The following is a 56202-nucleotide window of genomic DNA, read 5'->3' as shown; positions in this document are numbered from 1 at the left end:
AAAGATGTTGCCAGAACCCGAAAAACAAGTGCAGATTGTGGAACAAAAGGTTGAACCGGTGTTGCCGGTTGAGCCGAAGTGGGTGACAGTGGGTGTCTGGAACACGACGAAGCGCGAGGAGCACCGAGTCGGCCTGGTCCAGTGATGTTTATGCGGCATGCCGCAGGTGCGGCCGGCCGGAGGAAGGGGCTAAAGCAGGCATGGCGTATGGCAAGAGAAGAATCGCAAGGACGAAAAGCCTTGCGGCATTAGCGGCAGTGTTTTCGGCCTGTGTGTGTTTAGGCCCCGGATTTGCCGGCTGCGCCAACGCACAGGAAAAATCCATCTCACTCGGCAGATCGGTCCAGCACGTGACGTTGCCTCCGAACGAGACGTTGACGCTCAACACCGGCCAGCCTTTCGGGGATCTCGTCATCGGCAGCGCCGATATGATCGACGTAGTGCCGCTTTCCGACAAGTCGCTGTTCATTCGCGGCAAAAAGACCGGCGCCACCAATATCTCGGTCTATGGCGACGACAAGTCGCTTCTCGGTGTCATTGACATCCGCGTTGCCAGCGACTTCAGTGAAGTCGCCTCCGCCATTCGCTCAGCCGCGCCCTCGGCTCGGGTCAGGGTAATCAACTCCAACGATCGCATTCGCCTGACAGGCTTCGTCCGTGACGGCATCGAACTGCAGCGGGTGATGGAAATCGCCCAGTCCTATTCCGACCAGCCGGTGCTGAATCAGTTGCGCGTCAGTGACAGCCAGCAGGTGATGCTGGAGGTCCGTGTCATCGAAGCCTCGCGCCAGACGGGTCGTGACCTCGGGATCGGTTGGTCCGGGCAGGGCAACAACAACCGCATCGGCAAGGCAACCACCAGCCAGGGGATCGCCGTGGACGACGGCAGCTTGGCCCGTACCCTTCTTGACCCCAAGGGTGCGGCAACGGGTGCGCTGCCCTTCGGCCAGTTGATTGCCAAGGTGCTGGAAATCTCGGGCGGCCACATCGATGTGGTCATCAACGCCCTCGAGCAGAAGGGATTGGTGCGCCGCCTGGCTCAGCCGAACCTCATCGCCATGAGCGGCTCGACCGCCAGCTTCCATGCCGGCGGTGAAGTGCCGATCCTGAAGACGACGAACAACGGCACAACTGTCGCCACCGAGACGGACTATCGCCCCTTCGGTGTGCGACTGACCTTCAAGCCGGTGGTTCTTGATGATGGCCTCATCAACCTGGAGATCGAACCTGAGGTTTCCGAGATTGATCCGTCGATCAACGTCAACGGCAATCCGGGGTTCATCTCGCGCGCTGCCAGCACCACGGTCGCGCTCCGCGACGGCCAGAGCTTTGCCTTGGCCGGCCTGCTGCAGTCGATCAATGCTAAAGACATCCAGCAATTGCCGGGACTCGGGCAGATACCGGTCCTCGGCGCACTGTTCCGTTCGACGAGTTTCCAGAAGAAGGAATCCGATCTCGTTATCGTTGTCACGCCACACATTGTGCGCCCGGCCCGCCCGGGTGAGGACCTCTACAGTCCGCTCGATCAGACGCGCTCGTCTAACGACGTGGAGCTCTTCGCACTCGGTGTCCTGGAAGTCGACAAGGACATGCTCCGACGCTTTCGCAATGGCGTAGGCGTGACCGGGCCTTACGGTCATCGTCTCGACCTGAACCAGGGAGTCCAAGCCGTTGCTACAAAACGCTAAGCGCGTCCTTCTCGTCCTTGCAGCCGCCGGCCTCGCTTCCGGCTGCGCCGACTACTTGAACCATCGCGACTCGGTCACTTTCGGGGTCGGGAACGCCGTGGAAGCAAACAAGGCCATCCATATTGAGGACCCGTTCCCGCCGGAAGCCCAGCGAACCCAGATCGCAAGCGATGGCAAGGTCATCCGCAGGGTGGTCACTCAATATCAGAACGGCGGGCTGGGCGTTGTTCAGCCGTCGCCGGCCATGGGGGCGAATGGGGCCTCCAACGGGGCGACCGCCAGCCAGTAGCTGGCGAAAGGCATGAACGGCGGCAGCGCCGGAGGGGAAAATGCACGAAAAGGGGTCGTCACGACGATAGCGCCGTGACGGGGGGACGCCAATGCTCAGCAGGGTTGTCAGACGCTTCTGGAACGATCATCGTGGCTATGTCATCGCCTTGACGCTCATCGCCATGCCGATGCTTCTCGGCTTTTCGCTGCTGGTCATGGATGTCGGCCGCAGCAGCAACCTGCATACCGATCTCCAGAACGCGGTCGACGCGATGGCGCTGGCCGGAGCCCGTGAACTCGATGGCCGCGACGATGCCATTTCACGGGCGCAGACGGCGATCGAGAAAATCGCCAACAGCGCGGCTTTCTCCGGCGGTGGGACCGGCATGTCCCTTGGCTCGAATATCAGCGTGACCTATGACGCCGGCAACGATGCCGGAAACACCGTTACCGTGCTTTTTCTGAAGAGCATCCCGGCCGACGACGATACGCCCATCGCGGCTTCGATGGAAACGACAGAGCCCAGCGAAGCTTCCTATGCCTGGGTCATCGCCAAGCCGCAAGCGATGCAGACGATCTTTCCGATCCCGGTCGGCTTCAACCGCGATACGATCAATATTGCCGCCGACGCCGTGGCGGTATACCACGCCAGCGCCTGCGACGTGACGCCGATCTTTATCTGCAATCCGTTCGAGCCTGCTGGTAACACCAGTGAAAGCGCCAACGCAGATGCCGCTGCCGCCTTGCACACCAATTTTGCGGCCGGCAATCTCTACGGGCGACAGATCGAGCTTCACAGCACCTCATCGTCCAATCCCGGCCCCGGCAATTTCGGCTTCCTGCGGACCCCCTTGGGCAATGGTGCCTCCGTGCTGGCGGAGGCTCTTGCCACCGGCAATCCCGGCGCCTGCTACACCCAGGACAATCTCGACACGGAGACCGGCGCAGTGGCGGGGCCTGTCGAAGACGGGGTGAATACGCGCTTCGGCTTTTATGCCTCCTCGTTCAACAAGGCGAAGGGAGATTATCGATACCGTCCTGCCCGAAACGTACGCTCCGCTCGGACAACCACCAAGGGAAAGCCAGGCTGCGATACCTATACTCCGGTCATGGTCGGGGATGTTGTCGGCGATGCGACCAAGGCTTTGCCGCTCGGCTACGGAGCGGCCATGAGCTCGCTTTCCGGCGGCAAGATCAGCAGCGGCAACAACTGGAACTACACGACCTATTGGAATGTCGCGCAGGGCACGGCTGCGCCCTCGGTGAGCACGGTCCTCAGCAACTACTCCAGTTATCCCCCGCAGGCGACTGGAACACCAAGCCAGCCTTCCGCATACGACGTTTATCGTTACGAGCTTGCCAACCCATCTCTGATCAACCATGCCTCGGCGAATGGCGAAACGGGCAAACCGACAACCGGCGGCCAGTGCTATACCGGCCCGGACCTTTCGAACTATACGGCGGCTGAATATGGTGATCGCCGCGAGATCTTCTCAGCCATCGTCAACTGTGGCTATGAAGCCTCGGTCGGTCATCTGAACGGTCACAAGGCCACCCGCGCCGTCGCCTTCGCGCGCATGTTCCTGACCAAGCCGGCGATAAAGGATTCTAGCGAACGATACCTTTCCCTAGAGATGATCGACATCACCGGCAAGGGTGGTCGCGGTACGGCAGACGAATTCCTGCGGGAAGAAGCGGAGCTGGTCAGATGATGGCGCTCCGCAATTTTATCCTGCATCGGCTTTGCCCCGGCTTCTGGCGGCGTGAGGAAGGCGCAGTGCTTGCGGAAGCGCTGCTCGCGATCCCCTTTGTCACACTCTTTGCGGCTGCCATACTGGAGTTCGGCAGCATCTTCTGGCAGCGCATGCAGATCGACGCGGGCTTGCGCGATGCCGGGCGCTACCTCTCGCGATGCCGACCCGCGTCGGGAACCTATGTGCCGACATGTAGTCAGGCGACGGCGAAGACGATCGCCTTTTACGGAACGCAAACACCTGCGGCCGACGCTGAACCCCGCGTCCCCGACTGGAAGGACCCCTCCGACATCACCATCACGGCCCCCGATGCGGACGGGAACATCACCCTTTCGACTGCTCATCTCTACAAGAGCTCGCCGGTGTTCGGCTTCCTCGGGATCGATGCCATCACGATCAATTCCTCCCATGAAGAGAGATACATCGGATGGTGACCTTTAGGACAATCAAGACATTCTGGCAGGATAGCAGTGGTGTCAGCCTTGTCGAAGCGTTGCTGACCTTCCCTATCGTTATGCTGGTATTCGCCGCCTTCATCGAGTTCGGCTATGCCATGTCGCAGTGGAATCAGACGGTCAAGGCGCTGCAATATGGTGCCCGCCTGGCGGCCGTATCCGATCCGCTGACAACGAATTTCAATGCCGTTTTCCCGACCGACGCTGCCGATCCGCTCAACAACGGCAAAGCCACACCGAACGATGCCTCGATATCCTCGACCTGCGGACCGGCTCTCGCAAACTGCACGGCGGCATTGGACCGGATCGTCCTGGGAAGCGATGGCCTTTGCAACGCGGGAACTGATCCCCACCCCGGCATTTGCGATCTCAATCGGCGCATCCAACCGCAGAATCTGGTCGTCACCTACCAGCGATCGGGGCTCGGTTATTGGGGCCGCCCGGACGGGCCCGTGCTGACGATGCGACTGGAGGTGCGCGACATCACCTTCGATCTGCCGATCCTCGGCGGGCTGCTGGGGCTCAACGAGGTTACCATCCCGGCCCATCCGGTGACGATCACGACGGAAGACCTGAAGACCTGCTCAACCTGCTGATTCCTTAATTAACGCGTAGGAAAGCGAAAATGACAGCGCACATGAACATTGCCGCATCCGCCAAGATCCTGGTTCTCTCCGACGACGCGGCTGCAGCGAGCTTCATGCTCGATACGTTCGGATCGCTTTCGCGCTACGATGTCCGCCATTTCTCGCTGAAGGCGCTCGGAGAAAAGGGCCGGCTCGATCCGACGCAGTTCGACCTGATCGTTCTCGACGTCGACAACGGCGAATTGCTGCAGCAACCGGAGCTCTTGGCGTTTCGTACCAGCTACCGGGACATTCCGCTCGTCGTCGTTTCGGAAGACCTGCCGGACGACATGATGCGGCTGCTCTTCCGCCTGAACGGTAATGACTGGCTGAAGAAGCCGCTGGAGCGTCGCGCCCTCATCGACATGATTTCAACCCATGCGCCAGGCACCGGCGCCAGCGACAGCCGGGTGCATGCCGTGGTCTCAGCCGTCGGTGGCGCGGGCGCCAGCATGATCGCTTCGTCGCTCGCGCATGTGCTGGCCCAGCCGACCAAGAATTCCACGCCGCGCATTGACTTGTTTGACACGGATTTTTGTTCTGGGGCGCTCGGCTCTTATCTCAATCTTCTCAACGACTACGACCTGAAACCGGTCATCGCCAATCCTTCCCGGGTCGATCTCGAATTCATCGATCTGGTCCGAAAGCGGCATCCGGGCGGCTTTTCGCTGCTGTCCTTCAAGCAGCCATCCGTTCTTCTGGCGCCGAAGGGCCGTGAACTCGTGCTGCGTATGCTCGACGTGGCCGCCTTCGAGAGCGACCACACGATCGTCGACATCCCCTATTATGACACGCCCTGGAAATACGAGGTGCTCACTTCGGTCAACAACATCTACATCGTCACCGAAATGACGATCCCCGCGCTTTCCCAGGCCAAGGATTTGTTTACCAATCTGGTGCGGTTGCGAGGCAGTTCCGATCAGATATTCATCGTCATCAACAAATACCGCGCCAAGCTTTTCGGCCTCGGCCTGCGCCGACAACAAACGGAGAAGATATTCAAGGACATCCCGACGCATGTCATTGCGGATGACTGGGATACTTTGAGCGAGGCGGTCAACCGCGGCGTGCTGCCAGTTCAGGTGAATTCCCGGGCGCGATTCTGCGGCGCGGTCGGCAAACTTGGAGCATTGGTGCGATGAAGGCGATTGACAGTGGCCGCGTAAGGTCCTGCGTCGGCCTTATGGTTCTGGCCGTTCTGGCCGTTGCCGGGGATGCCGCGGCACGCGGGCTTGTGCCTCGAAGCCTTGGGCCGACCACAAGCACCGTGGTGACGATTGAAAAAAGCTACGCGGCTGGAACGATCGTCATCGTCAACGCGAACCGGACGCTGGATCTCGTCATCTCTGATGGACGCGCGATCCGTTACAAGATCGGCGTCGGACGAGACGGATTTCGCTGGAGCGGCACCGTCAAGGTTGGACGCAAGGCAGAGTGGCCCGACTGGCGCCCGCCTGCCGAGATGAAGGCGCGTGCGGCCGGACTTCCGGACCTGGTACCTGCCGGGCCGCTCAATCCCTTGGGTGCTCGCGGGATCTATCTCTACAAGGGCGGGACTGACACGCTCTACCGCATTCACGGAACCAACGAGCAGTCGACGGTCGGCAATTTCGCCTCATCGGGCTGTTTTCGCATGAGCAATGCCGACGTCATCGATCTCTATGAGAGGGTGAAAGTCGGTTCCACGGTCATTGTAAAATAGTAGGAGTGGGGAGCATGGCGAACGGCATCATGGGGCGTTTCTACAAGCATCAGCAGGAGCCTGAAAGCCAGGAACGTCTGGAGACGGCCGACCTGTCTCTAGTCGGCGCAATCCAAAACATGCCCGCCCAACCGGCTCCTGACAGCGCCGCGGCGAGTGGCGACGAGGCTTCGCTCGGGGCGGACATGGTTTCCGAGCGGGTGAATCTGCACCGCTACCTGCTCGATCGCATCAACCTCGGGATCCTCGACACGCTCGACAATGAGGAGATCGCCACTGAAATCCGGCCGCTGGTCAAGGACTATATCCGGAGCAACAACTTTCCGCTGAATGCGAAGGAAATCAATGATCTGATCCGCGATATCACCGACGAGATGCTGGGGCTCGGACCGATCGAGCCGCTACTGGCCGACGAGACGATCGCAGATATTCTCATCAACGGTTACAGCAGCGTCTATGTCGAGCGGAGCGGCAAGCTCGAGAGCACCGCCGTGCGGTTCAAGGACGAGGACCATCTCCTTCGGGTGATCAACAAGATCGTCTCGGCAGTCGGCCGCCGCGTCGACGAATCAACGCCGATGGTTGACGCCCGCCTCAAGGATGGCTCACGTGTCAACGTCGCCATCAGGCCGATCTCAGTCGATGGGCCGCTCGTTTCCATTCGCAAATTCACCCGCAAGCCGCTGACATTGGAGCGCCTCGTGCAATATGGCGCAATGGCCGATGCGATGCGCATCCTTCTCAGCGCCGCGGTCAAGGGCAAGGTGTCCATGGTCATTTCAGGCGGCACCGGTTCCGGCAAGACGACCTTGCTCAACGCTCTCTCGTCGCAGATTTCTCCAAAGGAGCGCCTAATCACCATCGAGGATGCGGCCGAGCTTCAACTGCAGCAGCCCCATGTCGGGCGCTTGGAAACCCGGCCGCCGACGCTCGACGGACGCAACGAGATCCGTCAACGCGAACTTTTGAAAAACGCCCTTCGCATGCGTCCGGACCGCATCATCGTCGGCGAAGTCCGCGGCGACGAGGCATTCGACATGCTGCAGGCGATGAATACCGGTCACGAGGGGTCGATGACGACTATTCACGCCAACACGCCGCGCGACGCCGTCGGCCGGCTTGAGCAGATGGTCGGCATGGCCGGTATGCCGATGTCGCAATTGAGCATTCGCTCGCAGATCTCGTCCGCCATCACCATCATCGTGCAGGTCCAGCGCCTGAGCGACGGTAGCCGCAAAGTTGTCTCGATTTCCGAGATCACTGGCATGGAGGGCGAAGTCGTGCAGATGCAGGAGATTATGAAATTCAAGAAGCTCGGCACCGACGAAGGCGGGCGGATCCATGGAGAATTCCGCGCCACCGGCATCCGGCCGCGGTTCGTCGAGGAATTTGCCGAACTCGGGATCGAGATCCCCGTGGCGATTTTTGATCCCGGTAAACCGCTGCAAACGGGACCCGTTCAATGACCCTGACTCTCGTTTACGCCGCTGTTTTCACCGCGGCCCTTGTCGTTGTCGAAGCGATCATGCGCGGCTACTTCAAGACATCCGAACGCCACCGCGCTGTGAACCATCGGCTGAGCTTGCTCGAGCTCAGCGATGATCATCGCAAGACCTATAGCGATATGCTCAAGGAGCGCGGTGTAGCCGGCAGTTGGCGGCAAACCCCCATGATGCAGCGGCTGCTGCAGTTCTACGCCCAGTCGGGGATCAAGTTCGATGCCAGGCGATTTGCTCTCTTCGCGATCGCCGGCGCACTTGTGACGTGGCTGGTCGTTCAGTTCCTCGTGCCGAGCACTCTGTTTAGAATACCTATCTTTCTCCTGATCTGCCTCCTCGTCCCAGCTCTCGTTGTTTGGCGCGCCCGGGCGCGCCGCATGAAGAAATTCGAGCTGAAGCTTCCTGAAGCGCTCGATGTCGCCAATCGCAGCTTGGCCGCCGGCCATCCGCTGCCGGCGGCGATTGCTCTGGTGGCCCGCGAGATGCCGGATCCGATCGGCACCGAATTCGGCCTCCTCTCCGATGAACTCACCTACGGCGTGACGCTGGACGATGCCCTTCTCAACCTGGCGGGCCGGGTCGGCGTCGAGGATCTGAATCTGCTTGCGATATCGTTGAGCGTCCAGGCGGGAACCGGCGGAAATCTGGTCGAGATCTTGCAGAACCTTTCGAAGACGCTGCGAGGCCGGTCGATGCTGAAGGCAAAGGTCAGGGCGATTTCTTCGGAAGGACGCATCACGGCGATCTTCATGTCGGCCTATCCCTTTCTGCTCTATGCGATGATCAAGGCTTTGTCGCCGACCTACTTCGATCCCCTCTGGGATAGCGGCTACGGAACCGCCGTGGTGAGCGTGCTCCTGGTCGTCATGGCGATCGGGAATGTCATTCTCTACAAGATGGTCAACTTCGAGTACTGAGGCGGTCATGTCGAGTGAGTATGGAATTTACCTCATCGTCTTCTTTGCGGTCCTGATCTTTACTGCAGCAGCCTCGGAACTGTTTTTTCGACAGCGCGAGGTCTCGGTTCGGGTGTCGAAGAGCTCCGCGGCAGCCCGCGAGGAGTTCCAACTCGGCGATACGACGATTGCCGATCTCGGTGAGGCGGAAAACCGCCTGATCCGTCGCTATTTCGAGATTACGCGACGTGACACGAATGTGAACTCCACCCAAAACCGATTGATCCGGGCGGGGTATTTCGCTGCCGGCGCCGTCACCACCTTCCAGGTCGTTCGCGCGGTGATCTGTATCGGCATGCTCGTCGCCGCGGTCTGGGCCGCAAACCGGATCGCGCCAGCCATGTCGCAGATGGCGGTCCTGATCATTGCCATGTTTGCTGCGGGCGCAACCTTCATTCTCGTCAACATCTATATCGACCGGCGTGGCGCCGCAAAGGAGAGGGAGTACCGCCGCCTCTTTCCCGACTTCATGGATATGCTGATCGTCTGCCTCGATGCGGGCATGAGCATCGAGGCAGCGGCGAACCGGGTTGCTCGCGAATTCGTCGACAAACAGCAGGACTTCGGCCTGCATCTGTCTATCATGATGCTCGAAGTGCGGGGCGGCCGGCGATTACGCGAAGCGCTCGCCAATCTTGCCACCCGCCTGAGGATCGACGAGGCCCGGGCCCTTTCCGTTCTGTTCCGCCAATCGGAGGAGCTCGGGACCAGCGTCACGCAGACGCTGCGGGTCTACAGCAACGAAATGCGCGACCTGCGTGTGGTTCGCGCGGAGGAAAAGGCGAACGCTCTGCCTGTCAAGATGCTGCTGCCGCTCGGCGCCTTCCTTTTTCCGGTAAGCCTCCTCATCGTTCTCGTTCCCATTATTATGCGTGTCGTCAGTCTTCTCGTCGGCATGAAACCCGGCGGTTGAGCCAAGCGAGGTCCCATGCAGTATTCGCTCGAAGACAATCGTAACGATACCATCATTTCCCTTGACCCGCGTATGCCAGCGACACCGGCAAGCGTAGAACATTCAGGGTTGGATCCGTCGTTCCTGCTCCGGCTGGCCGCAAAATGTGCGGCCGAGCAGGATACAACCACGGCATCTCATCTCGCTGAGCGCATGAAATTGCCGAAAGTGATCGTCAATATCCTGATCAAGGAACTCGTGAAACTCGCTTACCTCGAGGCTCGCGGCTTGGCTGGTGAGGATGTGAGATCCGATGTTCGATATGCGCTGTCAATGAAGGGGTTCGGATATGCCCACGCCGCGTCGCGTCAAAGCCAATATGTTGGGCCGGCGCCGGTGTCGCTGGACGCATTCTGCCGGCAAGTGGGTTTGCAGTCCATCCATTCCGAGCGCGTGACCCCGGAGCGGCTGACGGCGAGCCTTGACGGGCTGGTGCTCTCAAATACCTTGGTCGAGAAGCTCGGCCCGGCCCTGAACTCAGGGCGCTCGATCCTGCTCTACGGGCCACCCGGCAACGGAAAGACGAGCATCGCCGAGCGGACGTCGCACCTGTTTCGCCAAACCATCTGGGTGCCCTATGCCATCGAGGTCGGCGGCCATGTCATCAGTTTCTATGATGAAGCAGTGCATCACCCCGTATCGGAGGCTGACACAGAATCCCATCCGAAAGCGGATCAACGATGGATTGAATGCCGCCGTCCGGTGATCAAGACAGGCGGGGAATTGACCCTCGATCAGCTCGATCTCACTTTCAACGCGGGACCAAATGTTTACGAAGCGCCCATACATTTGAAGGCGTCCGGCGGCGTTTTCATCATCGACGACTTCGGGCGCCAGCAAGTGGCGCCGCAGGCGCTTATCAACCGCTGGATCGTCCCGCTCGAGCGCGGATACGACTTCCTGACGCTCCACACCGGCAAGAAATTCAGGGTTCCCTTTGACGAGCTGGTCGTATTTTCGACGAATATCGCACCGAAGAACCTTTCCGACGAGGCCGGCCTGCGGCGCCTCAAATACAAGATATTTGTCAACACTCCGTCGCGCGACGAATATATCAGAATTTTCAAATCATATGCGAGCGGCACGGGATTGGCTGTCTGTGAACCAGATCTGCACCTGTTCTACGATCGCAAATATAAAGACGATGTGCTAGCGTCTTGCTATCATCCGAAATATCTTTTGGATTTCGTCAGTTCTTACTGCGAGTTCAATGACATAGCGAGAATCGCGTCGCTCGATATGCTCGAACGGGCCTGGGAAGGCGTATTCACGTCGGAATGATTGCTTGGCACTGAGCACGGTGCCTGAATCGATCCAATTAACGACTTACGGGAGGAGTAAACGAATGACCAGCATCCCGAGCATCGAAGGCGAAGCAGGCGGCGCGAGACCAAGCAATACGCGAGCAATTGAGCCGAAAGCCTCCAGAAACCCGCTGCTCGTTGGTCTGCTGCTCATGCTCTTGCCTGTGAATGCTGGCGTTCTCATCTATACGGCCAAAAACTCAGCGGATGTTCGCGAGAGCCGCGAGACCGTCGCCGCGCTTAAGCGGTCGATCGATGCCCTGAGAGGACAAATGGAAAAGCAGTCGGACAAGATCGCGAGCAACGCCAAGGCCGACGAACTCGCCGCTATCCGTCAGGAAATGGAAAGCCTGCAAAAGGCGATACTTTCGACGAATGAACGGATGCGTAACGACATAAGCGGTGCACGCATGGGCTCAGCTTTGGTCCTGAGCGCACCCGGCAAGGAACCAGCACAATTTTTCGCCCCCCGTGCTGTGCCGGCGGACGCTCAAACTCCGGATAGCACCCTTGCGTCTATCCAAGCTGGGGGCATTGCGATCGATAACCTGCCGCGTTACGAACGCACACTCTCGCCGGAAGGCCAGCTCATCCTTCGGAAGGCACGGTAAACACCGAATTCAGCGAAATCTCCAAAGCAATCGGTGGACGCCGCCAGGGGGCGCCGCGCCGATGCTCGCAATGCGGCAACGGCGCTCTTAAACCGCGTCTCATCAAATTTGATTCTCCCGAACGGGTTGAGCGAGCGGCGGCAAGCGACCGTGCGTCAATTGCGGCCTGGCATGACAAGCGGATCAATCGCGATTCTGCCCCCGCCAAACACGACCAATGCCAGCGCCATCGCCGCCCATGGCAGGTGGAAATTCGCCCAGCCATCCGGGATAGTGAGCTGGATGATTGCCGTCATCACCAGCAAGCCGAGCGCCGCGAAGCGTGTCGCCAAGCCAAGGATCAACAAAATCGGCAGGATCAGTTCTCCGATCCCGGCCGCCGTCGCCATAGCCAGTGGAAACGGATAGGGGATCTCGCTGCCGAAGACATGGAATTTGAACTCCTGCTCGAACAGAAATCTCGCACCCGGCGAAAGCGTCAGGAACCCATCCCATTTTGTCAGTCCCGACTTGAAGAAGGGAATCGCGAGCGCGAAACGCAGTGCCAGCAGCGGCAGCGCTTGGGGAATCGAGGCGAGTAGGCCTTCGGCACGTGTGGTCAGGGCGGAAAGGCTTGCGCCAGGGCCATGTGAGGGGGCTGCTTCGGTCTTCATGGGACGTTTCCTTCATCCTGATGGAGGGCACTGAATGCGCCGAGACTGACAAGACCCAGCAGCGCCGTCCCGAAATCGAATTCGGGGCTGGCGGCAAATGCCGCCTCGGCGGCCACACTGAGAGTTGCGTCCTTGAACAACGACGTTGCAAAGATCGCGTCCTGCGGCGGAAGGATATGGACATCGACGGTCATCTCCGGCCGCAAAACCAACACGGTTTCCGGTAGCCAGTCGGCGACCGGCGTTACCATCTCCTGCTGATGCGCGCTCCAGATGGAGCCAATGGGATAGTCCGACTGAATCAAACCCGCCGAGGGGTGCGCAACGAGCCGCAAGTTCGCAAGCATCTCGGGCGTCGCGGCCGCGAGGACCGCGAGGTCGAGCGGCAATGCGTCCGCCGCATGGTAGGCCCGCATACAAGCGACCTCCATTCGCGCGACATCGGGCAGGTAGGCAAGTTCCCTCGCTGGTCGGAAGCTCGCAATGAAATCCGGGAAATCGCCGCCATATTCGATCATCAGCGGTGAGGCCGGCTTGTGGTCCTGGGCATAGGCCCGCGCCATGGCCATGAAGAATTCCGTGCCAACAAGGCGCTCCGTCACCGGAAAGTGCCGTGCCAGTGCTTTTGTCAGTCCGACGAAGACATTGTTGCGGTAGACGGCGAACCGCGCTGCATCGGCTCCACCGCGCGCGGTGGTGATACCGTCGGGTACCGGTTGGTCGGCGTGCAGCAATGCGCCGGCAAAGGCGTTCTGGCTGGTGGCGAAGTCCATCGTCATGCCGCCTGTATTTGCCGCCCTTTGCGGCGGAGCGCTTCGGCGGCGAGCATTTCATCCGCGCGTGCCGCCTCCACCTGCAACGTCGCGAAATCCGGGACATCGTTGTCCCATTCAATCAGCGTTGGCAGCGGCCCGCTGCGCGCAAGTGTGTATTCGTAGAGCGCGACCACATTACTCTTCACCGCCGTACCATGGGCGTCGATCAGCAAGCGGTCGCCGGCGTCATCGATGGTCTCGTCGTAGCCGGCGAGGTGGATCTCGCCGACCAACTCGACTGGGAATCGGTCGATATAGGTGGTGGCATCGAGCCGGTGATTTACCGCCGAAACCATCACGTTGTTGACGTCGAGCAGAAGACCACAGGCGGTCCGCTCCGCAATCATCGCGAGAAAGTCCACCTCATCGATCGTGCTGTCAGCAAACAGCACGTAAGTCGACGGGTTTTCGAGCAGCAACCGTCGCCCGAGCGCCTGCTGCGTTTCGTCCACATGTTCGATGACACGCGCCAAGGTTTCCGGTGTATAGGGAAGCGGCAACAAGTCGTTGAGAAACCCTGTCTCGTGCGTCGACCAGGCAAGATGTTCGGAGAAACTCTGCGGACGGTGGCGATCGATCAAGTTCCGCAGCCGCTTCAGATGCGCCTTGTCGAGCCCGCGTGCCGCGCCAATCGACAAGCCGACACCGTGCAACGAAAGCGGATAGAGTTCTGTGACGGCTTCAAGATAGCGGTGCGGCGGCCCGCCTGCACCCATGTAGTTCTCGGCATGCACCTCAAAGAAGCCGACGTCCGGCCGATTAGCCAGAATGGTCTCGTAGTGCTCGGGCTTAAGCCCGAGACCGGCGCGCGCGGGCAAGGCGGCAGCTGGGACTTTTGAAGCGGACATCGCGGTTCTCCCCGGTTTTTTCAGGCAGTGCGGAGGCCCGGTCGCCCGGGCCCCAACTTTGGGATCAACCCTTGATCGGTTCCAGCTTGCCCATGTGACCGTCGACATTCATGCTGGTGCAGGTACCGGCCGGCACGGCCTTCCAGGAATTGCCCTGGTAGTCCATCGTCGAGGTGCCGGCGCAGGTCGTGCCGGGACCTGCTGCGCAGTCGTTCTGCCCCTTGAGGGCGATGCCATAGCATTTCTCGTTGCCAACCATTTTCTCAGCCGGCAACGGTGCAGCGAAGGCAACGGATGCAAGAGCGGTGGCGAGCGAGCCGGCGAGGGTAAGGGTGAGCGTTGAACGGTTCATAGATGATCTCCTCTTGGACCTTCCGCGTGCCGGTCATCGGCCGCGTAATCCTCCATTCGATCCGGCAAGGTCTTCTGTTACGCACGGCACGAACACGAATTCGTGATCGACAAGACGTATCGGCCGCGGTCGCCGCCGTCCCCCTATCCCGCACCTTTACACTTTTATGGCCCTCGAGCACGTTCGTTGTCCCGCCGCGCTTGGCGGCATACCAGCGATCATCGTGCCGCGGGCGCTCATCCCATGTGCGGGGGATTCCGTACCCTGGAACACGTAGAGGAGTAGGCTTCTACCGAAAGCAGTCGCCTCATCGTCCGGTCTCAGCCTAGAGAATAACGTTGTGTGAGGCCGTCCATTACGTCCGTTTACGAATGGATCAATGTGTCGACGATGGCGAGCAGCCGGTCAAGCGGCTCGTGCCATGTCGTCAAGTGACGGCAGCCAATGGCTAATGCTTCATCATCATCGGAAGTGTGCTGTGCGACAACAGGTAGCGGGTGACGCGACCGAGCAGGAGATCCAGGAAGTAGCCGTGCTTGAAGGCACCGATTAGCAGACAGGTGGCGTTGGCGACTTTCGCGAAATCGAGGATCGTCTCGCCGACGGAGCGGCTGCCTGCGATCGCGATAACGTCGCCGTCAAGGCCGAGCTGCTTGAGCACTTTCCGCGCCGTAAACTGATAACTTCCGTCGGGCTTATCGTTGACGCAGAGAACGGTGACACGATCGGCTGCCGCCAGCCAACGTCTCGCCGCGACGACGGCGCGCTGCGCGTGATCGTGCGGTTTCCAGCCAATCACGACATGGCCCGTGAGATTGCCGGCATTTTGGCCGGGAGGTAGACGGCCCTCGTCATCGCCCCGTGCCATGGCAACATGGATGCCCGCGACGCGTTTCCACGATGCTTCCATCGCTCGTGGTCCATAGAACTTCATTCTACTCGCGCGTCGCATGGCTCGCAAAGCCGCCGGCGGCGCTACGCAATCCGCTTCGGTTGAGGCGCACTGATGCAGGTCACAGCTTTCGTTGACACACGCTTCCTGCAGGTCCGCAGCATCTTCAAATGGTCTTGGTTGTCTCCCGATGGCGGTTACCATCGGATCGCTTTGCTCCTTAGTCTGCTCTGTTTTTATGCATGTCGTTGTCCCGGAACCGCTGCACGCTTCCGCGCGACTTGCATTAGCTTGATGGAAACGGCGAAATCGCCGAAGGGCTATCCCCGCTGAGGGTAATTCACGCTGTTTTTCATCAATTCGAGATTACGGGCAGTGACTTCGTTCCCGGGATCAAGCTCATAGGCTTTCAGGAAATACCGTCTGGCAGTGCGCAAGTCACCGCGTAATAGGTGAGAGTATCCGATATTGTTGTAGTAGACCGGGGTGTTGCCGATCATTCGCGAGAGCTGCTGGTAGGCGCGGTCGGACGTGTCGAAGCGGGCAACCATGTCGGCCGACGCTGCCAAGCCTAGCCAAGCGGCCGGATCCTCCGGAAAAACGTCAACCGCTCGCTTGTAAATAGCGTAGGATTTTCCATAGTTCTTTTCCTGAAACTGCAGTTTCCCGTTGGTTATCAACTCGTCGTTCTTGTAGAAGGCGACGGCCGAGTCATCCTCAAGGGTCTTTGCACTATCGCCATAGGCAGCAAGACCATCGACGCCCGATGACTGGCAACCAGCCAAAACTGCTCCGGTCGCTATCAAAAACGCTATGCATTTAGTTCCAGCTCTGATCTGCAACATTCAACTTGATCCCCCATCAGACATTCTTACCTGAGATTCGGATGCGCTCACCGAAAATCATCGTAAAAAAAAGCTAACAACTCCAGAATTTGAGCAAATAGTCGCAAAAAAACGACAGATGCGGTCTTCGCCGGAACGCGCAAAGGTGATACACGCCAACTATCCAAAGTTGGTATCATGTGCCAAGTGATTCTCAGAGTAGAAAATTAATCAACGTCGCCTACCCTTTTCGCCGGGTCAGAGGATGGTACGCCGTATGCCGATCGCTATTTTCACGCTAATGCGACTTGGGCCATCGCTGGCTTACGCGACAGCATCGATCTTCGTTCTAAGCATGCTGCTCTTGGAAAGCTACCCCTCAAGCGTCTCCGCCTGGTGGCTGCATATGACAATTCTTCCTGTCATGCGCGAGCCGATCTATCTGCTTTTGGCGGTACCCGGCATTGGAATTTGGAGCGCTATGGTCCTGCTGATGCTTGCATCGATTTTCGGGATTCGAGTGGCCTTGCAGCCGCAAAGACACCACCGGTCAGGATTCATCCATGCCCATATCGCGCTGATCGCGACCGGTCTGACCATGGGGCGGGCAGCAGTTGCGCAGGCCGGCCTTTCGGATTTTACGCTGCCTCAACTTCAGCGGGGCGACTGGTCGTTCCTGCCGCTATCCTACTCACCGCTCGCGACCTTCCTTTTTATATCCGTGTTTGCGGCTTGCATCGGTTGTCATTTAAGAGTCATCAAGCGCACACTATCCGCGTGATAGAAAGGATCGAGCCGCCCCGGCTCAATAAATCGGTAGAGTCTCGGCGTTCTCACTGGTTCGTGAACATGAGACGCCCTCTTTCTTTTTCTTTGTAATGTCCGACATATATTAAATATCATGTACGTTCCGCAGATTGTCACGCGGGGATTAAGGTGTTGGCGATGGCAACCGCCAATCTTCACTTTGTTGTTTTTGCTGCTCTCAGCTTGGGCCTTCATCGCACCGTCGGCGTCTGACCGCGCTTCTGTCGTTCTCAAAGTGAACGGCGCCATTGGGCCCGCGATCGCTGACTACGTAAAACGAGGCATTCAGCGTGCTGGCGAACGTGGCGCGGTCTTGATCATTCTGCAAATGGACACACCAGGTGGCCTTGACAGCTCCATGCGGGAAATCATTCGCGCGATCCTTGCCTCGCCGGTGCCTGTCGCGAGCTTCGTCGCGCCAAGCGGGGCACGGGCTGCCAGCGCCGGCACTTATATTCTCTACGCAAGCCACATTGCGGTGATGGCGCCCGGGACCAATTTAGGTGCGGCGACACCAATCGCGCTCGGCGTAAAGCCTTTCGGCGGTGATGAGGAACCCGAAAAGAAGCCGAGCGAACCTAGCGGCAAGCAGGCAGAAGCACCAAGCAATGCCCACGAAGCAAAAGCCGTTAACGACGCAGTCGCTTATATTCGCGGGCTTGCGGAATTGCGCAATCGCAACGCCGACTGGGCAGAGCGTGCTGTCCGCGAAGCTGCGAGCCTTTCATCCACTGCGGCAGTGCGCGAACATGCCATCGATTTCACCGCAGTTGATATCAACGATCTCCTTGCAAAAGCACAAGGGCACATGGTGCGGGTCGGCCAAACGGACGTGCGGCTCGATACCACCGGTTTGGCCGTGCAGGAATTCGAGCCTGACTGGCGCACGCGGCTGCTTTCCGTCATTACCGATCCGAACATCGCAATCATCCTGATGATGGTCGGCATCTATGGCCTGATCTTCGAATTTCTCGCACCCGGGACAATGCTTCCTGGCACAATCGGCGGCATCTGCCTCCTGCTTGGTCTCTATGCCCTGGCATTGCTGCCGGTGAGTTTTGCCGGCCTTGGGCTTATTTTCCTCGGCGTAGGATTGACGGTGGCTGAGGCGCATTCGCCAAGCTTCGGCGCATTTGGCATTGGCGGCGGGATAGCCGTGATCCTGGGAGCAACCATTTTGTTCGATCCCGATATACCCGGCCTGGAAGTGTCACGCCCCCTACTGGGCGCAATTGCATTTGCGACTCTTGCTTTTAGCCTTGTCGTTGCTCGCCTGGCATTCACCTCGCGCTTGCGCCGGGTTGCCACCGGTGCAGAGGAAATGATCGGCATTTCCGGCAAAGTCGAGAGTTGGACGGGGCTCACGGGGTACGTCATTGCGCATGGCGAACGCTGGAAGGCGGTTTCCGCCGAACCCCTTGTTGCTGGTGACCCTGTCCGCGTGACCGGCCGCAATGGACTGGCGCTCGAGGTCGCCAGCCGTCCAAAGGACACTTAGCGGCGCTCAGGAAGCAGGAGGAGAAGTCATGGATATGTTTGAAGATCTTGCCTTCTATTTGGTGACCATTGTCATTTTGGTCGTCATCCTCGCTTCCGCGGTCAAGATCCTGAGGGAATATGAACGCGGCGTCGTGTTCACACTCGGCCGCTTTACCGGAGTCAAGGGACCCGGCCTAATCCTGCTCATCCCCTATGTCCAGCAGATGATCCGAGTCGACTTGCGCACGCGCGTACTCGATGTCCCTAGCCAGGACGTCATCTCACATGACAATGTCTCGGTTCGTGTCAGCGCGGTGATCTATTTCAGGGTAATTGACCCCGAGAAGTCGACCATACAGGTCGAGGATTTCATGATGGCAACAAGCCAGCTTGCCCAGACGACGTTGCGCTCCGTGCTCGGCAAGCACGACCTCGATGAAATGCTGGCAGAACGTGACAGGCTTAACTTGGATATTCAGGAAATCCTTGACACTCAGACGGATGCTTGGGGAATTAAAGTAGCCACTGTCGAGATCAAACATGTGGATATCAACGAGTCGATGATCCGCGCGATTGCTCGTCAAGCGGAAGCCGAACGCGAACGCCGCGCAAAGGTAATCAATGCCGAGGGTGAACAGCAAGCTGCAGCGAAGCTACTGGAAGCGGCCGAAATTCTGGCCAAGCAGCCGGAGGCGATGCAACTTCGTTACTTGAGCACTTTGAACGTCATCGCCAACGAGAAGACTTCGACGATTTTATTTCCCTTCCCGATGGAGTTGGGCAATCTAATGGCCATTAAGCCGAAGTGATTGAACGGCACTGGCGTTGATTGATCCAGGCTTGGATGTCAACGCCGGGGCAAAATCAGGCCACGCCCCAGAGAAACAGTCGGCCACGGTTTGCTCTGAGGAAACTCCGGACTGGGTCGCCCAGGGGGTCTGGGCGCGGCGATTTTCGAGTGGGTTTCAGCGGGTCATCGGGCGCGACTTTGCTGGAGACGATAGCTGTCGCCATTCATCTGGAGGATGTTGGCGGGGTGGCTATGAACGAGCAGCGCACCGGTCGGGCGTTCGGATCCCAGTGTTTACGCGCATTCGTCGAACGAAAGATCGCTGATGATCAGGATGGCACTCCGTTCGTAGCGTTGTGAGATCAGCTCGAAGAGCAATTCGGCGCCGGTGCGGCACGAGCCCAGCTCACCGATGATAAGAAGTTGGTAGGTCTGGCGGAACGCTGCCACCCGGTGGTCTTGGAACTGCAGGTGCTGTGCACGCATACCCCCGCTGATCAGCGCACCTACGGAAACTCCGGAGTCCTTCAACAGTGCACATAGCGGTGCAACATCACTCGGCCACCCTGCACAATCTAAGAGGACTGCGGCAATTTCTGCCGCCGTGCAGGCGCCAACGACATCGTGGTCACTTACAGCAAGACGAGCCTCGAAGCCGTCACCGTGCAGAATATGCGCAAGCAAAAGATAGAGCTCGGCGTCCTGCGAGCAAACCAGAATGACAGGAGTCACGTCGATTGCCGTTTTGTTGTTCGAAAGAGCGCCACCCTCAACTCGGCGCGAACTCGCCGCCGTTGACATCGATGATGGCTCCGTTGACGAACCCAGCATCTTCCGATGCCAGGAATGCGATCACGGCAGCGACATCATCCGGATCACCAAGCCGACCGGCCGGAATGCGGGCGAGCGCGTTGATGTTGTTTTTGCTTTCCGGAGACCCAGTCAGTGGCGTTAGAATGCGACCTGGCGCCACGACATTTGATGTTATGCCATAGGGGCCGTATTGGGCAACGAGAACGCGGGATAGGCCTGAAAGGGCCGCTTTTGACGCTACATAGCTCGGGCCGGCGATCCGAGGTCTTGTGCGGCCCGCAAGGGATCCAACGAATATGACGCGCCCAAAACCTTTTTCCTTCATGGCAGGCAGAACGGCGCGACAACACAACATCGGGCCCGTCAGATTGACCGTGAGCACGTCATTCCACTCTTCAAGGGCTAGATCGGCGACGTCGATCGGTCCCTCGGGGCCTTTGGGCGATATTCCAGCGTTGCAGACGAGTATCCCAGGTGCACCCATGACATCGGCTACTTCGGCGAAAAAATATTCAATGGCCCCCGGCTCACGGAGATCGACCTGTCTCGCAATCGAGCGTTCCGGTCCGAAAGCCTCGGCAAGTGCTGCGCCGGCGGCCATGACGCTTTCCCGGCCATGGCTGAAGACGGCAACCCGATGGCCGGCTTTGAGCAGACGAAACGCGGTGGCAAGACCGATCCCGGTCGTGCCTCCGCTGATGACCGCAATACGATGGCCGCGGTCGGCGCTCATGCCGCTTGATCCATTGCAGCAAACAGCGATAGCGGCGGATGGGCGCCAGGGTCTGTCATGACCTCGATCAGCAGGGGGCCTTCTCCAGAGAGACCGCGCTCGAGGTATCTGGGAAGGTCGGCGGGATCGAAAATACGGACTGCCGGGCAGCCGCAGGCTTCGGCAATTTTCTGATGGTCGACATCTGCAAAGCTGCAGGCAGTCGTGGACCTGCCGAACTTGGCGCTTTCCGCGTCACGCTGAAAGCCTAGAATGCCATTGTTCAACACGATAATGAGAATCGGGAGCTTGCTACGCACCATCGTCTCCAGTTCCGCCCAGCTATGCGCAAAGCCGCCGTCTCCGACGATCGTAACGACAGGCTTGTCGGGGTCCGCGGCTTTCGCGCCGAGCGCAAGCGGCAGGCCCCACCCGAGACCAGCTAGGCCCCGCGGCAAGAGAAAGCGCATGCCGGGCGAAAGTCCCCGCAGCTGACCAGCGACCCACATCGAGGAATAGCTCGCATCGGCAACAACGGTCGTATCTGCCGTCATCAACTGTTGCAGCTCGAACATGATCCGCTCGGGGCGGATCGGACTGGCGTCCGATCGGGTAACGGATTGCCGTTCTGTGTCAAACGAGCGCCAGAACCCGGCGATCCGGGCAGCCAATTGGTTACGCCTCGATGTGCGGTAGGAGAGATCGCGTCCGGCGAGCTCGCTTCGAAGCGTCCGAATAGTCTCGGCAGCATCGCCCGCCAACCTGACGGCTTCGTATGTACGACCGATTTCTGCGGGATCGACATCAACGTGGATGACTGACGCAGACCGGGGGATTTGACGCCAACTATCGATCCACGCAATGCAGATGATAATTACCGCAATCACCGCCAGCAGGCGAGCGATGTTGCCGGTCAGCATGGTGACGATATTCTGCAACACGGTTTCGACGCCGGCGGCCTGGGCGAAGGCCGGCTCGACCAGGCAAGCGACAATCGCGATCGCCATGAGAGCGGAGGCGGCCATCGGGCACAGTTGGGTTTTGGATATCATTGGTTAGGCTCCGATCGATCATTTTGAAAAACGAGAACCGAGGCGCGCCGCCCGGCACTGAAAACGTCCCAAGGCAAAGCTTCGGCGGTTGTGGAGTTTTGCGTTTGAAGCGGGCGCGCCGCCTGGTCTTCCCGATGCGCGCCTGGGTCGGCCTGACGGGACGCATCCCCGATGGTCAACAAGGCAAGCCCGGGCGATAGCCGCTTTGCCTCATCGCGCACCTGGACGTCGTATCTGACCATCGCGCCGACGGAAGGATTGCCGCGGCCGTAATAGGCTTGCAGCATCACCTTCTCTGCCTGCACCGCACTCGCGCCCTCGCGCAGTGCGAGGCGGTAATACCCGTCGAGAAGCTGTGCGGTGGCCGTGAGATTGAGGCACGGATCGAAGGCATCCGAGATCGACAGCTTCAGTTTCCGAAGCTCCTCGACGCCAAGACCGCCGAGACCGAGCTGAATGTCTTGGCCGTCGGCGATAAAAGACGTGGCAAGCTCGATCCCCTCCGCCTTGGTCGTCGGCTGCGCCGCCAGCGGAGGGCCGCTGTTGATGCGAATGGCGAAAGGATGAAACCGGCTCTCGAGACTGACGACGCCGGCCAGCGTCTTCACCTCAACCATTGGCGCGCAGCTCTGCGCGATATCAACGAAGGCCGCCATCGGTCAGTACCAGACTCGCTGCGTGCCGGCGCCATCGATGGTCACATCGACGTAGCGCGGCTGCGACCGGACATTGGGGCGGACGATCGGATAGGCCATGCAACCAGTGCGGCCGTCCTCACGCTGCCACCGCGGCGATTGAACCGAATTGTTTTCGGCACTATAGCCGCTCCACCCGCTGTGGCAAAAAGCCTCGCTGACCCGCTGCAGCGATGTCGAGATGCAGGTCGCCTGTTCTCCACGCGGGCCATAGCTGCCTTCCAGCCTGTATCCTGCGTCGCAATAGTAGGGCTCGTAGCCCGGTCGCGAGCTGCGAAAGCCGGCGCCGCTGCACGTCGGGAACGAATGGCCCTCGGCAAGCTCCCGCCATAGTTTCTGGATCGGCGGCCGGCACTCGGCATACTGGGTCACGCCGCTAGGGTTCGAAAGGCAGAGGAGAACCTGGCATCCCCAATCATCCGCTCGCGCGTTGCTGTCCGAAATGAGATAGGGTGGTAACATGCAACCAATCGCAAGCAGGCCATTCAGCAGAAGGTTTTTCATGGGACAGACCCTCGGACATCACAATGCACAAGCGCACACGGGACAATTTACTCGGTAGGCGTGTGGACTTACTAATTTATATAACACAGTTAAATGACATGGCAAGAGCAATGAAGACGCAATGGCATAGCCTCGCCTTTTCAGGCCTCATTCTGCACGAGATCCTCGACCACCCGCTTGAAGATGAGACCCCACAGGCCCGGCTTAAGCAGGTCGGCATGATGACCATCATTTACAGCATGAACCAGGCTCACCAGAAGCTAACCCTTTCCAGCATAATGGAGGTTACGGCTTTGACACGCACAGGCGTCAAGGAGACGGTCGATCTTTTGGTGAAGCGAGGAATGCTGAACGAGACGATTGTGAAAAACTCGATGGGCCGTGGAACGGCACGTCAGTTCAAGATTTCGGAGGGGCTGCTGGAGAAACTGAGCTCTTTCGGAGTAAGCCGAAGCATTGAGCCAACATGATTATTTCTAGAGAGTAAAAAGCCGCTCGCCGTCGTGCTGCATGGCTGCTTGCAGACCCCGGAAAGCTTCGACGCCGGTAGCGCACGCTCGCCGACCGGCGAAGATTTGCGCTCCTCTATCCGCAGCAGAGCCGCAACAACAACGCCAATCTCTACTTCAACTGGTTTCGCGGCGATGTCACGTTGTTGGCGGATAACTGGGCGGGGATGAGCGAAGGTACCATCAGCTACAAGAACCACCGCTTTCCGCCGCAGATCATCGCCCGCGCGGTCTGGCTTCATTTCCGGTTCCCTTTGAGCCTGCGCTGGTTGAGGAGATGCTGTTGGAGCGCGGGGTTGTTGTGTCGTATGAAACGATCCGCCGATGGGGCCGCAAATTCGGTCCGACCTATGCAAAGCAACTGCGCCGCAAGAAGCCTTCGCGAGCAGACATCTGGCATCTGGGCGAAGTGGTGATTTGCATCGCCGAACGAAAGCACTGGCTGTGGCGCGCCGTCGATCAGGCCGGCTATGTTCTCGACGAGATCGTCCAGACCCGCCGCGATACCAAGGCCGCCAAGCGATTGCTGATCAGGCTGCTAAGGAAGCAAGGTCTCATGCCGAAGCGCATCGTCACCGACAAACTGCGCTTGTACGGCGCGGCAAAGCGGGAAATCACGTCAGATGTCGAACATCGACCTCACAAGGTCTCAACAACCGGGCGGAGAACCCTCACCTACCGCTGCGAAAACGAGAAAGGACGATGCAGGGATTTCGATCGGCCGGCGGCGCGCAGCGCTTCGTATCGATCTTTTCAGCAGTCAGAAATCTCTTCGTCGCACCACCTCAAAATTGCTCAGCTCTCGCCACCCACATCCATCGAATCCGCGCCATGGCGCGGTGGAAGGCCGTGACTGGCGAACGTGCCTGATTTCGCAGATCCACAGCCTCTTCGATCACTGATGAAACCACGTGACATCGCCATCGATAGAACTGTCGCAGAAAATGTCAGTGAGGTATCAACAATGACCGCGGATGGGTTCGGAAGTGAAATGAGCTCAACTATCGAAGGGACCGATTGTGGAAGCCTATTCCATAATGGAAACAAACCTTCTAATCTGCATCAAAAGGAGATTTGAAGATTGACCGTCGCAGCCGTATCACGATGCCTCACGCTTTTGGAAGTGCTGGCTGGAGAAGCAGGATCAGTCGAGTTGTCCGACCTTGCCGGACGCCTCGATATGCCGGCGAGCGCGGTCCATCGCCTGTTGACGACGCTGATTACCCACGGGTGGGTGACACAAGATGCCGCGAGTCAAAAATACGCCCTTTCTCTTCGATTGAGCGCCCTAGCGTTCCGGAATCTTGATGCACGGAATGTGCCTGACGTGGTCCAGTCCGTTTTGAATCGGTTGGCTGCGGAAACGCAAGAATATTGTCGTCTCGCAATCCTGGAAGGTCAGGATTTAGTATGGGTGGCACGTGCACAAGGTGCAACAACCGGCCTCCGATACGATCCCGACATGGGACAGGAAATCGTTCTCCACGCAACGGCGAATGGGAAGGCATGGCTTTCCACTCTGCCCGAAGAACAGGCGCTGGAAATCGTCTATTCGCGCGGCTTTACCGCTAAACGAAAGCTTGGTCCCAATTCCGCTCGATCAATCGACGAACTTAGAGTTCGGCTGAAGGAAACTCGAGAACGGGGATTCGCAACCTCTATCGAAGAGGGTGAGGCTGGTACAGCAGCGGTTGCGGTGCCGTTTCGGGCAAGTTCCGACACCGGAGCTCCGGTCGCTGGAACGATCTCCGTCGCGGGACCTCTTATGCGCATAACCGAAGATCGTTGGCCCGACTTAGTTCGTTCCCTTAAAAAGGCTGCGGAAGAACTGAGCGATATCTGGCCTCTGCGAGTTCGTCAGCGAACCATGACGCCACTGATCGTTGCAACCGGCGCAGTGCGGTAGCTGCGTCTAAAGTTACTTTGAAGCATGACCACGGCCGGTGGATCTGCAAAGATCACCGGGCTATGGCACTGCAGACCTCATCGCCCTCTCTAGAACAGCTTGTCGGCTGTCAGCCCGCCAGTAACGCAGGCTGAATAGGAGCACGCTCGCGTTTATCCTCTGCCCGGTGCCGAAGGCGCGCCCGACTCAATTTTCCACTAGATTTGAAAGCCGCTTTCGTTTTAGAAATCATTTCCAATTAATTCTGCGGAGAGAGTTTGCGATGAGCGTAACAAGATGGGAGGACGACGCCACTCTTTGGCACGGTCCAGACTATGGCTCGGAGGCTTTGAAATATCATCCGGACGTCAAGTCGGCGGCTGTCGCAGGTCGGATCATCACCTGTGTCGAGATCGTCGATTGGAGCGGCACAGGTACAAAGGACATGCTGATTTCTGCATGGGACGCCTGCTACGACGGTCGCGTCTTCTTGCGTCGCCAAATCGGCACCTATCCTGACGGCACACCTATCCTGGGTGAAGAAGAACTGCTCGAAGGCGTCCGCGGCTACGTGACCGCCGTCAAGGACGGAGATGTATTCCATCTTGTCTCCGCGTCGCGGCTGCGCAAGCAGATTTATGTGTTTCCCAACGTTGGAAGAAAAGGTGAGCCTGAATTCGGCGAACCCGTCCGCCTTGACCTCGATGCCGACTGGGTCAAGGGTAACGAATACTTTCACATGGCCCGGTTCCACGATATCGATGGTGACGGGGTGGCGGAACTCATCGTCGGTAGCGACTACTGGAACGACTATTGGCCGAACGGTCTGGAATGGAACGATGAAGGTTATCGCGGCTATGACGACGCCGGCCGTTGGCTCGGCGGTCCGCTGCGGGGCTTCCTATACGCATTCAAAAACAAAGGCACGCTCGCAGCACCCGTGCTGGAAAAGGGTCATGCCCTCATCGCCGGCGAAACGCCACTCGAGGTCTATGGGCAGCTGGCGCCTGCATTCGGCAAATTCGGGACTAAGCAGCAATACCTCATTGCAGGCGAGTTCTGGAATATCCTGCATATTGCCCGCCAGCGAGAAGACGGAACCTTCGAGCCGACCAGCCTGATCCGCGCTGTCGACGACAAGGTTCTGGAACTCGGACACTGTATCCATCTCCCCTGCGTCGTCGATTGGGATGGCGACGGTCGCGAGGACATCCTTTACGGTGCCGAGGATGGATACATCAGCTTTCTCAAGAACGTCGGCGATGGCGAAGACGGACTTCCACGTTTCGAGCAGCGCGGCCGCATCGAGACCACGAAGCCCTTGATACACGCGGGTATCCTGCCAAGCCCGGCGGCCTATGATTTCAGCGGTGACGGGCACTACGATCTTGTCGTCGGCAACAGCACAGGCGAATTGCTCTTCTACCAGAGCCGGGAACAAGACGGGATCATTTATCTCGACAAGGAAATCATGCTTAAGGGTGGCGACACGCCGATCCGGCTTGCGGCCGGATTGACTGGCTCTATCCAGGGGCCGTCGGAGAAAATGTTCGGCTATTCCTGCCCGACCCTTGCCGATTGGACCGGCAACGGCAGCATGGACATATTGGTCAGCGATGTTACTGGCCGTCATCGGCTATTCCGCAACACTGGCGAAAAAGTCCTGCCGCCACGGTTCGGCGAGGAGGAGTTCCTAACCTTCAAGGGCAAGCCCTTGAAGACAGTTTGGCGGGTTCGACCGGCGGTCGTTGATTGGCTCAAGGACAGCGACCTCCACTATGTCGCACTGGATGAGGACGGGGTCCTCAGCGATTGGAGAAAGGCGTCCGACACGGAACTGGTCGACAAACGTTTCCTCCGCTGGCAAGACGGCGAAGCCATGCGCTTCACGGTCGACGTTGGTGGTGGGCGCGGCCGTGTGAAGCTTTGCTTCTGCGATTGGGAAGGCGCTGGCCGTACCGACCTGATCTTCGGTACCCATGCCCGCGCCTGCGTGCCGCCGGATCCGAAGACCGGTGCGCCGCGCAACACGACCAAGCAGGCCGGCCTCTTCTATTCGCGCAACGTCGGGACACCGGAGGAGCCTCGTTTTGCATTGCCAGTTCCGATCAAGCATCGAGGCGTGACCATTCAGATGGCGATGCATGTCGCCTCCCCGGAAGTCGTCGATTGGGCTGGTCGCGGCGTGCTCGACATTATCGTCGGCATCGAGGACGGCAGCATTGTCTGGCTCAAGCGTGAGGAACTGTCGTGGTAAGCGGCGTCACCATTCGCGGCACGACCAGGCTGATTGGCATCATCGGCGACCCGATCATCCAGGCCAAATCGCCGGCGGCGGTCAATCCGCTCTTTGCGGCACGCGGAGCAGATATCGTATCTGTCCCGCTCCATGTACCCGCAAAGGACCTGACTACAATCTGGGCCGGTCTGAAGGCGATGCCGAACCTTGTTGGATTCGGCATTACCCTGCCCCACAAGCAGACTGCCATCGATCTGTGCGATAGCCTCGACCCGGTTGCCGCACGCGTCGGGGCTGTCAATCTCGTGCGCCGCGAGAAGGATGGCAGCTTCCGCGGCTACCAATTTGATGGCAAGGGCTTTGTGCGCGGTCTTCAGTCCAAGGGGATCACTATCGGAGGTCGTGATGCGTTCATCGTCGGAGCAGGAGGCGCTTCGGTCGCTATAGCGTTTGCACTCGTCGAGGCTGGCGCCAATAGTATCACGGTATCAAATCGGACCCTCGAGAAGGCTGAAGCGCTAGCGGAAGCGGTAAATGCCGACTTCGGAAGGAAGGTTGCCAAAGCAGGCGGGCCCAAGCCAGAAGCTGGTCAGCTCGTCATCAATGCGACTTCACTCGGCCTTCACGACACGGACGCGCTTCCGCTGGATCCGGACTTTCTGCAGCCGGGAATGACATTCGCCGAGGTCATTGCCCAGCCAGAGACCACGAGACTTCTCGCACTGGCCGCGGCAAAAGGTGTCGAAACCCATTCCGGCATGCACATGATCACCGGACAAGCCGATCTCACTGTCGACCACATCTGTGAGCTCTGGGCTTAGCTACGTTTCCCGCACCAGGCGCCATGCCTGACCGTCAGGCATGGCGTTCCCGCACGCTTCCTGCGTCGAACGCGCTCCTCCGAGGGAAACGATTCCCGGACTGAATTCCCATGACGCATCCACGATGCCTTTTCCGAGGGTTGACGAGGATTATCCATCTCCTTGATGTTGCAGTCTCAGACCTTTCTCGGGCCACCGAAGTCTGCCAACCTGACCTGTGAGCGAAAGGGTCACGACGGCATCTTGCAAGTCTTGGCCAACAAATCCGAGATTTGTGGGATAAATCTCTGGCATCCACACTTGGTCGAGCAACTCGCCTCGTGGCGACACCACCGTTATGCACCCGGTCACCAAGGTTGAAACGCAGATGTTACCGGAAGCTGCGACCTTCAGACTGTCTAGGCGCTGGAAGCCACCAAGTCCGATAATGAGCTCACCGCCGTTTGAGCTCGGAAAGGGCCGTTTATCGACCACCCCTGGCTCAGCGATAGCGTAGCTCCAAAGTCGGGCTGTCTCCATCTCGGCGACGTAAAGGGTCTTAAGGTCGGGTGACAGACCAATTCCGTTTGGTGCCAAAAGCGGAAACACTACCTTCGTTATCGAGCTGCCATCGGCTTTTCCGTAATAGACAGCCCCATGGTCCCGGTAGAACTCCCGGACCCTGCCGGTGTCGGTAAAATAAAATCCGCCGTGATTGTCGAAAACGATGTCGTTTGGGCCGCTCAGGGTTCGGCCATCGCATTGATCATACAAGGTCATGACTTCGCCGGTCGAGATATCGACCTTCTGGATCACACCGCCGCTGTACTCCGGAGCAAGGCCAACGGGACGGAGCCAACCGCCCTCCTCTGCCCAGGAAAAACCTCCATTGTTGCACACGTAGAGCGCCCCATCCGGCCCTAAAGCCATACCGTTAGGACCACCATTAGTGACCGCCACTACTTCCTGTTTTCCGCCATCCCTGATCCTAACAATCCTGCCGCGGCCAATCTCCACGACGGCTATGGAGCCGTCGGGAAGTTCGACCGGTCCTTCCGGGAAGTGAAGTCCAGTCGCGACAATCTCGATATCTGGTTTCGTCATAGGATCGGCCAAAGATGGAAGGAACCGTCGCCGTCGAAAAGTAACACAACGGTTTCGGGCGTGTTCGCAGCGTCTACACATCAGGCTGTTGCGCAACTGAAACGTCAGCTTGGCTTCAAAAGCGAGCGCCAATCAGTAGCGCGCCGCCAAATAACGGCCAGCGGACAACTAGATAGTGCTGTCGATGACCTCGGGCGCTCCCCCCTTGGCGGCCGAACGATAGCCTGCTTCAATGACGGCCAATGCTCGCTCCGCTTCGAGCAAGCCTGCAACAGGAGGGTGACCATTCTCGAGGTCCGCCCAACTGCGGCGGAGAAACACCGGGTAATACTCGTCCGTGTTATACTCGATGGTGGTCGCAGAAGCCTTCCCCTGTTCCCGCGATTTAGCATAGAACTGGTCGGCGTAACCGCGAATGTAGGATTGACGATGCGAGAGCGAAAAGGCGAAATCCCGCTGATCGTCGGCCGTGGAGGGATACAAATACCCTGTCTCGATCACGCCGATCTGTCCTGCGGCAGTTCGGCAGGTGAAGACAGCCTGTTCGTCGACGGTCACATCAGGCCGGTAGATCTGGACCTGGCCTGAGACCTCGGTGATGGGGGATTTTGTCAGATCTGAGATCAAGTCGATGAAATGAATACCGACATTCAGCATCGACCCACCTCCTGCGAGTGTCTTGTCAAGCATCCAGGCGCAGCCGTTTCGTTCATACCGATTCACCGAGCCTACGACAAACCGGAAGGAAAGATGCTGGAACCCATCTGGCATGAACCCCGCAGCCGGAGAGAGACGATCAGCCAGATCGCTTACGCGTTGAATGAAAGGCACGCTTACGAAGACGCCGTGTTTCTCGGACAGTTTGCGGATACGACGGACGTCCTCGAGACGAAGCCCGCATGGCTTCTCGATCAGAAACGGTTTGCCCTTGGCAATCAACCGCTCAGCCAGCTCGGCCATGTCGGAATGACGGCTGAATACAAGCGCGAAGTCGAAATCCTGCCCCATCAGTTCGTCGTTCGACCCATACAGCTTACAATCGAGCAATTCTGAGAAACGTGGCCCCGCGAATGCCGCGCTATCGGAGATGCCGATCACTTCGATTCCCGGATCCCTGAGAGCAGTGATGTAAAGCGGAAAATGCCAATGGCTGACGTCGAATATTGCGATCCTCATCACGACTCCATAATTGCTGGTTTATAAAGGCGAGCAGGCATGTTTAAACGCTTCGAAGGCCGCAGCGGTTTGAACCGACGATGCGTGTGATTGTCTAACTGCCGCTCAAGCCGCTCCTTGTGAAACGCCTACTGTAGTGCTATTGGAATATCGTTCCGATAAATCGAATATCGTGGTATCATGCGACTTGTCAAATCCCTTCTAGACCGTTGTTTCGACGTCATCACGCTGTTGAGCGAGAACGCCACTGGACTGTCCCTAGGCGAGATCAGTCGGCGGCTGGACGTCCCGAAGAGCGCAGCGCATCGCCTGCTCAACAGTCTGTGTGACTTAGGGTGGGCCGAACAGGATCCCGAAAACGGGTTCTACCGACTTTCACTGCGTCTAGCCGTGATGGGCCAGCGGCTGCTGGCCGGGACGCGGATCCCCGACATATGCCAACCGATTCTGGACCGTTTAGCAAGCAATACCAAGGGGCTGGGCAGGATTGCGATCCTTGATCCCGATGGTTTGACGTGGATATCCCATTCGCAAGGCATGCGTTCCGGCCTGATTTACCAGCCAGAACTGGTCGCGAAGGTGCCATTGCACACGACCGCTAACGGCAAAGCATGGCTGGCGACACTGGATCGAGAGGAAGCGTTAGCCAGGGCCGTGGCAAGTGGGCTGGGCCGAACGGACCTGGGAGGTCCGCGGGTTATTACCTCAAAACAGACGTTTTCCGCGGCTTTGGACGAGACCGAAGAACGGGGATGGGCCACTGCGATCGAGGAAGCTGAACCCGGCGTCGCCGCGGTCGCCGCGGTCATTCGCGTTGGAGGTCAGGTTGTTGGAACGGTGAGCATCGCAGGACCAATACACCGCTTTTCGCCGCTCGTACTTCCTCAATTAGCGGAACAGGTGAAGGCCACTGCCGACGAACTTTCCGAACTTTGGCCTTATCGGATCGCCTCGCCTACGTCGCAAGCGAATGCTTCAAATAGGTCGCAAGTGGTTGGAAATATTATCTAAAAACCTTCGTAGCTGACAGCGTACGTGTCGCATCGCTGACGTCTGTTGACATCTGCTTTCCTTAATGGAATAACGTTCCGATAGCGATCGGGGAGATCGCGCTAGGGGCAGGTGGCCGTTTCGGTGGCCAGTAGGAGGAAACAGTTGGCTAATGTTGAGCTGAAGTCCGTTCACAAAGCTTACGGCGCCGTACGCGTGCTTCATGGCGTATCTGTCGATATCCACGAAGGGGAATTTGTAACCCTCGTCGGACCGTCGGGTTGCGGAAAATCAACTCTGTTGCGGATGATCGCGGGCCTCGAAAATATCTCCGGCGGCGAGATCCAGATCGGCGGACGCACCGTTAACGACATACCGCCGAAGGCCAGAGACATCGCCATGGTCTTCCAGAATTATGCCCTTTATCCGCATATGACCGTTGCCGAAAACATGGGTTTCTCATTGAAGCTCAAAAAGGCTCCGCGCGAGGAACGAGAGACCCGCGTTCAACGCGCAGCTGAAATCCTCAGTCTCACGAAACTTCTTGATCGCTACCCTCGCGAACTGTCGGGCGGGCAGCGTCAACGCGTGGCGATGGGTCGGGCGATCGTTCGCGATCCGCAAGTATTCCTGTTCGATGAGCCGCTCTCGAATCTGGACGCGAAACTGCGGGTGCAAATGCGCGCTGAGATCAAGGAGCTGCATCAGCGGCTCAAAACTACGACCGTTTATGTGACCCACGATCAGGTCGAAGCGATGACTATGGCCGATAAGATCGTCGTCATGCACGATGGTTATGTCGAGCAAGTCGGTGCGCCGCTTGAGCTGTATGACTATCCCGCAAATGTCTTTGTCGCCGGCTTCATCGGATCGCCATCGATGAATTTTCTCAACGGCCGAGTGGAGGCAGGCCGGTTCGTCCTCGAGGACGGGCACAAGCTGCCTCTGCCTGCTGGCGTGGCCGATACGTCGGAGAAAGTGATCTACGGCGTACGTCCTGAGCATCTCACTCTCAATGACGATGGACTGCCTCTCACCGTCACAGTCGTCGAACCGACCGGTTCCGAGACCCAGATCATCGCTCGGCATGGCGCTCAAACCATCGTCTGCATATTCCGAGATCGAGTTCTTCCGAAAGTTGGCGAGACCATCATCGTGGCTCCGGATCTTTCGCGCGTCCACCTCTTCAGCGAAAGCACCGGCAGGCGCCTGTCCTGAGAACTTACGCTACCCACTCTGCCTGAGACGGCCACAGGGGAACAGTAATCGAATGTCGATACCACCTCTACAAGTCAGCACCAATCAAAGCGCGACGCACCTGGCGAGCGACGTCGTGGACGCCACTGACAATGCAAACCGCTTTAGTTGGGCCCCCTTTCTGTGGTTCACGCCTGCTATCGTGATCCTGTTTCTTGTGACCCTCTATCCGACGATCTTTGTGTTCTGGTTGAGCTTTCAGAAAACGAAATACTACGATCTCGTTGGCTTTGCTGGTCTCGCCAATTACGTCGAAGTTCTAAGCTCATCAGAGTTCTGGGACACGACCGTGATTTCCCTGACCTACGTCGGGGGATCTCTGGCCGGTGCCATAATCCTTGGAATGGCCTCAGCACTGGTCTTGAACCGGGCGGGCGTCACAGGTTCTGCGCTGCGGGTGTTCATCCTTTTCCCCTGGACGCTATCCATGTCAGTCGTCGGCAGCATCTGGCTCTGGCTCCTCAACCCTTCGTTCGGGCCCATACCCTACGTGATCCAGAAGCTGGGTATCGACCCCGGCCTGATGTTGGGGGATCCAGGAATGGCCTTGCCTCTCATCATCGTCGTCACAGCCTGGTGGTCGTTCCCCTATGTCATGGTGATGGCGACAGCGGCCATGCAGTCCATACCGAAAGAACTCTACGAAGCGGTAGAGATCGATGGAGGCGGCGCGTTCGTGAAGTTCCGTTACGTCACGCTCACCGAAATACTTCCCACGTTGGGCAGCACGGCGCTGACGCTTTCCATCATGTACCTGACCTTGATGACGCTGATCATTGTCATGACGGGCGGAGGACCGCTGGGATCAACCACCACCCTCAGTTTTGAGGCCTTCCGTGGAACCGTTCAGGCGGTCAACATTGGGCCGACTGCCGTCGTCTCGATCGTCGTCCTCATTATCAATGTCGCCCTTGGTGCTCTTTACACCCGGCTGACTGGCCGCGTTACCGGATAGGATTCTGATATGAGTAGCGCTCTCTCGAACCGCACAAGCGGACAGATGCCCGCGATCCTGGGATCCTTGGTCATCGGGATTATCGTTCTCGGGCCAGTTCTTTGGGCCTTTGCGACATCTTTTAAGACAGAAGTAGAAGCGGTGGTTGTGCCCCCTACCCTATGGCCCAATTCACCCACTCTGGAGAACTACACCAAGGTCTTCAAGGACCCGGCTTTCTTGACCGACCTTTGGAACTCTGTAGCCTACTCCGTCGGTGCCGTAATCATAGCTCTCCTCGTGGGGATCCCTGGAGGTTATGCCGCTGCGCGCTTTTCTTTCAAAGGTAAACGAACCTTGATGCTGGTGATACTTGGGACCTCGATGGTGCCAGGGGTCGCGTTGCTGGTTCCAACTTATTATCTGCTGGAAACGGTTGGTTTGCTCAACAGCGGCATCGTGGTGACGATCATCCTTTGCGCGCGGATTATCCCTCAGACAGTCTGGTTTATCGCAAATTTCGTCGAAGCCGTTCCGATTGAGATCGAGGATTCCGCCATGATCGATGGTGCCTCCCGGTTTCAAATTATCTGGGCTCTGATCTTGCCGCTCATCCGTCCGGGTATAGCGGCCGTGGCGACAATCGGCATTGTGACAACCTGGAATGACTATATCACGGTGGCCGTTTTTGCGCCCGAGGTCGCAAAACGAACCCTGCAGGTCGCCCTTGTCAACCAGGTTTTCGACGCCGTCGGCATTTCGTGGTCCTACATGATGGCCTTTGTGATGGTCGCATCATCACCGGTCATCCTCATGTTCGGCTTCGTTCAAAAGTGGTTCATCTCCGGTCTGACGGCCGGCGCCGTCAAAGGCTGATGACCCACCAACTTTACAGCAACTCGTTCAACCTGGGAGGAAGACGCATGCAAACCATATCGAAACGGAAATTCATCAAATCATCCGCGGCGCTGGCCATTGGCACTGCCATCTTCGCTTTCGCTTCTCCACAGGCCTTTGCCGAGAGCACGAAGATCATCTACCAGACGTTCCTGGATCCGAACAATGCAAAGGATCCCCGGTCTGCCGCCCAAACGAAGATGATTGATGCTTTTCAGGCGAAGAACCCGGACATCAAGATCGAGTTGCTTGTCGATCCGACCGGGGGAGCAGCAGCCCGCGCCATCAAGTCCGGAAGCCAGACACCGGACGTGATCCGCGTGGTCGGCTTTGCCGTTTCCGAATTCGCTGCAACCGGAAATCTTCTCCAGCTCGACGATCTGGTGAAGAAGGACGGAATTCCGGATGACGACTGGCTCCTGCCTCTGTCGAACACGAAGGTCGACGGAAAGCTTTATGCTCTCCCGCAAGACTTCCGTATTCCAATCCTCTTCTACCGCAAAAGCATGTTGGAGAAGGCAGGCGTCAAGCCCCCGACGACCTGGGGTGAAGTCTGCGCCCTAGGCGACAAATTCGCTCAGTCCGATACCATAACCTTTGCCGTACCGCTTGGAGGGACAGGCGGTCTTGGCGGTGCCCAGAGCCTCGGAGAATTCTTCCTGAGTACGATGCTGCCTGGAAACGGCGGTCAGTACTTTACCCCTGATGGTAAGATTGCCTTTTCGAAGGAGTCGTTCATCAAGGCGGCGCAAACGATCAAAGACTTCTATACGAAGTGCAAGGTGACTCCGCTTCGCAGCGCCCAGATGGGGTTCAACGAGTTGCACGACGCGCTTCGCTCTGGCAGTGCAGCAACGGCGGTGTTTGGCGTTTATCGCTACAAGACGGTCAAGCAGCAAGGTGGCGGCGACGATCTGGCGTGGGCTCCGGCTCCCGGTTATACGGCAAACGACAAACAGACGGTCTACAGCTACAATATTGCGATCAACAAGAAGACTGCCAATCCCGATGCCGCTTGGACCTTCGTGAAATTCATGGTGTCGCCGGAGGCGCAGGCGTTCGCAGCCGAGGGCGGCGAAGTGGTATCGCGCAAATCGGCATACACTTCGCCATATTTCCAAAGCGACGCCGGCAAGGACCAGAAGCAGTGGGCTGACCTGGTCGCGCAGCGCGGGCAAACTGTGACCTACACCCCTATTCTCTCGACCTATCACACCATCTTGGGCGAAGCTTTCCAGAGAATGATCCTGAAAGACGGATCGCCGGCAGACGCCTACGACGAGCTGATCGAGCGGTATGGAGCGGCACTCGCGAAGGCGCAGTAAGCCAAGCCTCCTCGTAACAAGGCTGGATGGCGGGGAGAGTCACCGCCATCCAGTTCCTTTCCGAGACGACCATCGACAGACGTCATCGGAATAGCGTCGACTAAAAATTATTGGTTTGGGCGGCCTTAATTCCTCGCTCAACGACGGCTGAAAGGCCGACGGGTGGTGCTGTGCCATGCGATCTCAGATCGTGCGCGCGAACCATGGGCCAATGCGCCACATTCAAACTGATGAAGGGCATCCGCCATGAGATATCGCAATCTTGGAAGAACCGGAGTTCAGGTCAGCGAGTACATGCTGGGCACGATGAGCTACGGATCGGATGGGAATACTGACGAGAAAGAGTGCATAGACATCCTGCACAGTGCACTCGATCGCGGCATCAACTTTATCGACACTGCTGACACTTACTCCCATGGTGAATCCGAGGAGATCGTCGGCAAAGCGATTACAGGCCGTCGAGACAAAGTGGTGCTTGCGACCAAGTTTCGTTTGGCAGCCGGTGAAGGGCGCAACGAACAAGGCGCGTCGCGCTACTGGATTATGAAACAGGTCGAGAACAGTTTGCGAAGACTGAATACCGATCACATCGATCTTTACCAAATGCATCGGCCCGACCTTCAGACCGATCTTGATGAAACACTCGGTGCCCTCGACGATCTCGTGGCCCAGGGCAAGGTTCGGTATATCGGCTGTTCGACATTGCCGAGCTGGTACCTGGCAGAAACACAATCCGTAAGCCGATTGAACAAGACGGCGCGATTCATCAATGAAAGCTCGCCCTACTCGATTTTTCAACGAGCTGTGGAGAGGGAGACCCTTCCCGCCGTTCAACATTACCGTATGGGTTTTACCGCGTGGAGCCCGCTGAATGGCGGCTGGTTAACTGGCAAGTACAAGACCGATGGCTCACCGCCGCCAGGATCCAGGGCCGAGCGCGTCAAAGGGCAGTGGGGACAACACTATCCCATCTTGCAAACCCGCTTCGACATGCAGCGCGAGGGCAATAGGCGCAAACTGGAACTGCTTCCAGAACTTGAGCGCGTTGCGACGGAGGCAGGTTTGTCCCTCATGCACATGGCTCAAGCATTCCCACTCGCGCATGCCGCTGTGACGTCTGTGATCCTCGGACCTCGCACGCTCGAGCAGTTCAAGAGCATGGAAGCGGGATTTGAGACAGTTCTCAAGTCCGCGACGCTTGACCGGATCGACGAGCTTGTTCCGCCGGGATCGCTCATCGAAGAGGCCGACCGCGGCTACGTTTCGCCGTGGCTCGCGCCAGAAGTTCGCCGTTATGCGGGGAAGGCTGCCTGAGTAAACGGCAAATACGACGGGGCTTGGGTGTCGGTTAAAAAATTCGTCCGCTTGCCAATTGACCGACGCAATCCCGACACCGCGTCTGCGACCAAGCCACGGTCGAAGAACTGTTGATTTTTAAAGACTAAGAGGGCCGATGACCGACATTGTTTTCAACCACGCCACTGTGCGCGAGAGAGCAGATATGTTGACCTTTCTTCGACTGAGCGCGGAACGAGGACTGCAGACCGTTTCCGTATGGGGAGACGAAATTGCCAAGGTCGGGGAAAATGACGCCCTCTCTGTTTTGCATGATCTCGGAATGACGGTCTCTGGATACAATCGTGTTGGGCCGTTGTCAGCGGGTTCCCTTGACCAGGCCGAAGCAGAGCTCGAGCGGGCCGCCAGATTTGAGGCTGATCATGTCTTCCTATTTACCGGAGGCTTGCGAGACAATGAAAAGGATCTGGGTTCAGCAAGGCGACGAATCGAGGATTCAATTGGCAAAGTCCTCGACAGCGCACGAAAAATTGGAGTGAAGCTGGCCATTGAGCCACTTCATCCTATGGTCACCGGCGACCGCAGCGTCATCTCCAGTTTGTCTCATGCAAACTCTCTGTGCGAAGCACTGGGCCCGGGCATCGGAGTGGTCGTCGATGTCTATCATTGCTGGTGGGACGAGCGCCTGCCAGCCGAGATCCAACGAGCGGGCGACGCAGGCTGGCTTCTTGGTTTTCACGTCAATGACTGGCTGATTCCAACGCGGCATCTCCTGACCGATCGAGGCATGATGGGAGATGGGATCATAGATCTGCGCGGCATCTACTCGATGGTCCGAAGTGCCGGATACAAGGGAGCAGTTGAGGTCGAAATCTTCTCCACCGACTGGTGGTCTCGCGACCCGGCTGAGGTGATGGATATCGCGATCGATCGCTGCCGTAGCCTGTTCAGCGAGGAGTGAACGTATGCGAGCGAGTATTCCTAACCTCGATGGCAGCTCACGTGTCTACGCTGTGTTTGGCGATCCAATCCACCAGGTCCAAACGCCGCGGCTGATTAACCCGATCTTTGCCGCCGCGAACGTTAACATTTACGCAGTGCCATTCCTGATAACCGCCGAACGTTTCCCGGCAGTGTGGGATATTTTCTCTGCCATTCCTAACCTCTGCGGTATCAGCACCACGATCCCTCATAAGGTCGCAGCGGCCAAGAGGTGTTCAACCCTCACGCCGACAGCAAAGGCAGTCGGCGCCGTCAACTGCGTGCAGCGCGGAGAGGACGGCCAGATGCACGGCGCGCTTTTTGATGGTGTCGGCTTTGTTAACGGTCTTGGCAAGGCAAAGTCCCGACTGCGCGGCGCCCGCGTGCTGATTGTCGGAGCGGGTGGAGCTGGTCGCACTATCGCGTTTGCCCTCGCTGAGGAAGGCGCTGCGAGGATCGATCTTATGGACCTTTCTGCTGAAGCAGTCGCCTTCACCGCGGCTATGGTCAACACCTTCCGGGGTGAAAAATGCGCAGTTGCGGTCGATGGATCGGCAGGATGGGACTACGATATCGTCGTCAATGCATCGCCGATCGGCGTCAAGGGAGACAGCAAATTCCCTATGCCGGCTTCCGCCATAAGGCCCGACATGCTCATCGCCGATATCGCCAGCTTAAGCGGCGAAACGGCCCTATTGCGCGCCGCCAAGGCAGCCGGTGCAACGGTGTCTGACGGCAATGACATGCTGCTGGCGCAGATCCGCCTGATGGCGGGTTTTGCGGCAGGTCTGCCAGCAGGAACCGCGCTTTGACAATCAGGAAAGAGAGAGACTCATCATGAAGATCCAAGCCCAGGGTATCGTCCCCGTCATGCTTACCCCGTTCACACCGGATAACCGGATCGATTGGGAGGGTCTTGAGCGGCTGGTTGAATGGTATATCGCCAACGGCGCCGACACCCTCTTTGCCGTCTGCCAATCGAGCGAGATGCAGAAGCTATCGCTGGAAGAGCGAGTTGAGCTTTCCAAGAGAGTTGTCTCGCTGGCTGCCGGGCGTGTCCGGGTCATTTCGTCAGGACACATTAGCGACAGTCGCGATGACCAGCGCGCCGAACTGGTGGCGATGGCCGGAACAGGGATCGATGCGCTGGTCCTGGTCAGCAACAGGCTCGACACAAGGAATGCAGGAACCGAAGCACTTCGCTCCAGCCTCGACGCCATCTTGAGCTGGCTCCCCAGCGACCTGGCCCTCGGTCTGTACGAATGCCCGGCTCCCTATCGCCGCCTCTTGAGCGATGACGAGTTCAAGCTGTGCCGCGATACCGGTCGCTTCGTAACGCTGAAGGATGTCTCCTGTGATCTTGAAACCGTTAAACGACGCGTCGCTCTCTCCGGCGATTCCGGCTTTGCGATTGTTAACGCCAATGCAGCCATCGCCTCAGCCGCTATTCGCGCTGGTTCGAAGGGCTTCTCTGGCGTCTTCACCAATATCCACCCCGACCTCTACGCTTGGCTTTACAAGCACGCTTCGGAAGACAGCGATCTGCGCCGCGAACTTGAAATCTTCCTGGCGCTCGCAGCGATGGCTGAACCGATGGGCTATCCTGGTCTGGCCAAGGTTTGGCACAAGCGCCTTGGCACCTTTGACAGCATCCATTCTCGTGTAACGGATTATGACATCGCCGAGCGGCACTGGGCAGTCATGGATCTTCTGGACCATATTCAGCAGGGGACGGAGACGTTTCGCGAGCGGATCAATCAGGCATCCTAACAAGCGGTGGCCGTCGGTTTTGCTCTTACCACGATCTTCCGCCGAGTGCGCCGTCGTCCATGGCACTGATCGGGACGAACCGGATACCTTCATCGTTCAGGCGACGCCGTTGAAATGACCAAGAGGCAGACATGACTTCTATGCTAGCCACCCGTGACGTTATTGCATTGGCTCAACAGCTATACAGCCTGCGTCATGACGGAAGCCAGGTACTCACAGTCAAGCTCGTAGCAGTGCCCGTAGCGCTTGAGGATGCGATCGACGTACAGAGCCAGTTGACGAAGCTTGAAGGAGCAGACGTCAACGCCTGGAAAGTAGCCAAATCGCCCGGCGGCGACCCCGTCGCCGCTCCGCTTCATCCCTATGTGGCTAATCCTCCCGATGTGGAAATCGCCTGGCGAAGGGGCATGAAAATCGAGGTGGAAATTACCGTTGAGCTTTGCCAGGATCTGCCTGTTCGCACGGATAGAATCTATGAGCGCGCCGACATCGAGGCCGCGATTTCCAACGCCTACCTTGGCGCTGAAATGGTTTGGAGCGGCATTTCGGAAGGCGGCACCATTTCCTTCCCCGCCTTCCTAGCAGATCGCCTAGGAAACATGGGGTACGTACGAGGGCCAGCCCTGCCCTTAACAGTCCTTCAGCCCGGCACGAACACTCCTCTCAAAGTTCGGCTCAACGGCGGAGTCGGCTTCGACGCTGCCGGACACCACCCGACGAAAGATCCGCTCACCTGGCTCTGCGACTACGCAAACAATCGATCGAGGCCTGCAACAGTGCTCACAGCAGGCTCGATCATCACGACGGGGAGCCTCTGCGGTGCAATCGACGTTTCCGGTCCGGGCGACGTGTCCATCAAGTTCGGCGAGCATGCTGTGCTGAATTTCGGGCTTAGTGAAGCCGCGAGACAAGGAGGCTGAAGCAATGCAGCTGAATCCCGTCTTCACTGTGAAAGCCTTGTCGCATACGAGCCGGTACCCCCTTCCCGATTGCCCACGCGGTCTTTCTTCGGGTTTTCCAAGCTCTGACATGAAGCTCATGCCTGAGCGCATCGGCAGAGCGACAGCTATGGCGCGTGGATCACGATCGAGGGTCTACGTGCGGCGAACACTTTTTATCAACCAAACCTGGGTTGCCGCTGTCCACGGGTAATGCCGGAGCCACGGTCAACACAGCTTCGAATCGCACCAAGCGACAGGGAGACATCAATGATCATCAACACTTTTTCCTATCTTTGGAAATCCACTGCGGTGGAGGCGATGGCTGAGCTTACCAGACATGGCTTTAAGGTATTTGAGGTTCCCGTAAGTTCCCCTCACTGCTGGCCGGACGAGATGTCGGCAAAATTGCGATCTGATGCGAAGAAGCAGCTCGACGATCATGGCGCGACCGTCAGGTCGCTGAACGCTGGCGGATACGACATCAACCTCGCCAGCCCGGCCGCAAACATGAGGCGCAAAAGCTCGGACCATATCAAAGATGTTATCCAGCTTGCAGTCGATTGGGGAGTGACGGACGTCGTGATCTCTCCAGGAACGCGCCGCCCAATGATTTCCCCCACGGTTCCTCAAGCTCTTGGCTGGCTATATGAAAGTCTCGATGTGCTTCTGCCGGTTGCGAAGCAGGCCGGCGTGCGGTTACTCATGGAGAATACCCCATATTGTTTCAGGCCAACGATTGGTGAACTCGTCGGCGTCGTCGATGAAATTAAAAGCGAAAATCTAAGTATCGTCTACGACGTCGCAAACGCGGCCTATATCGGCGAGGATCCCGTAGCCAGTCTTCGATCACATCACGCGCCCACATAGGTCTCGTGCATATCTCAGATACTGGAACGGACGTGTGGGGGCACGATCCTATCGGCACGGGGGTCGTAGATTTTGAAGGTCTGGGGCGCGCCGTCGATTCAGTTTTCAGCATCGATTGCGTCGTTCTCGAGATTATTCGCGAAGAAGAACCGCTGTTGGAAATTAACAAAGGACTGCAGGAGCTCAAGAAAAGGGGCTGGAGGATTGATTGATGAACCCGTATCGCAATCACTCTCCATGCGGGCGAATCTTCCGGGCCTTCGGTGGCTGGAATGAGCTTTGCATGCGGTAATCCACCTAAAAGAGCTGGATACCCAGTGGGGATCTACCCGCACCAGTGTGACAATGATGGACATTCACCTAGTTACGGCAACATCTCGCTCAGCATGTGGGCTGAAATTTCAGAACTCGCTATATATCTAGAACTAGGTTGCGAATTGGAAGCGATTTCCATAATATTGAATTATTCAATCGGGAGAAGCGTCTATGAGAGTTTTAGTCAGTGGAGGAAGTCGCCGAATTGGCGCTGCGGTTTGCATCCGGATCGCCGAAGCCGCGGCATCAAGAGGCGAGCGAGCAAAGAATCGCCGTCTGTGGCCTTGGTTCATCCGAAGGGCAACAGGATGTCGCGCGTTCGGTGCGCGCGTTGGGAGGCGATGCTATTGAGCTATCCGGAGACCTGGCCGATGTCGATGTGGCCCCAAGGCTCGTAGAGGCGGCGGTATCGGAATTCGGTGGTCTAGACGCTCTCGTTGCCAATGCCGGCGTGGCGAGCCCCGGAAACATCTGTGATCTGACGGTTGCCGATTGGGACAAGATGTTCGCTGTCAACCTTCGCGGGCATGGCTTCTGGCCAAGTACTGCTACCCGCATTTGAAGCAGAGCCGAGGCGCAGCATGCTTCACATCGTCAATGTCGGGACAAGTCCCCCATGCGGGATCAGGTGCATACAGTCCCACCAAAGCGGCGCTAACTATGCTTGCGAAGACCCTCGCTCTAGAATGGGCGCCCGATGGCATCCGCTCAAATATAGTCTCTCCGGGAATGACCCACACTCCAATGTCTGCAAAGATGTACGCCGATCCAGCGATCAAGCGGGCAAGAGAGGATCTAATCCCACTTTCGAGGATCGGCGATCCAAGAGACATTGCTAATGCGATTGAGTTCCTGATAAGCCCACTTGCGAGTTACATTACCGGTCAAGACCTCTGCGTCGATGGCGGCTTCTCCAAATCTATTCTAAGTCACATCCCAGGGCGTCCAAGCTCAGCCCCGTAATCGCCATGTCGATCCAGCACGACGGATGTCATGCCGCCTGTATCCCATAAGTTTTGTAAATGAGGGCGGCGATGGATTTCAGGCAAATGGAAACGTGCGTTTCCATCGCGTCAGGCAGTTTCGGTCGCGCGGCCAATCGGCTTCACATCACCCAGCCTGCCATTTCGCTCCGGATATCCGGTCTGGAAGAGGAGTTGGGGGTCAAGCTTCTTGATCGGCTCAATGGCAGCATCCAGTTGACTGCGACAGGCCTGGAATTGCTCGCTTGCGCGGAGGGCGTGCTCGAGCGCGCACATTTGCAGCCATAGCTATCTCCACTTTCCGGTGAGATGGTATGCAGATGAATGACAAATGCCATAGCGCTTTTTGAGCGCCTTCGCCCCTCTCGTTTCTTTTAGTTGCTCTTGAATTTATCTGAACCGACAATCTCAATCATGTGGGATCGCCTATTTATGGAACTGCAGCGTTCCGGACACTTCGTAATTTTCTCGATGCGACCTTTATTTTTACGCGTTATTTGGCATAGAGCGCGCGCGACCGCTCGAGATGTTTCAGGATTGCCGTTTCGGCGCCGTCGACGTCATTAGCTTCGAGCCGATCAACGATCTCATCATGTTCGGCGAGCGTGAACTTTTCCTTGCCGGTCCAGATCAGCATCTCGGTATGATATTCCTTCAGCCAGGCAAGCATGGCTTCGCTGACGGCAATGTAGATCGGATTGCCTGAGATCTGGGCGATACGGGTGTGGAACTCCATATCGGCGTCGATGAACTCTTCGGCCCGTCCGAGCGAGGCGCGCTGGCGCTCGATGATTGCCCTGAGGTCTTTTATATCATTTGCCGAAGCCCGCTGCGCGGCCTCGCGGGCCATGCCGCGCTCGAAGAAGATGCGGGCGCTCTTCAGATGTTCGAGCGAATCCGCCGATTGCGACAGCATGATCTTGGCGGTGAGGTCGACCTGGCGGAAGATCGATTTTGCCGTGAGCCGCAAGACCTTCGCCCGTTCGCCGTGCGATATGCTGACGAGACCCTTGTTGGCGAGCGACTGCATGGCCTCGCGGATCGCCGGGCGGCCGACGCCGAAGCGCTCCATCAGCACCCGCTCGGAGGGCATTTCGTCGCCGGGCTGAAGCTCGCCTGAGGTGATCAATCGCTCAAGTCGATCAAACACTTCGTCGGAGAGTTTCCGGCGGACGATCTGTTCGAGGGGCTGGGTCATGAGATCTCGCTGGCTCAAAATGTCTCCTCCTAACAGTTTTCCGAACCAAGGACAAAGCTTGCGGCCGAAAATTTGCGCGTCCGAAGATTCCCCTTTGCAATGGGTGGAATACTCATTATACCACATCATAAGTTGACGCCATGACAATATACTTAGGCTACGAGGAGCAGCTGTCGGTTCATGATGATTACCCTGACCTACCGCATCGAAACGCCCGGCAGCGTCGAGGCGATGGCGGAGAAGATCGCCAGCGACCAGTCGACCGGGACCTTCGTGCCGGTTTCGGGCGAGACCGAGGAGCTGAAGGCGCGCGTCGCCGCCCGGGTGCTGGCGATCCGCCCGCTCGAGGATGGGCGTCACCCGACCTGGCCGGAGGCGGCTCACGGCACGCTGCTCCACCGCGCCGACGTCGACATCGGCTTTCCGCTTGAGGCGATCGGCACCGATCTCTCCGCGTTGATGACGATCGCGATCGGGGGCGTCTATTCGATCAAGGGCATGACCGGCATCCGCATCGTCGACATGAAGCTGCCGGACGCCTTCCGAAACGCCCATCCCGGCCCGCAGTTCGGTATTCCGGGCAGCCGCCGCCTTACCGGCGTCGAAGGCCGGCCGATCATCGGCACGATCGTCAAGCCGGCGCTCGGGCTGAGGCCGCACGAGACGGCGGAACTCGTCGGTGAGCTGATCGCATCGGGCGTCGACTTCATCAAGGACGACGAGAAACTGATGAGCCCGGCCTATTCGCCGCTCAAGGACCGCGTCGCGGCGATCATGCCGCGCATTCTCGATCATCAGCAGAAGACCGGCAAGAAGGTCATGTATGCCTTCGGCATCTCACATGCCGACCCCGACGAGATGATGCGTAACCACGACATCGTCGCTGCAGCCGGCGGCAACTGCGCCGTCGTCAATATCAACTCGATCGGCTTCGGCGGCATGAGCTTTCTGCGCAAGCGCTCGAGCCTGGTGCTGCACGCGCATCGAAACGGCTGGGACGTGCTGACGCGCGATCCGGGCGCCGGGATGGACTTCAAGGTCTACCAGCAGTTCTGGCGGCTCTTGGGCGTCGACCAGTTCCAGATCAACGGCATCAGGGTAAAATATTGGGAGCCGGACGACAGCTTCGTCTCTTCCTTCAAGGCCGTCAGCGCGCCGCTTTTCGATACTGCCGATCGCCCGCTTCCGGTCGCAGGTTCCGGCCAGTGGGGCGGGCAGGCGCCGGAGACCTATCAGCGCACCGGCCGTACCGTCGATCTCCTCTATCTCTGCGGCGGCGGCATCGTCAGCCATCCCGGCGGCCCGGCCGCCGGTGTTCGCGCCGTGCAGCAGGCCTGGCAGGCGGCGGTCGCCGACATTCCGCTCGAGGTCTACGCCAAGGATCATCCTGAATTGGCCGCCTCGATTGCAAAATTCAGCGACGGCAAGGGCGCGTGACCGATATGAACGGACGTCTCGTCAGCTATTACGGCGATGATTTTACCGGTTCGACCGACGTCATGGAGGCGCTTGCCTCGAACGGTGTCGAGACCGTGCTCTTCCTTGACCTTCCCACGCCGGAATTGCTCGCCCGCTTCAAACACTGCCGCGCGATCGGCCTGGCGGGAACAAGCCGCAGCGAAACGCCCGCATGGATGGAGGAACACCTTGCGCCGGCCTTCGACTGGCTGAATTCGCTCGGTGCTTCGATCTCCCACTACAAGGTCTGCTCGACCTTCGATTCCAGCCCCGGGATCGGCAATATCGGCAAGGCGATCGAAATCGGCCGCAGGCGTTTCGGGCAATCCATCGTGCCGGTTATCGTCGGCGCGCCGCAATTGAAGCGCTATACGGCCTTCGGCAATCTCTTCGCCGGCTATCAGGGCCGCGTCTACCGCATCGACCGCCATCCGGTGATGAGCCGCCACCCGGTCACGCCGATGGGCGAGGCGGATCTTGCGCTCCACCTGTCGAAGCAGACCTCCCTCCCCGTTCTGCTCGCCGATCTCGTCGCGATCACCGCGGCGGACGTCGACCAACGGATCGACGCACTGACATCGAATGGCAAAGGAATCCTGCTCCTCGATGTCGACTCCGAGGCAACGCAGTCGGCCGCCGGCCGGCAGATGCTGCGGGTCACCGGCCGCTCGGGAGGTTTCGTCGCCGGTTCGTCGGGGGTCGAATATGCCCTGCTCAGCACCTGGCGGCAGGCCGGCATGATCGGCGAGACCGGGGCCGAATTTGCCGATATCGGCCCGGTCGATCGCCTCGCCGTCGTCTCCGGCAGCGTTTCGCCGACGACCGAGCGGCAGATCCGCACGGCTGCCGAGAACGGTTTCGACAGCATTGCGCTCGATCCGCTGGCGCTGGTTTCCAATGGCGAAGCCGCTGTGGAGGCGGCCGTGCAGGCGGGTGTCCGGAAACTGAAAGAAGGCAGGAGCGTCATCCTCTATACGGCGCTCGGCCCATCCGCGGACCGCGGCGCCGATATCGACCGGCTGCCGGGCGCCCGTCACCGGCTCGGCAGTACCCTTGGCACGATACTGCGCCGCCTTATCGAAGCGGAAGGGCTGTCTCGCGCCGTCGTTGCCGGCGGCGACACGTCGAGCCATGCGCTCCGGCAATTGAAGATCAACGCGCTGACGACGCTGTTGCCGCTTCCCCAGACACCGGGCTCCCCGCTCTGCCTCGCCCATGGCGACTATGCCGCGACCAACGGCCTGCAGATCGCGCTCAAGGGCGGCCAGGTCGGCACCGACGGCTATTTCGCGCAGATCCGTGACGGAAGGAAGAATTGAGATGGTCGTCTGGGTTGGCACCAGCTTCAAGATGAACAAGACGCTTGAGGAAGCGCTCGCCTTCGCGCGCCGCCTCGCCGATACTGACGGCGGCCGCGATGCCCCCGTGCAGCGTTTCGTCATTCCCTCCTTCACTGCGGTGCGCGAGGTCAAGCGTGTGCTGGCCGAGACCTCGGTGAAGGTCGGCGCCCAGAACATGCATTGGGAGGATGCCGGCGCGTGGACCGGCGAAATCTCGCCGCTGATGCTCAAGGATTGCCGCCTCGATCTCGTCGAGCTCGGCCACTCAGAACGGCGCGAACATTTCGGCGAAACCGACGAAACCGTCGGCCTCAAGGTTGCCGCCGCCATCCGCCACCGCCTGACGCCGCTGATCTGCATCGGCGAGACCCTGCAGGAGCGCCAGGAGGGGCGGGCCGACGCCGTGCTGCGGCGGCAGGTCGAGGCCGCCCTGAGGGGCGTCGACACCGAGGCCAGCGAGGCTCCGATCCTGCTTGCCTATGAGCCGGTCTGGGCGATCGGCGTCAACGGCATTCCGGCGACGGCTGGTTACGCCTCGGAGCGGCACGGCAAGATCGCCGAGGTGGCGAAATCAATTCTCGGCCGCCAGGTGCCGGTCCTCTATGGCGGCAGCGTCAACGCCGGCAATTGCGAGGAACTGATCTGCCAGCCCGATATCGACGGCCTGTTCATCGGCCGCTCCGCTTGGTCCGTCGAAGGCTATCTCGACATTCTCAGCCGCGTCAGTGCGGCGATCGACCGCTCATCTTCACGCCAGACGGCGAGTGAAAGGAAACTGCCATGAAGATCGCAATTGGCGCCGACAGCGCCGGCAAACCGCTCCTGGATGTCATTGCCGCCCATCTCGCCGGCAAGGCGGGCCTCGAAGTTCACGATCTCAGCCAGGCCGGCTTTTATGCCGATCTCTCCCAGCGCCTAGCTCAGACGATCGTCGATGGCGAGCATCAGCGCGGCATCCTGTTCTGCGGCACCGGCATCGGCGTGTGCATCTCCGCCAACAAGGTGCCGGGCATCCGCGCCGCCCTCACCCACGATACCTATTCGGCCGAACGGGCGGCGAAATCCAACAACGCCCAGATCATCACGATGGGCGCGCGCGTCATCGGTCCGGAACTGGCGAAATCGATCGTGGACGTCTGGCTCGCCTCCGAATTCGATCCTGAAGGCCCCTCGGCCGGCAACGTGCAGGCGATCGACAGGCTCGATGCGGAAAAACATGGGGCTTAAGCGCCTGATTGATGGTATGGTGATTGACACATCATACCAGTTTATGATCCTATTCAGAACTGACAAGGTGAGGAAAACATGACCAAGATTGCTCTCTTCGGCGCCGGCGGTAAAATGGGATACCGGCTTGCCAAAAACCTCAAGGGCTCGCGCTTTGAAGTGCGGCATGTCGAAGTGAGCGACGCTGGCAAGACGCGCTTGAAGAACGATCTCGGCCTCGATTGCGTACCGGTCGATGCCGCCCTCGACGGCGCTGAGGTGCTCATCCTCGCCGTGCCGGATACGGCGATCGGCAAGGTCGCGGCCGGCATCGTCGACAAGCTTGCGCCCGGCACCATGGTGGTGGCGCTCGATGCTGCCGCTCCCTTCGCCGGCCATCTGCCGAAGCGTGACGACCTCACCTATTTCGTCACCCATCCCTGCCATCCACCGATCTTCAATGACGAGACGGATATGCAGGCCAAGAAGGATCATTTCGGCGGTCTCTTTGCCAAGCAGCATATCGTCTCGGCGCTGATGCAGGGGCCGGACAGCGCCTACGCACTCGGCGAGGAAATCGCCAAGATCATCTGGGCGCCGGTCATGCGTTCGCACCGGGTCACCGTCGACCAGCTCGCCATGCTCGAACCCGGCCTGTCCGAGACCGTCTGCGCCTCTCTGCTCGTCGTCATGCGCCAGGCAATGGACGAATGCGTGGCGCGAGGCGTGCCGGAACAGGCCGTCCGCGACTTCCTGCTCGGCCATATGAACGTGCTCGGCGCGGTCATCTTCAAGGAAGTCGACGGCGTGTTCTCGGATGCCTGCAACAAGGCGATCGAGTTCGGCATTCCGGCGCTGATGCGCGATGACTGGAAGAAAGTCTTCGAACCGCAGGAGATCGCCGAAAGCATCCGGCGCATCACCTGAACCAGCTTGGGGAGGCAAAGCCCTCCCCCTATACCGCCCCGGGAGACGGGGCACCGCTCCGAGGAGAACGGGGCGTCATTCACCACAGGGAGGAAAGAATGAAACTGACGCGCAGACTGACACTCGCAGCCTTTGCCAGCGCATTGGCGCTCGGCACGGCAATGCCGGCCTTTGCGGCCGATCTCATCGCCATCATCACGCCGGCGCATGACAATCCCTTCTTCAAGGCCGAAGCCGTCGGCGCCGAGGCCAAGGCGAAGGAACTCGGCTACGAAACCCTCGTCATGACCCATGACGACGACGCCAACAAGCAGTCGGAAATGATCGATACGGCGATCGGGCGCGGCGCCAAGGCGATCATCCTCGACAATGCCGGCGCGGACGCCTCCGTCGCCGCCGTCAAGAAGGCCAAGGATGCCGGCATCCCCTCCTTCCTGATCGACCGCGAAATCAATGCAACCGGCGTTGCCGTCGCCCAGATCGTTTCGAACAACTATCAGGGCGCCCAGCTCGGGGCGCAGGAATTCGTCAAGCTGATGGGCGAGAAGGGCAATTACGTCGAGCTGGTGGGCAAAGAGTCCGACACTAATGCCGGCATCCGCTCGCAGGGTTATCACGACGTCATCGACGATTATCCGGAGCTGAAGTCGGTCGCCAAGCAGTCGGCCAACTGGAGCCAGACGGAAGCCTATTCGAAGATGGAAACCATCCTCCAGGCAAATCCCGATATCAAGGGCGTCATCTCAGGCAATGACACCATGGCCATGGGCGCGATCGCAGCCCTTCAGGCCGCAGGCCGCAAGGACGTGATCGTCGTCGGCTTCGACGGCTCCAACGATGTGCGCGACTCGATCAAGTCGGGCGGCATCAAGGCTACCGTGCTGCAGCCGGCTTACGCGCAGGCCCAGTTGGCGGTGGAACAGGCCGACGCCTACATCAAGAACAAGACGATGCCAAAGGAAGAGAAGCAGTTGATGGATTGCGTTCTCATCAACGCCGACAATTCCGGCAAGCTCGAGACCTTCGCCCTGACGAATTGATCAGCACCAATTGCGGAGGGTGCAGCGTTGCGCCCTCCGCAATGCATTTTGCAAGACGTCGAGGTTCACCCGCATGTTGAGAATGAAGGGCGCCCTGCTTGCCGCCGTCGTGGCGGCGGCCTTGCCCGGTTGCAAGATCATCAAGACGCCGACCGCGGAGGAGAAGGCGGCGGCCGCGGCCAAGACCGCTTTTGACCCGAATGCCAAGGTCGAGACGATCTGGCAGCCTGAGGTCGTGCCCTATTTCGAAAAGCGCGCCGGCGAGCTGAAGGACGTCATGCTACTTGCCACTTCCAATCCGGATGCTGCCGGCGAGAAATACGGCAATCCGCGCAAGCAGAGCAGTTCGCCCTGGACCTATGCGGTGAAGATCACCGGCAAGGTCGTTGCGGCCGACACGGCCTCGCGCGCGGCAACGCTTGATGTCGACGCCGATGGCGATGGCAAGGCCGATGCGAAGGTGCAGATCGGACCGGCCCTGCGCGGCACCGCACTGCGCGACACGCTGGAGTTCGTCAATTTCAACGAATTCAAAAACCAGATCGAATGGGCGCAGTTCGGCAAGGCGTTCAACGAGAAGGCCAATACCGCTTTTCTCTCCGCCGTTCCGCGCGACGGCCTCGCCGGTAAGACGGTGACAGTGATCGGCGCCTTTCCGCTGCCGAAAAGCGGCGAGCTTCCGCTCGTGACCCCTTCTGAACTGAAGGTGGGCTCATGACGGTGGCAGAGGCACAAGAGGACGATATCATCCTGCGCCTCGACGATGTGTCGAAGGTCTATTCGGGCATCGTTGCCGTCAAGCGCGCCAATCTGGAGCTGCGCCGCGGCGCGGTGAACGTTCTGGTCGGCGAAAACGGCGCCGGCAAATCGACGCTGATGAAGATCATCGCCGGCGTCGAGCGCCCGACGCTCGGCCGCATCATCCTCGACGGCAAGCCTGTCTCCTTCGACAGTCCGGCCGACGCGCAGGCCAATGGGATCGGCATGATTTTCCAGGAACTCAATCTCTTCGCCAACATGTCGGTCGCCGAAAACATTTTTGCCCGGCGCGAGATCACTCGCGGCCTGCTCGGCATCGATCACCGGGCGCAGGTCGAGAAGGCCAATGAATTTCTGCGGCGTCTCGATGCCGGCATCGAGGCCGACACTATGGTCGAGGATCTGCCGATCGGCCAGCAGCAACTCGTCGAGATCGCCAAGGCGATGTCGCTCAATGCCCGCATCCTGATCATGGACGAGCCGACCTCCGCGCTGTCGGCGGCCGAAGTCGAGATCCTGTTCAAGGTGATCGCCGAGCTGAAGGCGCAGGGCGTGGCCATCGTCTATATCTCGCACCGGCTGGAAGAGCTGATGCGCATCGGCGACTACATCACGGTGCTGCGCGACGGCCAGATCACCGGTCATGCCATGGTGCGCGACATCGATACACGCTGGATCGTGCGCTCGATGATCGGCTCGGATGCCAAGGATTTTGCGAAATCCGTTACCCATTCCATCGGCAGCGAGATGTTCCGCGCCGAAAATATCAGCCTTCCCAGACCGACCGGCGGGCTTGCTGTCAAAGATGTCTCCTTGTCGGTCAAGGCAGGCGAAATTCTCGGCATTTACGGCCTGATGGGCGCCGGGCGCAGTGAATTCTTCGAATGCGTGATCGGGCGTCATATGCATTCGAGCGGCAAGATTTTCATCGACGGCAAGGAAGTGCGAGCACGCGACACCACGCGGCGCATCCGCCGCGGCCTTGCGCTCATCCCCGAAGATCGGCAGCGCGAAGGACTGGTGCAGGTGCTTTCCATCGCCTCCAATCTGACGCTCGCAAGCCTTTCGCGTTTCACCCGGCTTTTCCATATCGACAGCGGCGCGGAGAAAAGCGCCATTCGGGAGGCGATCCGCGATCTCTCGATCAAGGCGCCGAACCCGGATTTCGAGGTCACTTCGATGTCCGGCGGCAACCAGCAGAAGGTCGTCATCGGTAAGGCCCTGATGACCAATCCGAAGGTGTTGCTGATGGACGAGCCGAGCCGCGGTATCGATGTCGGCGCCAAGGCGGACGTCTTCCGCACCATGCGGCGGCTGGCGGCAAACGGGCTCGCCGTTCTGTTTTCGACCTCCGACCTCGAAGAGGTCATGGCGCTATCCGATCGCATCGCGGTCTTGAGCAACGGCCAGTTGGTTACTGTCTTCGACCGGGACGAGGCGACGGAAGAAGCGATCATCGCGGCTTCGGCCAAGGGACACGGACATCAAGGGAAACTCGCGTCATGATGGCGGCTACGTCTACCACTCTTGCGCCGAAAGGCGCCAACGGCTCCGCGCTTCTGACGCTGATGAAGCTCAGGACCTTCATCGCGCTTTTCGCCGTCATCATCTTCTTTGCGATCTTCGCGCCGAACTTCACCTCGACGGCGAACATGATCCTGATGTCGAAGCATGTGGCGCTGAATGCGTTCCTGGCGATGGGCATGACCTTCGTCATCATCACCGGCGGTATCGACCTCTCCGTCGGTTCGATCGTCGGCCTGTGCGGCATGGTGGCCGGCGGCCTGATCCTCTACGGGATCGAACTGCCGATCGGCTACACCATCTATTTCAACCTCTTCGAGATCGTGCTGATCACGCTGTCGATCGGCCTTGTCATTGGTCTCATCAACGGTCTGTTGATCACCAAGCTCAACGTCGCGCCCTTCATCGCCACGCTCGGCACGCTCTATGTCGCCCGTGGCCTGGCGCTGCTGTCTTCTGATGGCCAGACCTTTCCGAACCTTGTCGGCCGGCCGGAATACGCCACGACCGGCTTCGACTTCTTCGGCGCGGGCCGCATTCTTGGCCTGCCGGTGTCGATCTGGATCCTGATCGTGCTGGCGCTCGCGGCCGCCTATGTCGCCCGCTCGACGCCCATCGGCCGCCACATCTTCGCCGTCGGCGGCAATGAGCGGGCGGCGCGCATGTCCGGCATCCGCGTCGATCTCGTAAAAATCTTCGTCTACATGTTCTCCGGCCTTTGCGCGGCCATCGTCGGCGTCGTCATCTCCTCGGAGCTGATGGCCGCCCATCCGGCGACCGGCGAAAGCTTCGAGCTCAACGCGATCGCCGCGGCCGTGCTCGGCGGCACCTCGATGTCGGGCGGGCGCGGAACGATCGGCGGCACGATCATCGGCGCCTTCGTCATCGGCATCCTCTCCGACGGTCTCGTCATGATGGGCGTTTCCTCCTTCTGGCAGATGGTCATCAAGGGCCTCGTCATCATCATCGCCGTGGTCGTCGACCAGGCACAGCGCCGCCTGCAGCAGCGCGTCACCCTTATGCAGATGGCAAAGGCAGGTTGACATGACCGGATTGAAAGGCGCGTTGATCGGCTGCGGCTTCTTTGCGATCAACCAGATGCATGCCTGGAACGATGTCGACGGTGCCGAGATCGTCGCCGTCTGCGACCGCGATCCGGAGCGGCTGAAGCTCGTCGGCGATCAGTTCGGCGTCGAGCGGCGCTACAGCGATGCCGAGACAATGTTTGCCGATGGCGGCTTCGATTTCGTCGATATCGCCACGACAGTTCAAAGCCACCGTGCGCTGGTGGAAATGGCTGCGAGGAATAAGATCCCCGCCATCTGCCAGAAGCCCTTCGCCAAGACGCTGGACGATGCCAAGGCGATGGTCGAGGCCTGCCGGGCCGCCGGCGTGGCGCTGATGGTGCACGAGAATTTCCGCTGGCAGACGCCGATCCAGGCGGTGCGCAAGGCGCTCGATGCCGGCGCCATCGGCACGCCCTTCTGGGGCCGCTTCTCCTTCCGCTCGGGCTATGACGTCTTTTCCGGCCAGCCTTATCTCGCCGAAGGCGAGCGCTTCATCATCGAAGATCTCGGCATCCATACGCTCGATATCGCCCGCTATATCCTCGGCGACGTCAGCGCGCTGACCGCCCGCACCAAGCGGGTCAACCCTGGGATTAAGGGTGAGGATGTCGCGACCATCCTGCTCGATCACGTAAACGGCGCGACCTCGGTCGTCGACGTCAGCTACGCCACGAAGCTTTCGAAAGAGCCCTTCCCCGAGACACTGATCGAACTCGACGGCTCCGAAGGCACGATCCGCCTCAGCCAGGGTTACGGCCTGGAGATCACCAACGGCAGGGGCACGACCGTCATGGATGTCTCGCCGAAACTGCTGTCCTGGGCCTCGCGGCCCTGGCACAATATCCAGGAAAGCGTCTATGCGATTGAGCAGCATTGGGTCGACCAGCTCAGGCGCGGCGCCGAGCATTCGACCTCGGGCGCCGACAATCTGAAGACCTTCGCCCTCGTCGAGGCCGCTTATGACAGCGCCGCGCGCGGCCAGACGATCGATGTCAGGGCGATGCTGCGATGACGACCGATGCGTTCCAGCTCTACGGCACCCGCGCTGGAGAAAAGTCGCCGGTCCGTCTGACGGCGGGAAAGTTGACGGCCGATCTCGCCGACGGCAACCTTCGCTCGATCCGTTACGACGGAACCGAAGTGCTGCGGGCGATTTCCTATCTCGTCCGCGACCGGGATTGGGGCACCTACAGTCCTGACATCGCCGACCTCAGGATCGAGCAGGGCGAGGATCGGTTCGAGGTGACTTATCGGGCTCGCTGCCAGGGCCCTGATGAGACGACGCTCGTGATCGACGTCCGCATCAGCGGCAATCAGGACAGGCTCGATTTCGAGGCCGAAGCCCAGAGCGGGACCGGCTTCGAGACCAACCGCTGCGGCTTCTGCATCCTGCATCCGATCGTCGGCGTTGCCGGTTCGCCGGCGACGGTCGAGCATGTCGACGGACAGATCGCGGCGACGCGTTTTCCTGATCTCATCGAGCCCTGGCAGCCCTTCAAGGACATGCGCGCCATCACCCATCAGGTCATGCCAGGCGTTACCGCAGAATGCCGGATGGAGGGCGACATTTTCGAGATGGAGGATCAGCGTAACTGGTCCGATGCCTCGTACAAGACCTATGTCAGGCCGCTCGCTTTGCCCTGGCCTTATCAAATCCCGGCCAATCAGCCCGCCCGGCAGAAGACGTCGCTCCTCATCAGGGATATCAGCCGCTCCGTTGCGCCTTCAGACCCGGCGCAGAGCGGAGTCATAAGGCTCGAAATCGGCGTAGGGACCGGCGCCATGCCGGATATCGGCGTGATCGTGACGCCCGAGGAGGCCGATGAGACGCTGGCGGCGGGGTCCCTCCTATCGGAGATCGCGCCCCGGGAACTGCTCTTCCATTTCGATCCAGTCGCCGGGCACGGCCTTGAGGCGCTGAAAAACTTTGCCGCGATCGCCACTCTCCATCCCGGCCGCTCGACGCTGGAGATCGCGCTTCCCTGCAAATGGTCGCCGGCAGTCGAGGCAGCCGAGATCGCGCGGCAGATGCAGATCGTAGGCCTTCGTCCGGATGCGATCCTGATCTCGCCTTCCGTCGACCGGCAGTCGACGCCGCCCGGCAGCAAATGGCCGGACTGCCCTCCGCTCGAAGAGGTCTATGCCGCGGCGCGCGCCGCCTTCCCCGGTATCCGCATCGGCGGCGGCATGCTCAGCTATTTCACCGAGCTCAATCGCAAACGTGTGCCGGCGGGCGAGATCGATTTCGTCAGCCATTGCACCAATCCGATCGTGCATGCGGCCGACGATCTCAGCGTCATGCAGACATTGGAAGCGCTGCCCTTCATCACGCGCTCCGTCCGCGCGATCTACGGCGACAAG

Annotated in this window: 58 protein-coding genes and 4 pseudogenes (2 of these 62 running past the window's edge); 47 read left to right on the top strand and 15 right to left on the bottom strand. The window is 59.1% G+C overall.

The annotated features are described in order from the left end of the window. The 13 genes from cpaB to PYR71_RS24060 all read left to right on the top strand — a co-directional run. On the top strand, positions 1–145 hold the end of the coding sequence (cpaB, locus tag PYR71_RS24120) for a Flp pilus assembly protein CpaB (RefSeq protein ID WP_183916439.1). Its footprint begins 770 nt before the window's first position; only the last 145 of its 915 coding nucleotides appear in the window; its start codon lies beyond the left edge, outside the window; the stop codon is at positions 143–145. A gap of 55 nt (positions 146–200) precedes the next feature. Continuing rightward, on the top strand, positions 201–1688 hold the full coding sequence (locus tag PYR71_RS24115) for a type II and III secretion system protein family protein (RefSeq protein ID WP_183916437.1): 1488 nt from the start codon (positions 201–203) through the stop codon (positions 1686–1688). After that, on the top strand, positions 1672–1977 hold the full coding sequence (locus tag PYR71_RS24110; protein WP_275621133.1) for a hypothetical protein: 306 nt from the start codon (positions 1672–1674) through the stop codon (positions 1975–1977). Before PYR71_RS24115 ends, PYR71_RS24110 begins: the two co-directional genes overlap by 17 nt. 91 nt (positions 1978–2068) lie before the next feature. After that, positions 2069–3670: a TadE/TadG family type IV pilus assembly protein gene (locus tag PYR71_RS24105; RefSeq protein WP_275621132.1), complete on the top strand. Its 1602-nt coding sequence runs from the start codon at positions 2069–2071 to the stop codon at positions 3668–3670. Then, positions 3667–4146, top strand: a complete 480-nt coding sequence (locus PYR71_RS24100) for a TadE/TadG family type IV pilus assembly protein (RefSeq protein ID WP_275621131.1) — start codon at positions 3667–3669, stop codon at positions 4144–4146. Before PYR71_RS24105 ends, PYR71_RS24100 begins: the two co-directional genes overlap by 4 nt. Next, complete coding sequence (locus PYR71_RS24095) at positions 4140–4763, top strand: TadE/TadG family type IV pilus assembly protein (protein WP_275621130.1); 624 nt, start codon at positions 4140–4142, stop codon at positions 4761–4763. Before PYR71_RS24100 ends, PYR71_RS24095 begins: the two co-directional genes overlap by 7 nt. Before the next feature lie 29 nt (positions 4764–4792). Further along, positions 4793–5935 carry a pilus assembly protein gene (locus PYR71_RS24090; protein WP_275621129.1) on the top strand — a complete coding sequence of 381 codons (1143 nt, stop codon included), beginning with the start codon at positions 4793–4795 and terminating at the stop codon, positions 5933–5935. Continuing rightward, positions 5932–6495 carry a L,D-transpeptidase gene (locus PYR71_RS24085; protein ID WP_275621128.1) on the top strand — a complete coding sequence of 188 codons (564 nt, stop codon included), beginning with the start codon at positions 5932–5934 and terminating at the stop codon, positions 6493–6495. The genes PYR71_RS24090 and PYR71_RS24085 overlap by 4 nt, the downstream gene beginning before the upstream one ends. A 14-nt stretch (positions 6496–6509) precedes the next feature. Then, positions 6510–7961 (top strand): TadA family conjugal transfer-associated ATPase, encoded by a 1452-nt coding sequence (locus PYR71_RS24080; protein WP_275621127.1) that lies wholly within the window; start codon positions 6510–6512, stop codon positions 7959–7961. Further along, positions 7958–8911, top strand: a complete 954-nt coding sequence (locus PYR71_RS24075) for a type II secretion system F family protein (RefSeq protein WP_275621126.1) — start codon at positions 7958–7960, stop codon at positions 8909–8911. The genes PYR71_RS24080 and PYR71_RS24075 overlap by 4 nt, the downstream gene beginning before the upstream one ends. A 7-nt stretch (positions 8912–8918) precedes the next feature. After that, the gene (locus PYR71_RS24070) at positions 8919–9863 is read left to right on the top strand and encodes a type II secretion system F family protein (RefSeq protein WP_275621125.1); all 945 of its coding nucleotides are present in this window, start codon (positions 8919–8921) and stop codon (positions 9861–9863) included. 15 nt (positions 9864–9878) lie between these two features. Next, the gene (locus tag PYR71_RS24065; protein WP_275621124.1) at positions 9879–11183 is read left to right on the top strand and encodes a DUF8689 domain-containing protein; all 1305 of its coding nucleotides are present in this window, start codon (positions 9879–9881) and stop codon (positions 11181–11183) included. 64 nt (positions 11184–11247) lie between these two features. After that, positions 11248–11817, top strand: coding sequence for a hypothetical protein (locus tag PYR71_RS24060; protein WP_275621123.1), 570 nt, complete (start codon positions 11248–11250; stop codon positions 11815–11817). A 155-nt stretch (positions 11818–11972) separates the two neighbouring features. On the opposite strand, the gene PYR71_RS24055 is transcribed toward PYR71_RS24060, so the two are convergent. From PYR71_RS24055 to PYR71_RS24030, 6 genes are all read right to left on the bottom strand, one after another. Further along, positions 11973–12470, bottom strand: coding sequence for a DoxX family protein (locus PYR71_RS24055; protein WP_275621122.1), 498 nt, complete (start codon positions 12468–12470; stop codon positions 11973–11975). Further along, positions 12467–13249, bottom strand: coding sequence for an HvfC/BufC N-terminal domain-containing protein (locus tag PYR71_RS24050; RefSeq protein WP_416340311.1), 783 nt, complete (start codon positions 13247–13249; stop codon positions 12467–12469). The genes PYR71_RS24055 and PYR71_RS24050 overlap by 4 nt, the downstream gene beginning before the upstream one ends. Continuing rightward, the gene (bufB, locus tag PYR71_RS24045; RefSeq protein ID WP_275621120.1) at positions 13246–14133 is read right to left on the bottom strand and encodes an MNIO family bufferin maturase; all 888 of its coding nucleotides are present in this window, start codon (positions 14131–14133) and stop codon (positions 13246–13248) included. The genes PYR71_RS24050 and bufB overlap by 4 nt, the downstream gene beginning before the upstream one ends. A 64-nt stretch (positions 14134–14197) precedes the next feature. Then, positions 14198–14485 carry a BufA1 family periplasmic bufferin-type metallophore gene (locus tag PYR71_RS24040; protein WP_183916408.1) on the bottom strand — a complete coding sequence of 96 codons (288 nt, stop codon included), beginning with the start codon at positions 14483–14485 and terminating at the stop codon, positions 14198–14200. A gap of 448 nt (positions 14486–14933) precedes the next feature. Next, a complete protein-coding gene (locus PYR71_RS24035; protein ID WP_323115739.1) occupies positions 14934–15395 on the bottom strand; it encodes a universal stress protein in 462 nt (153 codons plus the stop codon). A gap of 302 nt (positions 15396–15697) precedes the next feature. After that, positions 15698–16222 (bottom strand): tetratricopeptide repeat protein, encoded by a 525-nt coding sequence (locus PYR71_RS24030; protein ID WP_275621119.1) that lies wholly within the window; start codon positions 16220–16222, stop codon positions 15698–15700. Between the two features lie 256 nt (positions 16223–16478). Here PYR71_RS24030 and PYR71_RS24025 point away from each other — a divergent pair, with 256 nt between their 5' ends. From PYR71_RS24025 to PYR71_RS24015, 3 genes are all read left to right on the top strand, one after another. Continuing rightward, the gene (locus PYR71_RS24025; protein ID WP_275621118.1) at positions 16479–16982 is read left to right on the top strand and encodes a hypothetical protein; all 504 of its coding nucleotides are present in this window, start codon (positions 16479–16481) and stop codon (positions 16980–16982) included. A gap of 120 nt (positions 16983–17102) precedes the next feature. After that, a complete protein-coding gene (locus PYR71_RS24020; RefSeq protein WP_275621117.1) occupies positions 17103–18506 on the top strand; it encodes an NfeD family protein in 1404 nt (467 codons plus the stop codon). 28 nt (positions 18507–18534) lie between these two features. Further along, complete coding sequence (locus tag PYR71_RS24015) at positions 18535–19296, top strand: slipin family protein (RefSeq protein WP_275621116.1); 762 nt, start codon at positions 18535–18537, stop codon at positions 19294–19296. A 164-nt stretch (positions 19297–19460) separates the two neighbouring features. On the opposite strand, the pseudogene PYR71_RS24010 reads toward PYR71_RS24015, so the two are convergent. The 6 genes and pseudogenes from PYR71_RS24010 to PYR71_RS23985 form a co-directional block, all read right to left on the bottom strand. Continuing rightward, positions 19461–20009 (bottom strand): annotated as a pseudogene (locus tag PYR71_RS24010) (ATP-binding protein). A gap of 37 nt (positions 20010–20046) precedes the next feature. Next, a complete protein-coding gene (fabG, locus tag PYR71_RS24005; RefSeq protein WP_275621115.1) occupies positions 20047–20823 on the bottom strand; it encodes a 3-oxoacyl-ACP reductase FabG in 777 nt (258 codons plus the stop codon). After that, a pseudogene (locus PYR71_RS24000) lies at positions 20820–21653 on the bottom strand (thiamine pyrophosphate-dependent enzyme); the annotation flags it as partial. The gene fabG and the pseudogene PYR71_RS24000, both read right to left, overlap by 4 nt. Continuing rightward, a pseudogene (locus PYR71_RS23995) lies at positions 21627–21854 on the bottom strand (TrbC/VirB2 family protein); the annotation flags it as partial. The pseudogenes PYR71_RS23995 and PYR71_RS24000, both read right to left, overlap by 27 nt. After that, a complete protein-coding gene (locus PYR71_RS23990; RefSeq protein ID WP_275621114.1) occupies positions 21851–22510 on the bottom strand; it encodes a lysozyme family protein in 660 nt (219 codons plus the stop codon). The gene PYR71_RS23990 and the pseudogene PYR71_RS23995, both read right to left, overlap by 4 nt. 3 nt (positions 22511–22513) lie before the next feature. Next, the gene (locus PYR71_RS23985; RefSeq protein ID WP_275621113.1) at positions 22514–23053 is read right to left on the bottom strand and encodes a hypothetical protein; all 540 of its coding nucleotides are present in this window, start codon (positions 23051–23053) and stop codon (positions 22514–22516) included. A gap of 98 nt (positions 23054–23151) precedes the next feature. Between PYR71_RS23985 and PYR71_RS23980 the strand changes: the two genes are divergently transcribed. From PYR71_RS23980 to PYR71_RS23955, 6 genes and pseudogenes are all read left to right on the top strand, one after another. Beyond that, positions 23152–23523: a MarR family transcriptional regulator gene (locus PYR71_RS23980; protein WP_275621231.1), complete on the top strand. Its 372-nt coding sequence runs from the start codon at positions 23152–23154 to the stop codon at positions 23521–23523. 15 nt (positions 23524–23538) lie between these two features. Beyond that, a pseudogene (locus PYR71_RS31070) lies at positions 23539–23699 on the top strand (PHB depolymerase family esterase); the annotation flags it as partial. Positions 23700–23845: 146 nt separating this feature from the next. After that, positions 23846–24415 carry an IS6 family transposase gene (locus PYR71_RS23970; protein ID WP_275621112.1) on the top strand — a complete coding sequence of 190 codons (570 nt, stop codon included), beginning with the start codon at positions 23846–23848 and terminating at the stop codon, positions 24413–24415. Positions 24416–24643: 228 nt separating this feature from the next. Beyond that, the gene (locus tag PYR71_RS23965; RefSeq protein ID WP_275621111.1) at positions 24644–25468 is read left to right on the top strand and encodes an IclR family transcriptional regulator; all 825 of its coding nucleotides are present in this window, start codon (positions 24644–24646) and stop codon (positions 25466–25468) included. Positions 25469–25634: 166 nt separating this feature from the next. Then, complete coding sequence (locus PYR71_RS23960; RefSeq protein WP_275621110.1) at positions 25635–27704, top strand: FG-GAP repeat domain-containing protein; 2070 nt, start codon at positions 25635–25637, stop codon at positions 27702–27704. Then, entirely contained in the window at positions 27698–28507 is an 810-nt protein-coding gene (locus PYR71_RS23955; protein ID WP_275621109.1) for a shikimate dehydrogenase family protein, read from the top strand. The genes PYR71_RS23960 and PYR71_RS23955 overlap by 7 nt, the downstream gene beginning before the upstream one ends. Positions 28508–28657: 150 nt before the next feature. Here the strand turns inward: PYR71_RS23955 and PYR71_RS23950 are convergent, their stop codons facing one another. Together PYR71_RS23950 and PYR71_RS23945 are read right to left on the bottom strand one after the other, a co-directional pair. Next, positions 28658–29590 (bottom strand): SMP-30/gluconolactonase/LRE family protein, encoded by a 933-nt coding sequence (locus PYR71_RS23950; RefSeq protein WP_275621108.1) that lies wholly within the window; start codon positions 29588–29590, stop codon positions 28658–28660. Between the two features lie 168 nt (positions 29591–29758). Next, positions 29759–30766 carry a Gfo/Idh/MocA family protein gene (locus tag PYR71_RS23945; protein WP_275621107.1) on the bottom strand — a complete coding sequence of 336 codons (1008 nt, stop codon included), beginning with the start codon at positions 30764–30766 and terminating at the stop codon, positions 29759–29761. Between the two features lie 180 nt (positions 30767–30946). Here PYR71_RS23945 and PYR71_RS23940 point away from each other — a divergent pair, with 180 nt between their 5' ends. The 14 genes from PYR71_RS23940 (at position 30947) to PYR71_RS23880 (ending at position 43610) form a co-directional block, all read left to right on the top strand. Continuing rightward, the gene (locus PYR71_RS23940) at positions 30947–31777 is read left to right on the top strand and encodes an IclR family transcriptional regulator (protein WP_275621106.1); all 831 of its coding nucleotides are present in this window, start codon (positions 30947–30949) and stop codon (positions 31775–31777) included. A 144-nt stretch (positions 31778–31921) separates the two neighbouring features. After that, complete coding sequence (locus tag PYR71_RS23935) at positions 31922–32974, top strand: ABC transporter ATP-binding protein (protein ID WP_275621105.1); 1053 nt, start codon at positions 31922–31924, stop codon at positions 32972–32974. Positions 32975–33026: 52 nt separating this feature from the next. Then, positions 33027–33968 (top strand): carbohydrate ABC transporter permease, encoded by a 942-nt coding sequence (locus PYR71_RS23930; protein WP_275621104.1) that lies wholly within the window; start codon positions 33027–33029, stop codon positions 33966–33968. Positions 33969–33977: 9 nt separating this feature from the next. Next, a complete protein-coding gene (locus PYR71_RS23925; RefSeq protein WP_275621103.1) occupies positions 33978–34823 on the top strand; it encodes a carbohydrate ABC transporter permease in 846 nt (281 codons plus the stop codon). A 47-nt stretch (positions 34824–34870) separates the two neighbouring features. Then, complete coding sequence (locus PYR71_RS23920; RefSeq protein WP_275621102.1) at positions 34871–36169, top strand: ABC transporter substrate-binding protein; 1299 nt, start codon at positions 34871–34873, stop codon at positions 36167–36169. Positions 36170–36415: 246 nt separating this feature from the next. Then, complete coding sequence (locus PYR71_RS23915; RefSeq protein WP_275621101.1) at positions 36416–37483, top strand: aldo/keto reductase; 1068 nt, start codon at positions 36416–36418, stop codon at positions 37481–37483. 139 nt (positions 37484–37622) lie between these two features. Beyond that, positions 37623–38426, top strand: a complete 804-nt coding sequence (locus PYR71_RS23910; RefSeq protein WP_275621100.1) for a sugar phosphate isomerase/epimerase family protein — start codon at positions 37623–37625, stop codon at positions 38424–38426. Positions 38427–38430: 4 nt separating this feature from the next. Continuing rightward, on the top strand, positions 38431–39258 hold the full coding sequence (locus PYR71_RS23905; RefSeq protein WP_275621099.1) for a shikimate dehydrogenase family protein: 828 nt from the start codon (positions 38431–38433) through the stop codon (positions 39256–39258). A gap of 25 nt (positions 39259–39283) precedes the next feature. Further along, positions 39284–40216: a dihydrodipicolinate synthase family protein gene (locus PYR71_RS23900; protein WP_275621098.1), complete on the top strand. Its 933-nt coding sequence runs from the start codon at positions 39284–39286 to the stop codon at positions 40214–40216. A gap of 131 nt (positions 40217–40347) precedes the next feature. Then, positions 40348–41136: a 2-keto-4-pentenoate hydratase gene (locus tag PYR71_RS23895; RefSeq protein WP_275621097.1), complete on the top strand. Its 789-nt coding sequence runs from the start codon at positions 40348–40350 to the stop codon at positions 41134–41136. Positions 41137–41424: 288 nt separating this feature from the next. Then, positions 41425–42024, top strand: coding sequence for a sugar phosphate isomerase/epimerase family protein (locus tag PYR71_RS23890; protein WP_275621096.1), 600 nt, complete (start codon positions 41425–41427; stop codon positions 42022–42024). A gap of 502 nt (positions 42025–42526) precedes the next feature. After that, positions 42527–42901 (top strand): SDR family NAD(P)-dependent oxidoreductase, encoded by a 375-nt coding sequence (locus PYR71_RS23885; protein ID WP_275621095.1) that lies wholly within the window; start codon positions 42527–42529, stop codon positions 42899–42901. Further along, complete coding sequence (locus PYR71_RS31065) at positions 42832–43302, top strand: SDR family NAD(P)-dependent oxidoreductase (RefSeq protein ID WP_416340310.1); 471 nt, start codon at positions 42832–42834, stop codon at positions 43300–43302. The genes PYR71_RS23885 and PYR71_RS31065 overlap by 70 nt, the downstream gene beginning before the upstream one ends. A 71-nt stretch (positions 43303–43373) precedes the next feature. Continuing rightward, complete coding sequence (locus PYR71_RS23880; RefSeq protein WP_275621094.1) at positions 43374–43610, top strand: LysR family transcriptional regulator; 237 nt, start codon at positions 43374–43376, stop codon at positions 43608–43610. A 205-nt stretch (positions 43611–43815) separates the two neighbouring features. On the opposite strand, the gene PYR71_RS23875 is transcribed toward PYR71_RS23880, so the two are convergent. Next, positions 43816–44520, bottom strand: coding sequence for a transcriptional regulator NanR (locus tag PYR71_RS23875; RefSeq protein ID WP_183916364.1), 705 nt, complete (start codon positions 44518–44520; stop codon positions 43816–43818). A 180-nt stretch (positions 44521–44700) separates the two neighbouring features. On the opposite strand from PYR71_RS23875, the gene oiaX reads away from it, so the two are divergent. From oiaX to apnL, 11 genes are all read left to right on the top strand, one after another. Continuing rightward, positions 44701–45957, top strand: a complete 1257-nt coding sequence (oiaX, locus tag PYR71_RS23870) for a 3-oxo-isoapionate-4-phosphate decarboxylase OiaX (RefSeq protein WP_275621093.1) — start codon at positions 44701–44703, stop codon at positions 45955–45957. Positions 45958–45962: 5 nt separating this feature from the next. Continuing rightward, complete coding sequence (locus PYR71_RS23865) at positions 45963–47297, top strand: four-carbon acid sugar kinase family protein (RefSeq protein WP_275621230.1); 1335 nt, start codon at positions 45963–45965, stop codon at positions 47295–47297. 1 nt (position 47298) lies between these two features. After that, the gene (locus PYR71_RS23860; protein ID WP_275621092.1) at positions 47299–48102 is read left to right on the top strand and encodes a triose-phosphate isomerase; all 804 of its coding nucleotides are present in this window, start codon (positions 47299–47301) and stop codon (positions 48100–48102) included. Then, positions 48099–48545 carry a D-erythrulose-4-phosphate isomerase gene (gene derI, locus PYR71_RS23855; protein WP_275621091.1) on the top strand — a complete coding sequence of 149 codons (447 nt, stop codon included), beginning with the start codon at positions 48099–48101 and terminating at the stop codon, positions 48543–48545. The genes PYR71_RS23860 and derI overlap by 4 nt, the downstream gene beginning before the upstream one ends. 78 nt (positions 48546–48623) lie before the next feature. After that, the gene (locus PYR71_RS23850; RefSeq protein WP_275621090.1) at positions 48624–49451 is read left to right on the top strand and encodes a phosphogluconate dehydrogenase C-terminal domain-containing protein; all 828 of its coding nucleotides are present in this window, start codon (positions 48624–48626) and stop codon (positions 49449–49451) included. A 98-nt stretch (positions 49452–49549) separates the two neighbouring features. Further along, positions 49550–50491 (top strand): D-ribose ABC transporter substrate-binding protein, encoded by a 942-nt coding sequence (locus tag PYR71_RS23845; protein WP_183916354.1) that lies wholly within the window; start codon positions 49550–49552, stop codon positions 50489–50491. A 73-nt stretch (positions 50492–50564) separates the two neighbouring features. Further along, positions 50565–51209, top strand: a complete 645-nt coding sequence (locus PYR71_RS23840) for a DUF2291 family protein (protein WP_275621089.1) — start codon at positions 50565–50567, stop codon at positions 51207–51209. Further along, positions 51206–52756, top strand: a complete 1551-nt coding sequence (locus PYR71_RS23835; protein ID WP_275621088.1) for a sugar ABC transporter ATP-binding protein — start codon at positions 51206–51208, stop codon at positions 52754–52756. The genes PYR71_RS23840 and PYR71_RS23835 overlap by 4 nt, the downstream gene beginning before the upstream one ends. Next, on the top strand, positions 52753–53817 hold the full coding sequence (locus tag PYR71_RS23830) for an ABC transporter permease (RefSeq protein WP_049731474.1): 1065 nt from the start codon (positions 52753–52755) through the stop codon (positions 53815–53817). The genes PYR71_RS23835 and PYR71_RS23830 overlap by 4 nt, the downstream gene beginning before the upstream one ends. 1 nt (position 53818) lies before the next feature. Beyond that, positions 53819–54853: a Gfo/Idh/MocA family protein gene (locus PYR71_RS23825; RefSeq protein WP_275621087.1), complete on the top strand. Its 1035-nt coding sequence runs from the start codon at positions 53819–53821 to the stop codon at positions 54851–54853. Then, positions 54850–56202, top strand: partial view of a D-apionate lactonase gene (gene apnL / locus PYR71_RS23820; RefSeq protein ID WP_275621086.1) — the 5' portion only. It continues 492 nt past the right edge of the window; the window shows 1353 of its 1845 coding nt (coding positions 1–1353); it begins with the start codon at positions 54850–54852; the stop codon falls past the right edge of the window. Before PYR71_RS23825 ends, apnL begins: the two co-directional genes overlap by 4 nt.

This window comes from Rhizobium mulingense, assembly GCF_029194105.1.
GTDB lineage: Bacteria > Pseudomonadota > Alphaproteobacteria > Rhizobiales > Rhizobiaceae > Rhizobium > Rhizobium mulingense.
The sequence above is the reverse complement of the archived record's forward strand: the minus strand, read 5'-3'. Positions and strand labels throughout refer to the sequence as shown.

What these genes read in the sequence shown, in the direction of transcription:
- PYR71_RS24115 (WP_183916437.1), top strand. Translation starts at nt 201, where the DNA reads ATGGCGTATGGCAAGAGAAGAATCGCAAGGACGAAAAGCCTTGCGGCA.
- PYR71_RS24105 (WP_275621132.1), top strand. Translation starts at nt 2,069, where the DNA reads ATGCTCAGCAGGGTTGTCAGACGCTTCTGGAACGATCATCGTGGCTAT.
- PYR71_RS24100 (WP_275621131.1), top strand. Translation starts at nt 3,667, where the DNA reads ATGATGGCGCTCCGCAATTTTATCCTGCATCGGCTTTGCCCCGGCTTC.
- PYR71_RS24095 (WP_275621130.1), top strand. Translation starts at nt 4,140, where the DNA reads ATGGTGACCTTTAGGACAATCAAGACATTCTGGCAGGATAGCAGTGGT.
- PYR71_RS24090 (WP_275621129.1), top strand. Translation starts at nt 4,793, where the DNA reads ATGACAGCGCACATGAACATTGCCGCATCCGCCAAGATCCTGGTTCTC.
- PYR71_RS24085 (WP_275621128.1), top strand. Translation starts at nt 5,932, where the DNA reads ATGAAGGCGATTGACAGTGGCCGCGTAAGGTCCTGCGTCGGCCTTATG.
- PYR71_RS24080 (WP_275621127.1), top strand. Translation starts at nt 6,510, where the DNA reads ATGGCGAACGGCATCATGGGGCGTTTCTACAAGCATCAGCAGGAGCCT.
- PYR71_RS24075 (WP_275621126.1), top strand. Translation starts at nt 7,958, where the DNA reads ATGACCCTGACTCTCGTTTACGCCGCTGTTTTCACCGCGGCCCTTGTC.
- PYR71_RS24070 (WP_275621125.1), top strand. Translation starts at nt 8,919, where the DNA reads ATGTCGAGTGAGTATGGAATTTACCTCATCGTCTTCTTTGCGGTCCTG.
- PYR71_RS24065 (WP_275621124.1), top strand. Translation starts at nt 9,879, where the DNA reads ATGCAGTATTCGCTCGAAGACAATCGTAACGATACCATCATTTCCCTT.
- PYR71_RS24060 (WP_275621123.1), top strand. Translation starts at nt 11,248, where the DNA reads ATGACCAGCATCCCGAGCATCGAAGGCGAAGCAGGCGGCGCGAGACCA.
- PYR71_RS24055 (WP_275621122.1), bottom strand. Translation starts at nt 12,470, where the DNA reads ATGAAGACCGAAGCAGCCCCCTCACATGGCCCTGGCGCAAGCCTTTCC.
- PYR71_RS24050 (WP_416340311.1), bottom strand. Translation starts at nt 13,249, where the DNA reads ATGACGATGGACTTCGCCACCAGCCAGAACGCCTTTGCCGGCGCATTG.
- bufB (WP_275621120.1), bottom strand. Translation starts at nt 14,133, where the DNA reads ATGTCCGCTTCAAAAGTCCCAGCTGCCGCCTTGCCCGCGCGCGCCGGT.
- PYR71_RS24040 (WP_183916408.1), bottom strand. Translation starts at nt 14,485, where the DNA reads ATGAACCGTTCAACGCTCACCCTTACCCTCGCCGGCTCGCTCGCCACC.
- PYR71_RS24035 (WP_323115739.1), bottom strand. Translation starts at nt 15,395, where the DNA reads ATGGAAGCATCGTGGAAACGCGTCGCGGGCATCCATGTTGCCATGGCA.
- PYR71_RS24030 (WP_275621119.1), bottom strand. Translation starts at nt 16,222, where the DNA reads ATGTTGCAGATCAGAGCTGGAACTAAATGCATAGCGTTTTTGATAGCG.
- PYR71_RS24025 (WP_275621118.1), top strand. Translation starts at nt 16,479, where the DNA reads ATGCCGATCGCTATTTTCACGCTAATGCGACTTGGGCCATCGCTGGCT.
- PYR71_RS24020 (WP_275621117.1), top strand. Translation starts at nt 17,103, where the DNA reads ATGTACGTTCCGCAGATTGTCACGCGGGGATTAAGGTGTTGGCGATGG.
- PYR71_RS24015 (WP_275621116.1), top strand. Translation starts at nt 18,535, where the DNA reads ATGGATATGTTTGAAGATCTTGCCTTCTATTTGGTGACCATTGTCATT.
- fabG (WP_275621115.1), bottom strand. Translation starts at nt 20,823, where the DNA reads ATGAGCGCCGACCGCGGCCATCGTATTGCGGTCATCAGCGGAGGCACG.
- PYR71_RS23990 (WP_275621114.1), bottom strand. Translation starts at nt 22,510, where the DNA reads ATGGCGGCCTTCGTTGATATCGCGCAGAGCTGCGCGCCAATGGTTGAG.
- PYR71_RS23985 (WP_275621113.1), bottom strand. Translation starts at nt 23,053, where the DNA reads ATGAAAAACCTTCTGCTGAATGGCCTGCTTGCGATTGGTTGCATGTTA.
- PYR71_RS23980 (WP_275621231.1), top strand. Translation starts at nt 23,152, where the DNA reads ATGGCAAGAGCAATGAAGACGCAATGGCATAGCCTCGCCTTTTCAGGC.
- PYR71_RS23950 (WP_275621108.1), bottom strand. Translation starts at nt 29,590, where the DNA reads ATGACGAAACCAGATATCGAGATTGTCGCGACTGGACTTCACTTCCCG.
- PYR71_RS23945 (WP_275621107.1), bottom strand. Translation starts at nt 30,766, where the DNA reads ATGAGGATCGCAATATTCGACGTCAGCCATTGGCATTTTCCGCTTTAC.
- PYR71_RS23940 (WP_275621106.1), top strand. Translation starts at nt 30,947, where the DNA reads ATGCGACTTGTCAAATCCCTTCTAGACCGTTGTTTCGACGTCATCACG.
- PYR71_RS23930 (WP_275621104.1), top strand. Translation starts at nt 33,027, where the DNA reads ATGTCGATACCACCTCTACAAGTCAGCACCAATCAAAGCGCGACGCAC.
- PYR71_RS23925 (WP_275621103.1), top strand. Translation starts at nt 33,978, where the DNA reads ATGAGTAGCGCTCTCTCGAACCGCACAAGCGGACAGATGCCCGCGATC.
- PYR71_RS23920 (WP_275621102.1), top strand. Translation starts at nt 34,871, where the DNA reads ATGCAAACCATATCGAAACGGAAATTCATCAAATCATCCGCGGCGCTG.
- PYR71_RS23915 (WP_275621101.1), top strand. Translation starts at nt 36,416, where the DNA reads ATGAGATATCGCAATCTTGGAAGAACCGGAGTTCAGGTCAGCGAGTAC.
- PYR71_RS23910 (WP_275621100.1), top strand. Translation starts at nt 37,623, where the DNA reads ATGACCGACATTGTTTTCAACCACGCCACTGTGCGCGAGAGAGCAGAT.
- PYR71_RS23905 (WP_275621099.1), top strand. Translation starts at nt 38,431, where the DNA reads ATGCGAGCGAGTATTCCTAACCTCGATGGCAGCTCACGTGTCTACGCT.
- PYR71_RS23900 (WP_275621098.1), top strand. Translation starts at nt 39,284, where the DNA reads ATGAAGATCCAAGCCCAGGGTATCGTCCCCGTCATGCTTACCCCGTTC.
- PYR71_RS23895 (WP_275621097.1), top strand. Translation starts at nt 40,348, where the DNA reads ATGACTTCTATGCTAGCCACCCGTGACGTTATTGCATTGGCTCAACAG.
- PYR71_RS23890 (WP_275621096.1), top strand. Translation starts at nt 41,425, where the DNA reads ATGATCATCAACACTTTTTCCTATCTTTGGAAATCCACTGCGGTGGAG.
- PYR71_RS23880 (WP_275621094.1), top strand. Translation starts at nt 43,374, where the DNA reads ATGGATTTCAGGCAAATGGAAACGTGCGTTTCCATCGCGTCAGGCAGT.
- PYR71_RS23875 (WP_183916364.1), bottom strand. Translation starts at nt 44,520, where the DNA reads ATGACCCAGCCCCTCGAACAGATCGTCCGCCGGAAACTCTCCGACGAA.
- oiaX (WP_275621093.1), top strand. Translation starts at nt 44,701, where the DNA reads ATGATGATTACCCTGACCTACCGCATCGAAACGCCCGGCAGCGTCGAG.
- PYR71_RS23865 (WP_275621230.1), top strand. Translation starts at nt 45,963, where the DNA reads ATGAACGGACGTCTCGTCAGCTATTACGGCGATGATTTTACCGGTTCG.
- PYR71_RS23860 (WP_275621092.1), top strand. Translation starts at nt 47,299, where the DNA reads ATGGTCGTCTGGGTTGGCACCAGCTTCAAGATGAACAAGACGCTTGAG.
- derI (WP_275621091.1), top strand. Translation starts at nt 48,099, where the DNA reads ATGAAGATCGCAATTGGCGCCGACAGCGCCGGCAAACCGCTCCTGGAT.
- PYR71_RS23850 (WP_275621090.1), top strand. Translation starts at nt 48,624, where the DNA reads ATGACCAAGATTGCTCTCTTCGGCGCCGGCGGTAAAATGGGATACCGG.
- PYR71_RS23845 (WP_183916354.1), top strand. Translation starts at nt 49,550, where the DNA reads ATGAAACTGACGCGCAGACTGACACTCGCAGCCTTTGCCAGCGCATTG.
- PYR71_RS23840 (WP_275621089.1), top strand. Translation starts at nt 50,565, where the DNA reads ATGTTGAGAATGAAGGGCGCCCTGCTTGCCGCCGTCGTGGCGGCGGCC.
- PYR71_RS23835 (WP_275621088.1), top strand. Translation starts at nt 51,206, where the DNA reads ATGACGGTGGCAGAGGCACAAGAGGACGATATCATCCTGCGCCTCGAC.
- PYR71_RS23830 (WP_049731474.1), top strand. Translation starts at nt 52,753, where the DNA reads ATGATGGCGGCTACGTCTACCACTCTTGCGCCGAAAGGCGCCAACGGC.
- PYR71_RS23825 (WP_275621087.1), top strand. Translation starts at nt 53,819, where the DNA reads ATGACCGGATTGAAAGGCGCGTTGATCGGCTGCGGCTTCTTTGCGATC.